This window comes from Mucilaginibacter gotjawali, assembly GCF_002355435.1.
GTDB classification, from domain to species: domain Bacteria; phylum Bacteroidota; class Bacteroidia; order Sphingobacteriales; family Sphingobacteriaceae; genus Mucilaginibacter; species Mucilaginibacter gotjawali.
The window spans coordinates 3,684,938-3,742,608 of record NZ_AP017313.1; the positions used below are offsets into that span (position 1 = coordinate 3,684,938).

At 43.4% G+C, this 57,671-nt stretch carries 45 protein-coding genes (2 of these 45 running past the window's edge); 22 read left to right on the top strand and 23 right to left on the bottom strand.

Going from position 1 to position 57,671, the window contains the following annotated elements; all coding sequences use genetic code 11:
- From MgSA37_RS16265 to MgSA37_RS16275, 3 genes are all read left to right on the top strand, one after another.
- Window positions 1-540 carry the end of a glycosyltransferase family 39 protein gene (locus MgSA37_RS16265; protein WP_096353378.1) on the top strand. Its footprint begins 1,020 nt before the window's first position, so 540 of the gene's 1,560 nt are visible here — the last part of the coding sequence; its start codon lies beyond the left edge, outside the window; it ends in the stop codon at window positions 538-540.
- Between the two features lie 124 nt (window positions 541-664).
- On the top strand, window positions 665-901 hold the full coding sequence (locus MgSA37_RS16270; RefSeq protein ID WP_096353379.1) for a hypothetical protein: 237 nt from the start codon (window positions 665-667) through the stop codon (window positions 899-901).
- Window positions 902-904: 3 nt separating this feature from the next.
- The gene (locus MgSA37_RS16275; RefSeq protein ID WP_096353381.1) at window positions 905-1,270 is read left to right on the top strand and encodes a type II toxin-antitoxin system VapC family toxin; all 366 of its coding nucleotides are present in this window, start codon (window positions 905-907) and stop codon (window positions 1,268-1,270) included.
- 142 nt (window positions 1,271-1,412) lie between these two features.
- Here MgSA37_RS16275 and MgSA37_RS16280 read toward each other — a convergent pair whose 3' ends face one another.
- The 7 genes from MgSA37_RS16280 to tig form a co-directional block, all read right to left on the bottom strand.
- A complete protein-coding gene (locus tag MgSA37_RS16280) occupies window positions 1,413-2,771 on the bottom strand; it encodes a cystathionine beta-synthase (RefSeq protein ID WP_096353383.1) in 1,359 nt (452 codons plus the stop codon).
- A gap of 223 nt (window positions 2,772-2,994) precedes the next feature.
- Window positions 2,995-3,147: a hypothetical protein gene (locus MgSA37_RS28590; RefSeq protein WP_172885332.1), complete on the bottom strand. Its 153-nt coding sequence runs from the start codon at window positions 3,145-3,147 to the stop codon at window positions 2,995-2,997.
- Window positions 3,144-3,605 carry a DUF6934 family protein gene (locus MgSA37_RS16285; RefSeq protein WP_096353384.1) on the bottom strand — a complete coding sequence of 154 codons (462 nt, stop codon included), beginning with the start codon at window positions 3,603-3,605 and terminating at the stop codon, window positions 3,144-3,146. The genes MgSA37_RS28590 and MgSA37_RS16285 overlap by 4 nt, the downstream gene beginning before the upstream one ends.
- Before the next feature lie 47 nt (window positions 3,606-3,652).
- Window positions 3,653-4,507, bottom strand: coding sequence for an AMP nucleosidase (locus tag MgSA37_RS16290; RefSeq protein WP_096353386.1), 855 nt, complete (start codon window positions 4,505-4,507; stop codon window positions 3,653-3,655).
- Between the two features lie 277 nt (window positions 4,508-4,784).
- Window positions 4,785-6,023, bottom strand: a complete 1,239-nt coding sequence (clpX, locus tag MgSA37_RS16295) for an ATP-dependent Clp protease ATP-binding subunit ClpX (protein ID WP_096353388.1) — start codon at window positions 6,021-6,023, stop codon at window positions 4,785-4,787.
- Window positions 6,024-6,232: 209 nt separating this feature from the next.
- Window positions 6,233-6,937, bottom strand: coding sequence for an ATP-dependent Clp endopeptidase proteolytic subunit ClpP (gene clpP, locus MgSA37_RS16300; RefSeq protein WP_096353389.1), 705 nt, complete (start codon window positions 6,935-6,937; stop codon window positions 6,233-6,235).
- Between the two features lie 398 nt (window positions 6,938-7,335).
- Window positions 7,336-8,679: a trigger factor gene (tig, locus tag MgSA37_RS16310; protein ID WP_096353393.1), complete on the bottom strand. Its 1,344-nt coding sequence runs from the start codon at window positions 8,677-8,679 to the stop codon at window positions 7,336-7,338.
- Window positions 8,680-8,914: 235 nt separating this feature from the next.
- Between tig and MgSA37_RS16315 the strand changes: the two genes are divergently transcribed.
- A complete protein-coding gene (locus MgSA37_RS16315; protein ID WP_096353394.1) occupies window positions 8,915-9,355 on the top strand; it encodes a DUF1801 domain-containing protein in 441 nt (146 codons plus the stop codon).
- A gap of 885 nt (window positions 9,356-10,240) precedes the next feature.
- On the opposite strand, the gene MgSA37_RS16320 is transcribed toward MgSA37_RS16315, so the two are convergent.
- The 10 genes from MgSA37_RS16320 to MgSA37_RS16360 form a co-directional block, all read right to left on the bottom strand.
- Window positions 10,241-11,233 (bottom strand): c-type cytochrome, encoded by a 993-nt coding sequence (locus MgSA37_RS16320; protein ID WP_096353396.1) that lies wholly within the window; start codon window positions 11,231-11,233, stop codon window positions 10,241-10,243.
- A 171-nt stretch (window positions 11,234-11,404) separates the two neighbouring features.
- Window positions 11,405-12,124, bottom strand: a complete 720-nt coding sequence (locus tag MgSA37_RS16330) for a head GIN domain-containing protein (protein ID WP_096353399.1) — start codon at window positions 12,122-12,124, stop codon at window positions 11,405-11,407.
- Window positions 12,125-12,354: 230 nt separating this feature from the next.
- Entirely contained in the window at window positions 12,355-12,864 is a 510-nt protein-coding gene (locus MgSA37_RS16335) for a GIN domain-containing protein (RefSeq protein WP_157750600.1), read from the bottom strand.
- Window positions 12,865-12,866: 2 nt separating this feature from the next.
- Window positions 12,867-13,043, bottom strand: coding sequence for a hypothetical protein (locus MgSA37_RS28280; RefSeq protein ID WP_157750602.1), 177 nt, complete (start codon window positions 13,041-13,043; stop codon window positions 12,867-12,869).
- Window positions 13,044-13,850: 807 nt separating this feature from the next.
- Window positions 13,851-14,348, bottom strand: coding sequence for a hypothetical protein (locus tag MgSA37_RS16340; protein ID WP_096353402.1), 498 nt, complete (start codon window positions 14,346-14,348; stop codon window positions 13,851-13,853).
- A 579-nt stretch (window positions 14,349-14,927) separates the two neighbouring features.
- Window positions 14,928-15,662, bottom strand: coding sequence for an AAA family ATPase (locus MgSA37_RS16345; protein WP_096353403.1), 735 nt, complete (start codon window positions 15,660-15,662; stop codon window positions 14,928-14,930).
- 178 nt (window positions 15,663-15,840) lie between these two features.
- Window positions 15,841-18,513 (bottom strand): alpha-L-rhamnosidase-related protein, encoded by a 2,673-nt coding sequence (locus tag MgSA37_RS16350; protein ID WP_096357541.1) that lies wholly within the window; start codon window positions 18,511-18,513, stop codon window positions 15,841-15,843.
- 236 nt (window positions 18,514-18,749) lie between these two features.
- Window positions 18,750-19,349, bottom strand: coding sequence for a GIN domain-containing protein (locus MgSA37_RS16355; protein WP_096353405.1), 600 nt, complete (start codon window positions 19,347-19,349; stop codon window positions 18,750-18,752).
- A gap of 424 nt (window positions 19,350-19,773) precedes the next feature.
- Window positions 19,774-20,094 (bottom strand): RecQ family zinc-binding domain-containing protein, encoded by a 321-nt coding sequence (locus tag MgSA37_RS29560; protein ID WP_317046587.1) that lies wholly within the window; start codon window positions 20,092-20,094, stop codon window positions 19,774-19,776.
- A gap of 29 nt (window positions 20,095-20,123) precedes the next feature.
- Entirely contained in the window at window positions 20,124-21,671 is a 1,548-nt protein-coding gene (locus MgSA37_RS16360; protein WP_317046588.1) for a RecQ family ATP-dependent DNA helicase, read from the bottom strand.
- A gap of 149 nt (window positions 21,672-21,820) precedes the next feature.
- Between MgSA37_RS16360 and MgSA37_RS16365 the strand changes: the two genes are divergently transcribed.
- The 5 genes from MgSA37_RS16365 to MgSA37_RS16390 all read left to right on the top strand — a co-directional run bounded on the left by MgSA37_RS16365 (window position 21,821) and on the right by MgSA37_RS16390 (window position 30,153).
- Window positions 21,821-22,066 (top strand): hypothetical protein, encoded by a 246-nt coding sequence (locus MgSA37_RS16365; RefSeq protein ID WP_096353406.1) that lies wholly within the window; start codon window positions 21,821-21,823, stop codon window positions 22,064-22,066.
- 106 nt (window positions 22,067-22,172) lie between these two features.
- Entirely contained in the window at window positions 22,173-22,343 is a 171-nt protein-coding gene (locus tag MgSA37_RS29765) for a hypothetical protein (protein ID WP_375782350.1), read from the top strand.
- An 80-nt stretch (window positions 22,344-22,423) separates the two neighbouring features.
- On the top strand, window positions 22,424-25,657 hold the full coding sequence (locus MgSA37_RS16375) for an amidohydrolase family protein (protein WP_096353408.1): 3,234 nt from the start codon (window positions 22,424-22,426) through the stop codon (window positions 25,655-25,657).
- Between the two features lie 469 nt (window positions 25,658-26,126).
- Window positions 26,127-28,382 carry a hypothetical protein gene (locus MgSA37_RS16385; RefSeq protein WP_096353411.1) on the top strand — a complete coding sequence of 752 codons (2,256 nt, stop codon included), beginning with the start codon at window positions 26,127-26,129 and terminating at the stop codon, window positions 28,380-28,382.
- A gap of 436 nt (window positions 28,383-28,818) precedes the next feature.
- Complete coding sequence (locus MgSA37_RS16390) at window positions 28,819-30,153, top strand: IS5 family transposase (RefSeq protein ID WP_096349565.1); 1,335 nt, start codon at window positions 28,819-28,821, stop codon at window positions 30,151-30,153.
- 175 nt (window positions 30,154-30,328) lie between these two features.
- On the opposite strand, the gene MgSA37_RS29415 is transcribed toward MgSA37_RS16390, so the two are convergent.
- Complete coding sequence (locus MgSA37_RS29415; RefSeq protein ID WP_260146917.1) at window positions 30,329-30,454, bottom strand: hypothetical protein; 126 nt, start codon at window positions 30,452-30,454, stop codon at window positions 30,329-30,331.
- A gap of 222 nt (window positions 30,455-30,676) precedes the next feature.
- Here MgSA37_RS29415 and MgSA37_RS16395 point away from each other — a divergent pair, with 222 nt between their 5' ends.
- From MgSA37_RS16395 to MgSA37_RS16425, 7 genes are all read left to right on the top strand, one after another.
- Window positions 30,677-32,269 carry a cysteine peptidase family C39 domain-containing protein gene (locus MgSA37_RS16395; protein WP_096353412.1) on the top strand — a complete coding sequence of 531 codons (1,593 nt, stop codon included), beginning with the start codon at window positions 30,677-30,679 and terminating at the stop codon, window positions 32,267-32,269.
- Window positions 32,270-32,368: 99 nt separating this feature from the next.
- Window positions 32,369-32,569 (top strand): bacteriocin-like protein, encoded by a 201-nt coding sequence (locus tag MgSA37_RS29835; protein WP_446425738.1) that lies wholly within the window; start codon window positions 32,369-32,371, stop codon window positions 32,567-32,569.
- A 154-nt stretch (window positions 32,570-32,723) separates the two neighbouring features.
- The gene (locus tag MgSA37_RS16400) at window positions 32,724-35,129 is read left to right on the top strand and encodes a carboxypeptidase-like regulatory domain-containing protein (RefSeq protein ID WP_096353414.1); all 2,406 of its coding nucleotides are present in this window, start codon (window positions 32,724-32,726) and stop codon (window positions 35,127-35,129) included.
- Between the two features lie 30 nt (window positions 35,130-35,159).
- Window positions 35,160-35,591, top strand: coding sequence for a hypothetical protein (locus MgSA37_RS16405; RefSeq protein ID WP_096353415.1), 432 nt, complete (start codon window positions 35,160-35,162; stop codon window positions 35,589-35,591).
- A gap of 53 nt (window positions 35,592-35,644) precedes the next feature.
- The gene (locus MgSA37_RS16415) at window positions 35,645-37,621 is read left to right on the top strand and encodes a carboxypeptidase-like regulatory domain-containing protein (RefSeq protein WP_157750603.1); all 1,977 of its coding nucleotides are present in this window, start codon (window positions 35,645-35,647) and stop codon (window positions 37,619-37,621) included.
- Window positions 37,622-37,768: 147 nt separating this feature from the next.
- On the top strand, window positions 37,769-39,946 hold the full coding sequence (locus tag MgSA37_RS16420) for a peptidase domain-containing ABC transporter (protein WP_096353420.1): 2,178 nt from the start codon (window positions 37,769-37,771) through the stop codon (window positions 39,944-39,946).
- Window positions 39,947-40,011: 65 nt separating this feature from the next.
- Window positions 40,012-41,313 carry an HlyD family secretion protein gene (locus MgSA37_RS16425; RefSeq protein ID WP_096353421.1) on the top strand — a complete coding sequence of 434 codons (1,302 nt, stop codon included), beginning with the start codon at window positions 40,012-40,014 and terminating at the stop codon, window positions 41,311-41,313.
- A 26-nt stretch (window positions 41,314-41,339) separates the two neighbouring features.
- Here the strand turns inward: MgSA37_RS16425 and MgSA37_RS16430 are convergent, their stop codons facing one another.
- Window positions 41,340-42,404, bottom strand: coding sequence for an alpha/beta hydrolase-fold protein (locus MgSA37_RS16430; RefSeq protein WP_232010661.1), 1,065 nt, complete (start codon window positions 42,402-42,404; stop codon window positions 41,340-41,342).
- A 453-nt stretch (window positions 42,405-42,857) separates the two neighbouring features.
- Here MgSA37_RS16430 and MgSA37_RS16435 point away from each other — a divergent pair, with 453 nt between their 5' ends.
- Genes MgSA37_RS16435 through MgSA37_RS16445 form a run of 3 tightly spaced genes read left to right on the top strand, consistent with a single transcriptional unit; the run spans window position 42,858 to window position 48,741 of the window.
- A complete protein-coding gene (locus MgSA37_RS16435; protein ID WP_096353424.1) occupies window positions 42,858-45,932 on the top strand; it encodes a SusC/RagA family TonB-linked outer membrane protein in 3,075 nt (1,024 codons plus the stop codon).
- A gap of 33 nt (window positions 45,933-45,965) precedes the next feature.
- On the top strand, window positions 45,966-47,588 hold the full coding sequence (locus MgSA37_RS16440; protein WP_096353426.1) for a RagB/SusD family nutrient uptake outer membrane protein: 1,623 nt from the start codon (window positions 45,966-45,968) through the stop codon (window positions 47,586-47,588).
- A gap of 55 nt (window positions 47,589-47,643) precedes the next feature.
- The gene (locus tag MgSA37_RS16445) at window positions 47,644-48,741 is read left to right on the top strand and encodes a SusE domain-containing protein (protein WP_096353427.1); all 1,098 of its coding nucleotides are present in this window, start codon (window positions 47,644-47,646) and stop codon (window positions 48,739-48,741) included.
- Between the two features lie 245 nt (window positions 48,742-48,986).
- Here the strand turns inward: MgSA37_RS16445 and MgSA37_RS16450 are convergent, their stop codons facing one another.
- Window positions 48,987-50,273 (bottom strand): citrate synthase, encoded by a 1,287-nt coding sequence (locus tag MgSA37_RS16450; protein ID WP_096353429.1) that lies wholly within the window; start codon window positions 50,271-50,273, stop codon window positions 48,987-48,989.
- 283 nt (window positions 50,274-50,556) lie between these two features.
- On the opposite strand from MgSA37_RS16450, the gene MgSA37_RS16455 reads away from it, so the two are divergent.
- Window positions 50,557-53,820 carry a PAS domain S-box protein gene (locus tag MgSA37_RS16455; RefSeq protein WP_096353431.1) on the top strand — a complete coding sequence of 1,088 codons (3,264 nt, stop codon included), beginning with the start codon at window positions 50,557-50,559 and terminating at the stop codon, window positions 53,818-53,820.
- Window positions 53,821-53,915: 95 nt separating this feature from the next.
- On the opposite strand, the gene MgSA37_RS16460 is transcribed toward MgSA37_RS16455, so the two are convergent.
- Window positions 53,916-55,166 carry an ABC transporter permease gene (locus MgSA37_RS16460; protein WP_096353432.1) on the bottom strand — a complete coding sequence of 417 codons (1,251 nt, stop codon included), beginning with the start codon at window positions 55,164-55,166 and terminating at the stop codon, window positions 53,916-53,918.
- A gap of 286 nt (window positions 55,167-55,452) precedes the next feature.
- Here MgSA37_RS16460 and queA point away from each other — a divergent pair, with 286 nt between their 5' ends.
- Complete coding sequence (queA, locus tag MgSA37_RS16465) at window positions 55,453-56,502, top strand: tRNA preQ1(34) S-adenosylmethionine ribosyltransferase-isomerase QueA (protein WP_096353434.1); 1,050 nt, start codon at window positions 55,453-55,455, stop codon at window positions 56,500-56,502.
- Between the two features lie 99 nt (window positions 56,503-56,601).
- The gene (locus tag MgSA37_RS16470) at window positions 56,602-57,309 is read left to right on the top strand and encodes a 2-C-methyl-D-erythritol 4-phosphate cytidylyltransferase (RefSeq protein WP_096353435.1); all 708 of its coding nucleotides are present in this window, start codon (window positions 56,602-56,604) and stop codon (window positions 57,307-57,309) included.
- A gap of 68 nt (window positions 57,310-57,377) precedes the next feature.
- On the opposite strand, the gene MgSA37_RS28285 is transcribed toward MgSA37_RS16470, so the two are convergent.
- Both MgSA37_RS28285 and MgSA37_RS16475 read right to left on the bottom strand, forming a co-directional pair.
- Window positions 57,378-57,527: a lmo0937 family membrane protein gene (locus tag MgSA37_RS28285; protein ID WP_157750604.1), complete on the bottom strand. Its 150-nt coding sequence runs from the start codon at window positions 57,525-57,527 to the stop codon at window positions 57,378-57,380.
- Window positions 57,528-57,637: 110 nt separating this feature from the next.
- On the bottom strand, window positions 57,638-57,671 hold the 3' portion of the coding sequence (locus MgSA37_RS16475; RefSeq protein ID WP_002996718.1) for a DUF2795 domain-containing protein. 188 nt of this gene lie beyond the right edge of the window; the window shows 34 of its 222 coding nt (coding positions 189-222); its start codon lies off the right edge, out of view; it ends in the stop codon at window positions 57,638-57,640.

Consider the following 57,671-nt stretch of genomic DNA (forward strand, 5'->3'; position numbering starts at 1 on the left):
CTGGTGCTACCGATTTTCTCCCTCAATCAAACATTGGCCATATTCAGGTATATGCATGATCATACCACTGCATTCAGGTTTGCCGTTACCTGGGAAGATCATAAAGAACATGCCACCACGCAGGATTATGCCGATATGCTGGGATGGGACGAAATGGCCGCCAAGGTAGATTCCGCCTGGAAAACCTTAACCCCCGAACAGCAAAAACATACCCAGATCTACGCCGACAACTACGGCGAAGCCGGCGCACTGCACCATTATGATAAACAATACAATTTACCGGAGGTGATCTCCCTCAATAGTAGTTTTACCCTTTGGGCGCCCGATAACCTGGATGGCGAATACATTATTTACGTTGACGACCAGGGTGGCGGCAATATCAATAGTTTCAAATCAGCGCTGGAGAGTTACCGGAAGATTGGCGAAGTAGAAAACCCGCTGGCCAGGGAAAAAGGTACCGCTGTTTTCATCCTGGTGCATCCCAAAAAGGGCCTTACGGACCGGTATAGTAAGGAATTGGCGAGGAAGCGATTGGAGTGATGGGTTAATTTGAAGATTTGGTGATTTGAAGATTTGAAAATGAATTAACACTAAAGAATCTAACCCATCAACTGTAAATCAGAAAAGTTTATATTTGTGTATAAAATTTTAAAGGATTGACTTTATGGAGCTTATTATAAAAACCAATAACGAGGGTAGCATTGCTAAGATCATCGCATTGGCAAAAAAGCTTAATGTTATTGTAGAGCAAAAAGAAGTACCTGATCAGGATAAAATCAATAAAGACGAATTAAAGAAAAGCATACTTAACTTCAAAGCCAGTGGTCCACCTTCTTTTGGCGATGCCGCAGAGTGGCAAAGAAAGATGAGAAAGGATCGTGACCTCCCTTTTTCGGAATAGCTTATGACCCTCGTAGACAGCAACATCATAATATATTCCTATTCAACTCAATATGAATATTTGCGAAGCCTTATATTAAACGATATGATTTTTATTTCAGAAATATCGGAAGTTGAGGTATTAGGCTATCACCAAATAACTTCAGATGAGGAAAGCTATTTCAGAAAGATTTTTGATTTGGTCACAATTATTATCCCTTCTCGTGAAGTGTTCGAAGCCGCTATCGAAATACGGAGAAAGCACAGACTAACGTTAGGCGATAGTATCATAGCGGCAACGGCGGTGATGCATGGTTTGTCACTTTACACACGTAACCTGAAGGATTTTGAAAAAATCGCTGATCTGAATTGTATAAATCCAATCAAATAAAATTAGCTATTTTTCAATCAGACTTCCAAAGCTTTGAAACGGCGAAGCCTTCAATGAGGCCTTTTGAAAACAAATAATTCCGAATTAAACTTCGGAAGTCTGGCACGATTCAACCTTTATCCTTTCGCCTTTCACCTCAATTCTAAGCTGAGATCGCGTTAATAATATCGTACTGCGTAATAATTTCTATCTGCCCGTTATCTTCCACCAATACAGCAATATTATCTTTATTGATCATAGCAGAAATTTTGTCAATCGATGTATTCAGATCAACAAACGGAAACGGCGCTGTGGCAATATTTTTTACCGGCTGCGATTTGATGGATGGATTTTCGATCAGTGAATTTAAGATGTCGCTTTCGGTGATCTTGCCGATCACCATGCCTTTTTGAGTAACCGGGATCTGCGAAATATTGAGCGATTTGATGGTGTTGATCGCCTCCAAAATAGTTTGCTCACAATCAATAGTGACGATCTGTTGGTTTTCTTTCCTGTGGACGATATCACGGGCGGTAAGTTTTTCGTCCTTTAAAAAACCATGGTCGCGCAGCCAGTCGTCATTATACATTTTACCCATATAGCGGGATCCATGATCCGGGAAGATGATGACCACAACATCGCTTGCTTTAAACCTATCTTTCATCTGTAAAAGCCCAGCAACTGCGGAGCCGGTTGAATTACCTGCAAAGATGCCTTCTTTGCGGGCAATTTCACGGGTCATTAAAGCGGCGTCCTTGTCGGTTACTTTTTCAAAATGATCAATCAGGTTAAAATCAACGTTTTGCGGCAAAAAGTCTTCGCCAATGCCTTCGGTAATGTATGGGTAGATCTCATTTTTATCCAAAATCCCGGTTTCCTTGTATTTTTTAAATACCGAACCATAGGTGTCAATACCCAGGATCTGGATAGCGGGATTTTTCTCTTTTAAATATCTTGCGATGCCTGATATCGTTCCGCCTGTACCTACCCCGGCGATGAGGTGGGTAATTTTCCCTTCGGTTTGTTCCCAAATTTCCGGCCCGGTTTGCTCATAGTGCGCCTGCGAATTTGATAAATTATCATACTGGTTCGGCTTCCATGAGTTAGGCACTTCGCGCTCCAGGCGAGATGAAACGGAATAGTAAGAGCGCGGGTCTTCCGGATCAACGTTGGTAGGGCAAACAATCACCTCGGCGCCAAAGGCACGCAGGGCGTCAAACTTTTCTTTGGATTGTTTATCGGTACTGGTAAAAATACATTTGTAGCCTTTGATCACTGCGGCAATGGCCAGGCCCATACCTGTGTTGCCAGAAGTACCTTCAATGATGGTTCCGCCGGGCTTAAGCTTACCGCTCTTTTCGGCATCCTCAATCATTTTTATGGCCATCCGGTCCTTTATAGAGTTGCCGGGGTTAGTGGTCTCTATCTTTGCCAAAACAGTTGCCGGGATGTCTTTTGCAACCCTGTTTAACCTAACCAATGGCGTATTGCCAATGGTTTCCAATATATTATTGTACCACATAATTTGATTCCTGCTAACCCGGTATATATAAAACCGAATCCTTTTCAAAAATAGCTTTCTGTATCGACATCCTGAACGTAATAGGTAATATTTTATATTAGGATACGAAAAGGTTCATTTATCTACGGGGGCTACTTGTAGAGAAAGCTACGCAACAAAAAATAACGATGAGGATTAAGAAATTTATCAGGTTGAACATACTATGCATTACGCATATTATGCATTAAGATTTGATTTTGGGGAGCCCTGTTTTAGCCAATATTTCGTTGGCCTTTTTTAGCTTATCCGGAAATAAAACTTTCCCTCTAAACTGTTCCAACTTTTTGTCTAAAACTATGATAGGAACTTTCGATTTATTTAATTGTTCTATTTTCATATCGCAAATTTATTATCTTTTTTTGTCAATAAAAAAGCCTCATAATCCTCACCTGTAACGAATGGCACCCAATTACCTTCCCTATTATAGCCAAAAACCAAAAAGTCTTCCGAAATTTCAGCCAGGTTATTTGTAATTCCCATCCTGTACAGACGTGTTCTAACAGCTGTACTGCCCGTCGCAAAAATCCAGGCCTCAGGGTATTTTTCCGTAAATGCGTAAACTGTGGAGGCTACTGTTGCCAATACTTTCAGACTGTCGCCGTTATTCGTTATTGAGAGGTCATTAACACCTTTCGTTAGTTCATCATAGTCGCCAAATCCAAGATTATAAACGTTTTCAGTACTAGTTTCAGTGTATTCAATAATTTTTTTTATCAGCCCTTTCGGTCCCTCACTGATAAATTCATAGTAATGAAACAAATCCTCCGATCGATACTGATATTTCGCCTGCTTCATTCGTTCTTTTCATCAAAGTTAAACAATTATAAATCGTTTTATTAACGTCAAAAAATCAAATGCTTCACCGTTAACCCGTTATTGATCAATTGCTTTAACGATTCAATACCTATCCGCAAATGGGTTTCCACAAACTGGTCGGTAACGGCGGAATCGCTTTCGGCAGTTTTAACACCTTCGGGAATCATCGGCTGGTCAGACACCAGCAGCAGGGCGCCGGTCGGGATCTTGTTGGCAAAACCGGTAGTGAAAATGGTCGCGGTTTCCATGTCAACAGCCATGGCCCTTAATTTTTTAAGGTAGCGTTTAAACTCTTTATCGTGTTCCCAAACGCGGCGGTTAGTGGTATAACAGGTTCCGGTCCAGTAATCGCGGCCAAAGTCGCGTATGGTGGTTGAGATAGCTTTTTGCAGCGCGAAGGCTGGTAATGCCGGCACTTCAGGAGGCAGGTAATCGTTAGAGGTACCTTCGCCCCTGATGGCCGCGATCGGCAGGATCAGGTCGCCTACCTTATTTTTCTTTTTAAGGCCGCCGCATTTCCCTAAAAAAACAACCGCTTTGGGGTGTATAGCGGTAAGCAGGTCCATAATGGTTGCGGCAACAGAACTCCCCATACCAAAATTGATGATGGTAATACCATTAGCGGTAACACTCTGCATCGGTTTATCAAGGCCCATAATGGGTGCATTATCGTTCCACTGCGAAAACAAAGTGATGTATTTCGAAAAATTGGTAAGGATAATATACCCGCCAAATTCGGCCAATGTGCGGCCGGTATAGCGCGGCAGCCAGTTGGTAACGATGGATTCTTTTGTTTTTAACCCGGGAGTAACTGGCGAAGATACTTCCCTGGCTTTTTTGACAGGTTGCCCGTCTTTTTTTATATCTAATTGTTCATTCATCTCTTTAGTCCTCTCGCCCTTTAGTACATAGCTGTCGATTTAGGATTTTAATATCGAACACCGAATAACGAACCGGCCTACCAGCAGGCTGGTGTAGAATATTGAAGTGAAAACTTCGGTATGCGGTATTCGGTATTCAAAATTCATTATTCGATATTCAATTCTTGCTTACCTGACTAATATCCCCCTTCAGGGACCCGGGGCTTATACAACAAACCCCGGCATTCACCAGGGTTTATCATTATTTCAAATCTAAAAACTTAATATGTCTTCCTTATTAAGCCACCTTTAATTTTTTAAGGTCCGATTTTTCGAATTTCTCGTGTGCGTAATCCAAAGTCACCACCAGGCGTTTCACATCTTTTTTTGACGGAAACTCGAACATGGCATCGATCATTATGGCTTCACATATCGAGCGTAAGCCACGCGCACCCAATTTAAATTCAACCGCTTTGTCCACAATAAAGTCAAGCACTTCGTCTTCAAACTCCAGCTTTACGCCTTCATATTCAAACAGTTTTTTGTATTGTTTTAATAAAGAGTTTTTGGGTTCGGTTAAAATATTGTGTAGTGCTTCCCTGTCCAATGGGTTCAGGTAAGTTAATATCGGCAAACGGCCAATCAGCTCGGGGATTAACCCGAATGATTTTAAATCCTGCGGCGTAATGTATTTATACAGGTTTTTCAGATCAACTTCGCCATCATCGCGTTTCATCCTGTACCCTACAGTTTGTGTGCGCAAACGGTTGGCGATCTTCCTGTCGATACCATCAAACGCACCGCCGCATATAAACAGGATATTGTTGGTATTTACGGTGATCATTTTTTGATCCGGGTGCTTGCGGCCACCTTGCGGCGGAACATTCACTAAGGTCCCTTCCAGTATTTTTAATAGCGCCTGTTGTACCCCTTCGCCTGAAACATCGCGGGTGATAGAAGCATTGTCGCTTTTGCGGGCAATTTTATCCACCTCATCAATATAAACTATGCCGCGTTCGGCAGTAGCTACATCGTAATCGGCAGATTGCAGCAGGCGGGTTAATATACTTTCCACATCCTCGCCCACATACCCGGCTTCGGTTAATACCGTAGCATCGCAAATGCAAAAAGGTACATTTAATATTTTGGCCAGCGTTTTTGCCAGTAAAGTTTTACCCGTACCGGTTTCACCCACCATAATGATGTTTGACTTTTCAATCTCCACCTCATCCTTATCAATACGCTGGTTTAAACGTTTGTAATGATTGTAAACCGCAACTGATAATATCTTTTTTGCGTCATCCTGCCCGATAACATACTGGTCAAGGTGACCTTTTATCTCGGCTGGTTTAAGGATGGCTGGCACTGACGGCGAAGATTTTACCTTCCTTACCTTCAGCTCTTCGGCCAGGATCTCATTAGCCTGGTTAACGCACTTATCGCAGATATGCGCGTCAAGGCCGGCTATCAGCATAAGAGAATCCTGCTTACCGGCCCCGCAAAACGAACACCTGATTTCCTTGCTGTTTTTATTCATTTAGTTTATTATTGAGGTACAAAATTAACAATTTTTATTTAAAGTCGGAATGCCCGATAAGGGTGGGACGCCGAAAGTTAAAAAAATGATTGCGTAATGTTAATACTACGTGCATAGCGCCGTATTTGTTTCATTGCCCTGTAAAATCAATCCTATCGGACCCTGCCTGCCGGCAGGTTTCGGTCCCGATAGCTATCGAAATTACCGAATTATTTACTTGTTTTGGTGCCGCGTAAAATCTCATCTACCATACCAAACTCTTTGGCTTCTTCGGCAATCATCCAGTGGTCACGGTCAGAAGCATCCCAAACCTTTTCAAACGGCGCACCGCTATGGTCAGCAATGATCTGGTATAATTCTTTTTTCAGTTTTGTTATTTCGTGATAGGTGATTTCAATATCAGATTGCTGACCTTGTGCACCGCCTGACGGCTGGTGGATCATTACCCTGGCATGCGGTAAAGCCGCCCTTTTACCATTGGTACCTGCGCACAATAACACGGCCGCCATTGAAGCTGCCATACCTGTACAAATAGTAGCCACATCGTTTGATATAAACTGCATGGTATCATAAATGCCTAAGCCGGCATAAACAGAACCGCCCGGTGAGTTGATATATATCTGGATATCACGTTTGTTATCAGCTGATTGCAGGAAAAGCAACTGCGCCTGGATAATGTTTGCAATATTTTCATAAATCGCATCGCCAAGGAAAATAATACGGTCCATCATTAAACGCGAGAACACGTCCATCTGGGCAACATTTAACTGGCGCTCCTCGATGATGTACGGGGTCATGCCGGTTGGCAGGGTGCTTCTTTCAACGCCGGCAATAAATTTATCTACATAGATACTGTTAATACGGTGATGTTTAACAGCGTATTTTCTGAATTCGTTTTTATCAATATTACTCATGATTCTTTTGTTAAGATGCGGGTTTTAATCGCGATAAATATAGTTGTTATTTTTAAAGTCCGAAAGTCGGTAAAGACCGGACCCTGCCTGCCGACAGGCAGGGTCCGAAAGAAAAAATTTGATGAGGATAGCGCACTAAATGCAAAAAGCGGCGAAAAGCTATTTTTTATGAATAAAACTTGCGGCGGCTTTGCCGTTCCCTGACATATGCACTCCATGCAATGAAACGGCAATTGATAGAGGTATTTGTCAAGGGGCAGAAAATGTTACCACCCAATGACAAATACCTAATGTTTTTGGTCCGGCCCCCTCTAAATCTCCCCCGGTAGGGGAGACTTAAAAAAACGTCATGTTCTATCTTTCGGACTTTGCTGACTTTCCGGACTTTCGGACTTCTCTTACAGCTTCTGGAAATCGGTATAAAGAATTTCCTTCGGTTCTAAAGTAACAACGCTTTTGATATAGGCGAATATTTTCAAAGCTTTCACTTCTTCAAATATCTTGTTGGCATTTTCCTTATTCTGCAGGTATTGCACGGTGTACTGGCCTAATTGCTCGTCACTTAAGGCTTGCGGGCTGTACATCCTGAACTGCTGATCCAAACGGAATTTTGCGGTTTGAAAAACATCTTCATAATCGATCTTGATGTCCTGCTCCCTGATGATCTTATTGCCGATCAGCGTCCATTTAAGGTTTTGTGCAAAATCGTTATAGCCGCCTTCCAAATCCTCTGTGGTCATTTTTTCGTCGCTTGCTTTTAACCAGCGTTTCAAAAACTCATCAGGCAGTGTAAACTGGAATTTATTAATGGTATAATTATAAATTTCTTCCTGCAATTTGCGTTCAGCATCCTGCGCCATCATGCCTTCAATCTCTTCAGTAATTTTCGCCCTGAATTCTTCTTCATTGCTTACTGTTCCTTCACCAAATAATTTATCAAAGAACTCCTGGTTCAGATCGCTTTCTTCCAAACGGTTAACGTTTTTAACGGTTAACTGAAAGTTTGATTTCAGATCTGCCGCTGTTTCTTCATCAATTTTTAATAAACCAGCAATTTTAGCTGCATCGTTATCATATGCTTTCTGAAGATCAAGCGTAACCACGTCTCCTTTTTTCAGGCCGGTCAACGATGCTTTTATTGCTTCATCCTTTACCTGGTCAAGTCTTACCGACGCGGTTATGGCTATTCCATCCTCAAAAACAGAACCATCCGGTGAAAGCTGCGCCAAATCGGAATAAAGCACATCATCGTCTGCCGATACGTCAGGATTTGTCATTTTGCCATAGCTTCTGCGGATATTTTTGATCCGCGCAGCCAGGGTTTCTTCGTCAACCTTAATTACATATTGGGCTATTTTATCGGCGGCTGAAAAATCAACCTTAAAGTCGGGCGCTAAACCCAGCTCGTAGTTAAACTCAAAATTATCGGTAAAATCCCAGTTATAATGTTTGTCTTCGTCGATTTTTGGAAGAGGCTGGCCCAAAACCTCCAGTTTTTCCTCGTCGATATATTTGTTCAGGGTATCTGAAAGCAGGTTGTTGATCTCGTCAACCAGGATGCTTTTGCCATACATTCTTTTGATATGCGATGGCGGTACCATACCGGGGCGGAAGCCGGGTATTTTGGCTTTTTTAGCCTGATCCTTAATGGCTTTATCAACGCGGGCCTGGTAATCTTCAGGATTGATATTAATTTTTACAACTGCATTCAGGTTATCGATCTTTTCCTGTGAAATATTCATCTTTTACGGGTATTTAAACTTAAATATTGCGCAGGTACTTAGCCTCCTGCTTTTGGAGGGGCAAAGGTAGGGAAAAAGTTGGAGAATTGAAAAAGCGGGAAAAAGTCCGGTAGCCTGGAAGACCGAAAAGTCCGAAAGTTAAAAAACTGGTAAACTCCCATGAAAAAATGAATTGTTGTATGAATAAAATTGCGAAATTGGACAAGATATACTAAACAAGCCATCATTCAACATTATGAACGTACAGGAACAAATCAACGGGTATATGACCAGCCAGCCTGAACCAAAACGTAACGACATGCAAGTGCTGCACCATCGCCTGCTTAAAGTTTTACCCGGTTGTAAACTTTGGTTTGACAATGGCAAGAACAGCGAAAATAAAACGGTTAGCAACCCTACCATCGGTTATGGATTGTATACCATCAAATATGCCGATGGAAAAACCAGGGATTTTTTTCAAATTGGTTTGAGCGCAAACAAAACCGGCATCTCCGTTTACATCCTCGGTATTAAGGATAAGACCTACCTGGCCCAAACTTTTGGGAAAGAACTGGGCAAGGCCAGCGTGACCGGCTATTGTATCAGGTTCAACAAATTAAAGGATATAAACATTGAGACCCTTGAAGCGGCCATAAGATATGGGGTTGAGGCGACGGGCGTGAATCAGGAAAGCTAATAAAGGCCAATGAAAAATTTGAAAAGCGGGAAGGTCCCCGGAAAAATTTCAAGCGGTAAAATACACCGGATGGTTGACATCATCAAATAAATCAGCAATCCTAAAACTCCCGGAAATATATCCCATCAGGGCAATGCTGTGAAGTTAAAGAATCATATTTTTTTGATCGCGCCGTCAGGTGCGAAATATTGGTAGAAAAAATGATAATAAAACGAAAAGCGTGCCGTAGATACGCAACAATTAAAGCGGCATTAACGCTAATGCACTGTGTGTAAATTCCGTACCTACGGCCAATGTCATTAAGTTAAGGAAAAAGAGAAGGAAATTAATATTGAATAATGAATTTTGAATGTCGAATTTCGAAGTTTCTTACTTCATTATTCAACACCAGCCTGCCGGCGGGCAGGTTCGGCATTGGGTGTTCGATATTAAAATCCCTTAACTTAATGACATTGACCTACGGCGCGGATAATCTGGCTGTTTTTTTTTCTACCAATATTAGCCCCCGATGGGGGCCGATCACCTTAACTCAATCGCATTGCCCGTTATGGATAACCCCATTTGTAGAAAAAACAATAAAGATTTAAGTGCCTCGCAGAGGCTACCCTTCGCCGCGTTTTAATTTCATGATAAAATACGGCGGCAAATGTGATGATAATATATTAACAGATTGGACGGTTTTGAATGCATTTTATATAGCGTATTAATTACATGCCAGGCAAATAAGGGTAGCCTCCACGAGGCAAAACAGGATTATGGTTATTGTTTCTACAAAGCGGTAGACCCTACGGGTCATAGAATTCAGTAGCCTATAAAAAATATTATGGAAGCCCATTCAATGCGAAGCTATACTACAAACGGGAAAGCCTCACCCGCGACTCCCAACTACTTTTCAAACGCCGCCGTTAATTTGGCCTGGAACTTTTCCACCTTATTTTTTACAGGCTTTACGGTTCTCAGGTAGGCGTAAATTGCTTTAAGGTCGCCGTCATTCATGCCGGCATAATCATACCAGGGCATCAGGGTTTGAAAATCTTCTTTTTCAACCCGGGCAGCTTTCGACCGGTCATTATAGGTTTTAAACCTCGCCAAAAATTGCGCCTCGGTCCAGGTGCCGATGCCGGTTGCTTTATCAGGCGTAATATTTGACGACCGTACAATATGACCGTTGACCTGGTATTCGTGCCCGCCCGCAAACTCCAGCCCGGCAATCAGTTTGCCCTTATCATCCTGCGAATGGCATTCTTTGCAGGCTGTGGCATTGGTAAGGTATTCGCCGTATTTAAGGGTATCTGTGGCAGGGGGAATTTCGGAAAGGGGCGCCTTTTGCGGCATCGTGTGCACCAGGATATTCAACGGAAAATTGAGCGTTGATTTCGGATAGTCGGCCACGATAGGTTTTAAAGTGCGCAGGTAGGCGATGATGGCATACACATCTTCCCTGCTTAATTTTGAATAATACGGCCAGGGCATCAGCGGAAAGATGGCCTCGCCGTTTTTGCGTACGCCGCTGGTGATGGCACGAAAGATCTCGCCATCGGTCCAGTCTTTTAACTTATAAGGTGTAATATTGGGCACATGAACCGAACCCGGGAAGCCAACCGATGCGTCAAAGGCTTCCCCGCCGCCGCCCAAGGTACCATCCACTATCGGCGCGGCTAATTTTGTCCAGTCGCGCTTTGAATGGCAGTCAACACATAAAGTAACATGATTGGCCAGGTATTGGCCGCGAGCTATCCGTTGCGGGGTTAAGGCCACGGTAATATTTTCAGGCTTACCCACATCGGGCAAGGCAAGTGTGACATAGGAAATAACAGAAACAATCACCAATACGATCAGGATCACCGCGTAAAGCAGTACTTTCTTAAATTTCTTCATGGTTTTCGGTTGAAAATATTGTCATAAAAATAAACTCATTTTTATAATTTCCAAAATATTCAACCCTGAAAATCAAAAAATTAAGAAAAGAAAAGGCGCAAAAAATAAATTCGCGCCTCCCCTGTTTATTCTTTTTTTCTTCTTCCGGACTTTCGGACTTCCGGACTACCCTCAATTCACCTGCTCTATGGATGAAGCGCCCGACTTATCATTGCTGATACTTGGGTGCCCTTTATATTTAACTTCCGATGCACCGCTTGAATGTACGTTCAGGTTGTTGAGCACATTTACTTCGCAATGGCTGGCGCCCGAGGATTCGATGCCACATGTGCCTACTACAAAATCAAGGGCGTAAACATGGCCCACGCCGCTGATGTTGATATTGTGCGAGGTTGCCTGTCCTTTTAAATTCAATTCGGTGGCGCCGCTGCCGGTAGTCGTCACGTTGGCGGCATTCAGGTCCAGATTAACCTTGGTAGCGCCCGAAAGGTTGATAGCCAGGTCCCTGGTCACCAATTTGCCATCGCCATCTACCTCTACCGCTCCCGAAGCTTTGATCTCTTCCAGGTTTTTAACGCCAATGGTAACCAAAATCAGCCCGTTACAGAAACTCTTTTTGCTATATATCCGGAGTTTATCTCCCTGCAGGTTTGTTTTAATATATTTCAAAAGGTTGTCATCTGCCGTTATTTTTATCGCAAATGTGCTGTCCTGCTTTAGGGTGACTTTATATCCGCCCGAAATACTGATCCTGCTGAACTGACCGACATTCCGGTCTTCGGATACCTGGTGGCCCGACCCGTGAATGCAATTGAGATTGCATGCCGATAAGCCGAACGCAGTAAAACCGGCAACCAGCGCCAGTATAGTTATTTGTATCTTTTTCATCATTTTTTGATTTAGTTATTTGACTACAGTTTATTGCTTAAAGTTACATTAAATTGGTTGATTGGGTTGGATTAGTTGATTGGGTTGATCGAGTTTAATAGTTGATTAAGTTGATTGGGTTGACTAAGATAAAAAGAACAAGATTGGGTTGATTAAATTCCGGGTGCCGAAGCTAACCACTCACCTAATCAACCCAATCAACTTAATCAACTAATTCTAACTTAATCAACCAATTACAAACCTGCAAATTCATCTTCAACGGGTTTGGCTGCTGCTACCCCTACGGTTTGGGTTTTTGAAACCTTACCGGCTTCAAGGTTGGTGCTGCTTACGTTTTCGGCGTGGTTGTATTTCAGGTCGAGTTCGTTTACGCGGCCACTGATGCTAGCTTTTGCCTGGTCGGCTACGGTTACTTTAGCGTTAAAAGCATCGAGGCTAAGTTTTGCGGTAGCATTGTTATGTAAGTCGACTGTAAATTCAATCCCTGAAAAATCACCGAATGATTTTACATCGGCATTATCATAAACTGATACTGAACGAAGATCGGCTGCGGTAACCCAAACTACCAATTTTTCGGCTTTGTAGGAAGCGATGCTCAACACGCCGTTGCGGCTTTTTATCAGGGCGCTTTCTGCATAATATTTATTGTAAACTTTAACCTGGTCGGCATTACCGTCGGAGATATATAATTGAACGTTTCCGCGCACTTCAATTTTGCTGATGTTGCTGATGTCGGTTAACACAGTTACATTTTCTTTTTGGTAGTATCTGCGTAAGTTGTTGCTGCTATTCCGGTACTTAAAACAAGTGCTGTGAATAATGTTATGATTTGAGTTTTCATGATGTTTGATTTGTTTTTTAATGGCCATGAAGCTATCTCAAGCGTTGTTTGTTTTTTTGTGGTTGCTTTCGATGGTTTCATGATATGTTGTATTTGATTGTCTTTTAATATTTCTGTTTCTAATTACACCAATAAGACGACTACAGCACAGATCCGTTACAGCAAAAAGGCCTCAAATAGGTACAGGAAGTGGTTTTATCGGTAAAGCTGGGGTTGGAGTCGGTGAAAAGGATTCAAGGAATTTGTAGAGACGCGATGCTTCGCGTCTTTGAACGAATGATAGGACCTTTGTTAAATTCAACAGGCACAGGGGTCAGAGACGCGAGGCATCGCGTCTCTACAGCGGATAAACAAAAATACCATACCGGGCGACGCACCCGGAAAGCCTGCCCCATACCTTCGATCAAATACCTCAAATACACCTCCGGATTATTCAGAAACGATTTCGTCACCGCAGGCTCGCTAACCGGACCCGGCAGTGGAGTATGCTTGTTGATTTGTACATATCCGGCTGGCATCCACACCCGCTAATATCATCATCCGCAGGTTCCTCTGCGAGAGAACCTGCGGGGACAAATTGCCGGCACTAAAAAGCTGTTTAAAAATGATTTTATAAGGAATCGTAGAGACGCGATGCATCGCGTCTTTGAACGGGTGACAGAATTTGTGATAAATTCAACAAACACCGGGTTTGGAGACGCGATGCATCGCGTCTCTACCGCGAATAACCAAAAATACTATACCATTTTAACCCTCAGGATACGCTTTTTCGTCTCGGCAGGGTCTCCAAGGGGACCCTGCGGTGGAGGCCGCCCGGTGATTTGTGCTTGATCATCCACAGGTTCCTCTGCGCGAGCACCCGCGGGCACAGCAAATTTAATTGGCAAATTACTTACTACCCCCCACCGGTAAAAATTGAAACCGGCCCCTGGTAAAATTGATTAAATTGTGGTGAATAAACCAGGTTCGGCCCAAATAATTTTCGGTGGCGCCAAAACCAAGCATTAAATGGTCGTTTTTCTTCAAAAATGCCAGCGGATTGCGGTAAACGGTTCTTTTGGCGCCATCGGCGAAGGTATATTCGGCAAATAAGGTATCCTTTGTAAAACGGCCTTTAATTTCGCCGTGATCAAATTCTTTTTCAAATGCCAATGGTTCAAGCTCGCCATATTTTATGGTTAAGCGCCCCAGTACCCGGCCGCCCGGCATCATTTTATATTTTAAAAAAGCGCTGTCCTTTTGATAAATGGCTAAGTAGCATTGCTCCGGGCTTTTGCTGAGTTTGTAATTTTCGGCATCTTGCTGCGCGGCGTTCTTTGCGTAGTGTCCGCATCCCGACAAGAAAACTGCGGCTAAAAAAATCAATCCGTAAAGTCCGTTTTTCATCTTTAAATATAGCTTATTTTATAACAAGGTCATCTGCAGGTTGCTCTTCGGGTTTAAGTTAACCTACAAAATTTGATCATGTGGAATAGCCTCCGATTTAACCAAACGTTCCTACGGAACGCCGTTATTGGTAATTATATTTTCTACCAACCAAACGTCCCTCCGGGACGAAAAAACAAAAAAAACGCTCCAAAGGAACGCCTGATCGGTAGAAATCGATCAAAAAACGCATTTTCGTCTCCGCAGGGTCTCCAACGGGACCCTGCGGTGGAGTATGTTTGTTGATTTGTACTAATCCCGGTCATCTCAATACCTGCAAACATCATCAGCCGCAGATTCCTCTGCGAGAAAACCTGCGCGGACAAATTTTTTTTTCGCCACACTATCCATAAAGCAGTAAACAGCTGACTAACAGCAACTTGAATGGAAATCTTCAAAAAGACCTATTTAATATTAGTTGATTATCAACAACTTAGCCAAAAACAGCAATTTGTTAAAACATGAAACATACTGATAATGAGTGTGTTTCACAGCGTTCCGGAATGTTCCGCAGAAAAATGGAACGCTCAGGCCGCTTGCTTACCCCTCCATCAAATGCCTCAAATACACAGCCGGATTATCCAGAAACGATTTGGTAAGCGAATAATGCTCGGTGTCTTCGTAGCTGGTTTCGCGCACGCCAGCCTCATCAAATTGGTAGATGGTGGCGCCCGGGTAACAGATGAGCATCGGCGAGTGGGTGGCGATGAGAAATTGCGCCCGGCCGCTTTTATCGAGCTGGTGGATCACCGACATAAAGGCCAGGATCCTGGCTGGCGACAGGGCCGCTTCGGGCTCATCGAGGATATAGATGCCTGCTTCAAACTGGTTATTAAACAGGCTGAGGAACGACTCGCCATGCGACTGCTCATGCAGCGACCGCCCGCCGTAAGCCTGCAGAATACGGCCGTCATCCACCGCCAGTTCGTCAATATAGGAAGCGAAATTGAAGAAGCTTTCGGCCCGCATAAAAAAGCCTTCGGTAATTCTTTTCGGCGTCCAACCCAACCCAACATGCCCCGCCAGTGCCGATTCATAGCCTTCAAAACGGTGGCCGGTATTTTTATTGTGGTTGCGGTTACCGCCCCGCAGGCTAAAACCGCATTGCTCCGCAATGCCCTCCAGCAGGGTGGATTTCCCCGAACCATTCTCGCCGACAAAAAAAGTAACGTTAGTTTTCAGTTCGAGCCGCAAACCATTACTGAGGCATGGGATCTGTTGCAGGTAACTGCCATCCCGCATGGGCGGGAGCGATATGCGGGATAAAAATGGCATGTGCTGTTGCTTTGTTGTTTTAAAACAAATTTAGGATTTTGATCTTGCTTTCGGAACCGCCTCCGCCTGTTTAAGTTCTTCACTTAAACAGGCGATTATAAAATCCTGCAATCCTTTAACGGCCAAGCCTTCTTGAACACCGTTAAAAACAAACAATAAGTGAAAAATCCTACGAATCTTAGTTCAGACGCACTACCCTCAAATAATCCACCATGGCCTGGTTAATATCGCCGTTCATGTTTTCATTTGCCGGTTTAAACTGCAGGCTCAGGATATGCTTCCCTTTAGTGAGTTTGAGTTGTACCGCGTTGCTGAAACCCCACTCCGACCATACCCCTTTCCCGCGTTGCGGGAAAACGATTGTTCCTGCAAAATGTCCATCTGCATCCAGGGTTCGGATGGCGCATTTGTTTTCGGTATTGATGGGACCGTTACCGTTGGCGTATTTAAAATCAATGGCGTAAACACCGGTTTGGGTAATATTGACAGGGATGTTGATGGTAGTGTTTTTAGTCTTGCTGATCTCCACAAAACCACTTCCCGAAAATCCCTCGTAAGGCAGGTCGGATTTATCAGCAACGGTTTCTGCTTCGGTAACAGACACCACACTGGCGGGGATCACCTGTACAGGCTCGCTGTTAAATGAGCTTACGCCTTTTGCATCCACGCTGGCCACCTGGTATTCCGCATACGCGTTGGTTGGCACTTTAGCGCTATGTGCGTTTGTTGTAAGTATGATTTTACCATTTTTCAGGACGTGATAGCTGATTGCTCCTGGTATTTTATCCCAATTTAAAGTTCCGTTTTGGTAACTGGCCATCGGCGTTTCGGGCGCGGTGTAGCCGGGCAGCAAGTTGCTTTTACCGGTTACAAGGTTATCCGCCAAAATAATTTTAACAATGTGCTTACCTGTTAAACTTGCAGGTATAATTGCCCCAGGCAAGGCTTTGCCGTCAAGACTGATACTTTTTACCACGTTGCCAAAACCACTCATGCTGATATTTAACACAGCGTTGCGGTATGTATAATTTTGAAGCGAACGCTCGCCGGCCAATGCTTTTGGCACAAAAGGTTGAAACTGCAGGCTGCTTTCGTTGTAATGGATGCCGAACAATACCTTATACACTAAAGAGATATTACCGGACAGGCTCCAGAGCATATTGCTGGAATTGATCTGCGTACCGGCATAATCACCATCTGTTGCCACCATATTTTCCTTGTTGGTTAAAAACATGGCTGCGGGCCGGTAAACCGCGCTGATGGCCCTCATCAAGGAGTTTTCATCACCCGCTTTGGCCGATGCCATGGCCCAATAACTTTCTACAAAGGGCCATATCGCGTTGTTGTGATAGGGCAAAATACCGGGGATCTGCGGATAGATACACGGGATGCCAAAATCGTTTACAGGTGTATGGCTGATCACGCTCTGCGCGTTCGGCCCGGCTGCATCGAATAACACTGCCAGCGCCTCGCCCAAGCCTTCAGATCTGGGCGATAGTGTTTTATAATTGCGCCCGTACAGGTATTGCCCGTAATAACCTTTTTCAGGGATCCATAAATGCTCACGGATACCTTTTTTGATGGTCTCGGCCCTTTCGCTGTATAAAGCAGCGGCGCCCGGGTCTTTTAGCAAAGCAGCCATTTGAGACAATACTTTATTTACCTGGTAATGCACCACATTGGTGCCCAAACATTCGGATTCATAAATATCAGCAGGTTGCATCCATTTGGGGTAAGTCTCTTCGCGCCAGTCTAAAAAGGATGATTCCCCCCTCACCAGGCCGGTTTGCTTGTCGTACACGTTTAATGCATCATCATCTGCTGAATTTTTCACAATGCGGTAAGCTTTCTGCAGCCAGTTTTTGTCGCCTGTTACTTTATAAACCTCATAGGCCGCCACTGCCCAGATCATCCTGTCTGACGAGCAGGGGTAAGCGCCGCCAGTGCCGGTATCCTGTATAATACGGTCGTTTTTAACCTTCCGCATCAGGCTGTAAACAGCTACTTTTGGTTGCAGCACCGCCATGGATAAAATAATGCTGTAGCTGATGTCCCTTGTCCAAACCCCGCCCCACTCCTTCCCCGTGCGGAACGTACTATCCGGCTCAACGGCCTTTTGCATTTCTTCCAAAGCCAGGTTGTACACCGCATCGCTTATCTTATACCCCGAATGGTATTGCGGAAAGGCACTTGCATCGCGTGTCATTGTCCACGATGAAGCAATCTTATTTTCGTCTTCCGGTTTATTTAAAATCAGGGTGGTTTCGTAGATGCCATCGCCATCCGGGTCTTTTAATTCCAGGTCGGGATGGTTAACCAGGTTATTGAAATCCCAGATCATCGGTGCGGTATTTCCCGCTACAAAAACACCTTTAAAATCATTTTTATAAATTTTATCACCATTAGCACAAGTATAAAAACCTCTTTCCTTAAATGCATTAAGCACCGGGTTCATATTCAACCGTATTTTTATTTGCGTTGATGGTTGTAGAAAAGTTATTGCGGCAGTTACTTTCTGCACCTTATCTGGCCCGCCAAATTCAATTACCGGTGTTTCATTGGACTGTGCCATACAGGTAAAGTGATGGTTAACGCCGGGCGTCATTTCATTATCCTTACCGTTGATGCTGAATTTAAATTCAATAACCGGGCTTTTAAACATATTTGCCGGGCTGCGGTAATCAGAAGTGAGCGAGGTTGATGATAAGGCCCTGGCTGTATATTTTCCCTGTGCCACACGATCTGGATATACAGTATAGGCTTTTGAAGTATAAATGGGTTTATTATCCTGGGCGATGGCGGATGTGCCTAACAGCAACAATCCCCCGAATATGCGGAGCGGCGTTTTCATGAAAATTAATTTGGCAATAAAATAAGGTATAAATAAGCTAAAACAAAAATCCATTACACCAGGTAATTTAATTCACAATCATTCTTAAGTCAGCATAACCTGTAACCCCGATACGTCCGCATTAAATCATGATTTATAAGGCGTTAGTTTCCTGCGCAAATTGCTCTATAAAAAAAGCCGCCTGTATGATCAGGCGGCTTTCCAGATTATATGTTGAACTTTTGCAAAAGTTGAACTTAGATACCTACCATATCCTCGTCTGCTGCGGTAGGGAAGTTAATTTTCTTTTCGTTAAAATGAGCTGCTTTAAAATTGCCATTATTTACTGTTGCCGCAAAATTATGGCTCAGGCTGAATTCGTTAGCCGATCCACTCAGGTCAGCTCTAGCGCGATCATAGACTGACACGCTTGCGCTGAATACGTCTAAATTTAATTTGGCGGTTGCATTGTCATGCAGCTCTACATTAAAGTCGATATTAGATAACTGACCGAAAGATTTTACGTCAGAATTGTCGTAAACCGAAACAGAGGTTAATTGATTTGCGCTAACCCAAACAACCAATTTCTCAGTGCTGTAAGATGCGATATTTAAAATACCGTTTTTTGTTTGAACCACGGCACTTTCAGAATAAAATTTGTTATACACTTTTACCTGGTCGGTTGTTGCGTTTGAAATATATAGCTCAACATTCCCGCGAACTTCAATTTTATTGATGGCGCTGATGTTAGATAAAGTAGTAACGTAATTGCTATTTAAAGGTGCTGCGTTAGTTAAATTTGTTATTCCAAATACTATTGTTAAAAGAGTAATGATGGATAAGATTGATTTTTTCATGATATTTATTATTTTGATTGTCAAATTGTTGTATACTTTATTAATTTTAAATACAACGATAAGACGCCACTATTTTTAAAACGTTACATTAAATTTGTGCTTAATAGATGAACGCCTTATTTTCGTCGGCAAAGGTGGGGTTTTTATCGGTGAAATTCTTCATAATAGTGTAATAATTACACTAAGCAACTATTTTTTCAAAAACAGAATATAATTCTGTTTAAGTACAAAAACACGCCAAATACAACCGTTGAAAAACAACAGACAAAATGTAAAGTGCAAATAGCGCAAAAGCGAGATATTATATTTTTCCACCTAAAAACAGGAAAAACGGCAATTGCCCAACCTCGCCGGAATTTGGGCGCGTAAAAAGCAAGGGGTTGTTTCGGAATTTTTTTTAAAATGACCTGTTTCGCGCTTCTTTTTAATCACTAATAATGATCTTTTCTCCGGCGAATTTTATCTTCCCGGCATCCAGCAGCAACCTGATGACTTCAATCTTTTCCTTTTCGGTGCCGATATTGGTGGAGGTTACCAGCGAAGCCAGGTCATGGGGGTTGGTACTTAAAACCTGAATTACTTCAGTGGTGATATCATCAAATATTTCTGAGGCGTGTTGCCTGCGTTTTTCATCCAGGCATACATCGCAGATCCCGCACTTATCAGCATGTTGTTCATCAAAATACGCCAGCAGCATTTGGCTGCGGCATTTTTTGTGCGTGGCATATGCAAATACAGCTTCCATTTTGTTGCGGTAGGTAGCTTTTCGGTCGTCTATTGCTTTTTGTTGATATAAAGTGCATTGGACTGCTGCCTGGGTTTTAGCCAGGTAACCTGGGGCATATCCGTTTGCGGGAAATAGTGTAAAATTTTAAACTCCTGCAATTGCTTTAACCCGCTGATCACCTGCTGTACATTCATATTGGCCCGCCTGGCGATATCAAATTCCCTCAGTCGGACATAATTTTCAAATGAACCGCCATACGACCGCAGCAACGTTTTGATAAAAGGATCCCACCCCGGGTTTTGGATCTGAAAATTATACAATTGCTCGTTCCCGACGTCAAACCTGAACCGGGAGGGTAAAAAAACGCTTTCATTAAAGGACAAATATTCGTCCATTTCCAAAAACTTAAGCGCCTTGATCGTTTTCACCGGCTCGAGTTTAAAGCGGCTGCAAAAGTCACCCAGGTCAAGGTCAAAGCTTATGCCCTCGCCTGCCTGGTAAGCCAGCTGGTAATAATTGGCCAGGTAATGATAGGTTTGTTTAATTTCGGCAACAGAAGGGAAATTCATTTCAAACATCCGTTCCTGTTTATACCGGTCTGCAGCATTACATAATAATACGGCATAAGCTTTGTGTTCATCACGCCCGGCACGGCCGGCCTCCTGGTAATAAGCTTCCAGGCTTTCGGGCGGGTCCTTATGGATCACAAAACGAACATCGGGCTTATCAATCCCCATCCCGAAGGCATTGGTAGCTACTATAATGCGGTTACGGTTGCTTTTCCAGTTCTCCTGTTTTTGCGAGCGCAGACTGGTTTCAAGCCCGGCGTGGTAAAAATCGGCCTTAAAGCCGTTATCATTATAATATTTGGCTATTTCAGCTGTCTCCTTGCGGCTGCGGACATAAACAATACCGCTGCCTTTTACACCACGGGCAATATCAAGCAATTTACGTAGCTTATTTTCATCATTTTGAACCACATAGCTGATGTTTTTGCGCTCAAAGCTTTTTTGAAACACAGCCTGGTTTTTAAATAACAGTTTTTCCTGTATGTCTTCCCTTACCTCGGATGTTGCTGTGGCTGTTAAGGCGATAACCGGCACATCAGGATGGAGTTCCCGCAGATCGGCAATGTGCAGATACGGCGGCCTGAAATCGTATCCCCATTGGGAGATGCAGTGCGCCTCATCAACGGCAATCAGGTTCACCTTCATATATTTGATCCGTTCACGCACCAGCTCAGAAAGCAACCGCTCGGGCGACAGGTACAAAAATTTCACCGGGTTATAAATGCAATTATCCAGCGCAATATCGATCTCCCGCTTGCTCATCCCCGAAACCACCGACACCGCTTCAATACCTTTGGCCTGCAGGTTTTCTACCTGGTCTTTCATCAGGGCAATCAATGGCGAAACAACAATGCAGATCCCCTCTTTTGCCAGCGCGGGCACCTGGAAACAAATAGATTTACCCCCTCCGGTCGGCAACAGCGCCAGCGTATCTTTCCCTGCTAACACGGCATGGATGATCTCCTCCTGCATCGGGCGGAAGTGATCGTGGTTCCAATAGTGTTTCAGGATCTGGTGGATGGTCATATTTTATTTCGGATTTCGTCCGCCAATGGGCGGATCGGATTTCGTTCATCATTAACTAAAATGTCGATTTGTAAAGATAAATTTGAAATCCGACTTTCGAAATTTATACAACATCAATAATTTATGGTTAAATTTGTTTAAAACGCAAGATGATGCAAACTACGCAAATCCGCCAAAAACTGCATGAATGTGTTGACAATAGTGAGGAGAAACTATTAAAACTTATGCTGGCATTGGCGAAGGAGTATAATGAGGACGAAGATCTTGAATTTGAGTTCACGGCAGAAGATATTAAGGTATTGGATGAACGAAGAGCAAAACGATTGAGCGGTGAAAGCAGTTTACACAGTTGGCAGGAAGCCAAAGATATCATCACCGGTAAGAAACCTATGTAATGGCCTATAGCCTGTTTATCCCAAAAGAAGCGATCATAGAAGTTCGCGAAGCATTTGAATGGTATGAGGGCAAAAGCAAGGTCTTGGCTATGAATTAATAAAAGAAATAGAAGCCTGTTATCAAATCATCGGTGATCACCCGGAGCGGTATTCTTATATTAATCGGCAATACAGGCGCATAAGAACCAGGCGTTTCCCCTATCTTGTGGTATTTGAAATTGAAGACAATAATATTATTGTTAATAGTGTACGCCATATTAAACGGAAACCCCGATAAGCGGAAGATAATTTCAGATTCCGACTTCCAAAGCCCCAAGTCCTATATTATTTTTAACTTCGCGGCGTTAACAACATCATATGAAATCTATCTGCGCTGTTCTTATATTTTTGTTTGTTTCCTTTTCTCTTCATGCCCAGAAATGGAACGTCGAAACCCCTCCCGGTACTCAAAAAAAAGTTCCCATAACCACAGATGAAGGCACATGGATGAACCTGGATGTAAGCCCCGATGGTAAAACTATCGCTTTTGATCTTTTGGGTGATATTTACTCCATGCCTATCACCGGTGGCAAAGCAACCTTGCTGGCGGGCGGCAAAGCGTGGGAGATTCAACCCCGTTTCAGCCCGGATGGTAAGCAGATATCCTATACCAGCGATAAAGACGGCGGCGATAACATTTGGATAATGAACAGCGATGGCAGCGATAAACATGCCGTTACCAAAGAGAGTTTCAGATTGCTCAACAATGCTTCATGGACGCCAGACGGACAGTTTTTTGTTGCCCGGAAACATTTTACTGGTACCCGCTCCCTGGGTGCAGGCGAAATGTGGCTATACCATAAAACCGGCGGCGAAGGCATACAATTAACCAAACGCAAAAACGACCAGGAGGATGCCGGCGAACCCATCGTTTCGCCGGATGGTAAATATATCTACTGGAGCGAGGACGTTACACCGGGCCCTGATTTTCAATATAATAAAGACCCTTACAAAGGCATTTATGCCATACAGCGCCTGAACCGCCAAACCGGCGCTATTGAGAATGTAACCGGCGGCCCGGGCGGCGCCTGCCGCCCCCAAATATCGTCCGACGGCAAATTGATGGCCTTTGTTAAACGGGTACGCTTAAAATCGGTATTGTACATTCATAATTTAAGTACCGGCGAGGAATGGCCCATATACGACGATCTATCACATGACCAGCAGGAAACCTGGGCCATTTTTGGCGTTTATCCAAATTTCGCCTGGTTGCCTAACAACAATAACATCATTATTTATGCAAAAGGTAAAATATGGAATATTGATGTTAATACGCTTAATGCGGCTCAAATACCTTTTGAGGTAACGTCGCAACAAACCATTACCGACGCCTTGCATTACCAGCAAAAGGTTTACCAGGAAACCTTCCCGGTTAAAATGATCCGGCAACTGACCACCTCGCCCGACGGGAAATATGTAGCCTTTAATGCGGCAGGTTATATCTACGTTAAAAGCTTGCCGGATGGCATCCCTTTCAGGGTTACTTACACCAATGATTTCGAATACGATCCCTCATTTAGTCCGGATGGTAAGTCATTGGTTTATATCGATTGGTCGGACGAGATGAAAGCATCTGTAAATAAAATTGAACTTCAAACCTGCCAGGTCACCAAACTGACGACCGAAAAAGGTTTTTATTATACGCCAAAATTCAACAATAAGGGCGATAAAGTAGTGTTCCGCAAAGGTGAAGGCAATGAAGTATCCGGCTATGCTTTTGGGAAAGACCCGGGCATTTACATCGTTTCTGCAAACGGCGGTAAACCGAAAATGATCATCAATAACGGTATCTATCCCCAGTTTTCAACCGATGATAGCAGGCTTTATTACCAAAGCTCCGAGGGTGATAAAAAAGCCTTCAAAATGATGGATACCACCGGCGCCAACCAGCAAACACTTTATACCTCGAAATATACTACCCAGTTTAACCCAAGCCCTGACGGCAAGTGGATGGCCTTTACCGAACTGTTCAACTGCTACATTACCCCGATGGTTTATACCGGCAGCCCGCAGGACCTATCGGCAACAAATAAAGCTATACCGTTAAGTAAGCTTACGCGCGACGCCGGAACTTACCTGCACTGGAGCAAAGACAGCCAAAAGCTGATGTGGACCCTCGGCCCAAAATATTTCACAAGGGATATCCGTAATGCCTTCCCGTTTGCTGAAGGCGGCACAGATAAGACCCCACCCATTGACACAGCCGGGATAGATATCGGCCTGAACATAAAAACTGACGTTCCTGATGGAAAGATCGCCCTTAAAAATGTGCGCATCATCACCATGCGGGGCGACGAGGTGATTGAAAACGGTACCATCCTGGTTAACGGGAATAAGATCACTACGATAGGCAAAGCAGCTGACGTTTTAATCCCGGATGACGCCAAGATCTACGACCTGTCCGGCAAAACTATTATGCCCGGCATCGTAGATGTACATGCGCATTTGCATGCCAGCCCTGACGGCATATCGCCTCAGCAGGATTGGAACTATTATGCTAACCTCGCCTACGGCGTTACTACAGCGCACGACCCCTCCAGCAATACGGAAATGGTGTTTAGCCAGGCGGAAATGCTGAAAGCCGGCAATATGGTGGGGCCGAGGGTTTATTCAACAGGCACCATCCTTTACGGCGCCGACGGCGACTTTAAGGCAGTGATCAACAGCATTGATGATGCCCGCTCCAACCTGCGCAGGCTAAAAGCGGTAGGTGCATTTTCAGTAAAAAGCTATAACCAGCCGCGCCGCGAGCAGCGCCAGCAGATCATTGAAGCGGCCCGCGAGTTACAGATGGAAGTTGTTCCGGAAGGCGGCTCCACCTTTTTTACCAACATGAATATGATCCTGGACGGGCATACCGGCATCGAACACAATATCCCTGTTTGGCCGGTTTATAAAGACGTTAAATCCCTTTGGAATGCCAGCAAAACAGGGTACACTCCTACCCTTATTGTATCTTATGGAACGCAGTTTGGCGAGAATTTCTGGTACGACCGCACCGAGGTTTGGAAAAACGAGCGCCTGCTTACCTATACCCCGCAATCCATTATCGATGCCCGCTCAAGGCGGAGGACGACCAGCGAATACGGCGATTACGGCCATATCGAAGTATCCAAATACGTAAAGCAGATAGCGGATGGCGGCACTAAGGTTAATTTAGGCTCGCACGGGCAGATCCAGGGCATTGGCGCCCATTGGGAACTGTGGATGCTGGTACAAGGCGGAATGTCACCTATGCAGGCCCTGCGCTGCGCCACCATGAATGGCGCTGCCTACCTCGGTATGGATAAGGAGATCGGCTCGTTGGAACTGGGCAAGTTGGCCGACCTGGTAGTTTTGGACGATAACCCGCTCGACAATATCCGCAACAGCGATAAAATTAAATACGTAATGGTGAACGGCAGGCTGTTTGATGCCAGCTCGATGAACGAGATTGGCAACCGCGAAAAAGTCAGGCAACCCTTCTGGTGGCAGCAAAACCGCGGCCAGATCAGCAGCCAGCCCCTCGGCAATACCGAAACCTATTTGTTTACAGCACAGGATGGTGACTGAGTTTTGATTTCGGATTTCGCCTGCCAGCCGCAGGATGGGATTTAAAATTTCAGCATTGCCAACATCCATAAATTTGCTTACTGGTGTTCCATGAAACGGTGGTACAGGTGGTACGGAGGAACAGCAGTGAAAAAAATCTGCATAAGCAGGGAAATTTAATAAAAACCGGCGAAGAACCGGCATGTCAGGCAAGCCATGGCCGATTCGATGGCCCTGTATATCAAATAATCCCTCCAAAACCCCCGTTCGTATCTGCAAAATCCTTTTTGGTGTAATAATTGATTTTATACGGAACCAATACGTTATTTTTAGAAAAGTTTAATAAACCAGGCCACTGTTAATTTGCTTTGTCTGATGCTTTGCATTATGATTAAGCTTCAATATACGACAGCACTTGTCAGTTTTTTTAACGTAACACATTATAAAATCTATATAAAACCTATACTTTATAAAATCTTTACTCCAACAGATGAAAAAATCATACACATACCTTATTTTACTGTGTATTTTATTTCATGCATCCTTTGCAAACGCACAACCTATTTCATTCCGGTTGGATTCAGTAAGGCAAAAATTAACAGCAGCAGTAGCAGATTATTACAAACGGTACCCGCAGGAGAAGATCTTTTTGCATACTGATCAAAACGTCTACGTCGGTGGACAAACCATTTGGTATAAAGCTTATGCACAGGCTTTTGGGAAACCCAGTATGCTTAGCGGGGTGGTTTACGTACGTTTATCGGATGCCCGAGGCCGGCTGATTAAACAGGATATGCTGCCGCTGAAAAATGGCACCGCCCATGGCAACATAGATTTGCCGGACACCCTGCCCACCAGCCGGTATCAAATGCGGGCTTTTACATCGTGGATGTTGAATTTTGATGATGATGGTATTTATCATCAGGACCTCTATATACAGAATACCCGTACACCCGTTAGCAAGATACCGGAAACAAACAATGTTAAGGCTTATCGGATTAATTTCTATCCCGAGGGCGGCGACCTCGTGGAAAGCAATCTGTCTGGTATTGCCTTTAAAGCGACGGATGAGCGTGGGTTACCTGTAAAAGTTTATGGCACCGTACTGAACGATAAAAAACAAATGGTCGCAAAATTGGCAACCGTGCACGATGGCTTGGGTAGTTTTGATCTGAAAACAGATGCCAACGAAACCTATACCGCAAAGGTTCATTTTCCGGATAGCAGCGTACAAACTATTGCTTTACCAAAAGTAAAAAAGACAGGTGCCGTCCTGCGCATTATCGCAAACACAACAACCGAATTGGAGGTGATGATCATTTACCAGGGCCAGCAAGGTAGCTATAAAGATATTATTGTAGCCGCTGTACAAAATAATGGTATATGCGGCACTTACCCTTTACAATTAAGTCGCGGTGCAAATGTGTTCAGTTTTAAAAAAAGCAGCTTTTCAACCGGGGTCCTCCGGTTAACCGTTTTTGACGAACGGGCATTACCGCTTGCCGAAAGACTGGTTTATATTAACAATAATGACCAGCTTAATCTTTCCGCACAAAAAGACACGGTAAGTTTTAACCCGAAAGGTAAAAATGTATTTACGCTGAATTTAAAGGGCGGCGATAATCAACCTGTAAAGGCAAACCTGTCTGTGGCTGTAACGGATGCCGGAATGGGGCCTGAGCCTGATAATAATATCTGCTCTTACTTCTTAATAAGTTCCGAGTTGCATGGCTACATTCATCAGCCGGCCTATTACTTCAGCAACAATAGCGATACGCTAAAACAGCAACTTGACCTGGTAATGTTAACCAGCGGCTGGCGGCATTTTAAATGGGATACGGTATTTAATGACAAACCCCGCCCATTAAAATATGCTTTTGAACACACGCCTGTGATAGCCGGCAAAATTAAAAATTATAACCAGAAGGACGACCTTCAGCTAAAAATGCTGATTACAAACAGCGATTCCAGTAAAAATTTAGTTATTGCAGAACCTGATAGTACAGGTGTTTTTATATTAAAAGACTACGACCGGGCAGGCACAGCAAACATCAGTTACGAAGTAGTAAATAAAAAAAATAAAAGACAGTCCGTAAAAGTGGCCTTTTTTAAGCGGGATGTAGACAGTGTGCAATTTATGGCCAGCCTCAGAGACACCACCATCATTCGGAAACCAGTAATTAGCCCTGCCTATATAGAAAATGCTAAAGCCGAACAACAAGCGCGTTTGAACAGCGGGGGGATTATTTTAAAAACCGTAAATATAAACGAACGGAAATTAAGCCCTACCGAAATACTGATTAAAAATCATGTACAGCATCTTGAAACTGACCATGCCTACACCCTTGACCTGGCAAATGCCCCCTCAATACCTCCGGGGAATATCATCACTTTTATTAACGGAAAGTTTCCGGGCTTAGTGATTACACCCTCTACAGATGGGCAGGGTGCAAGTAACTTCACCTATCATGGGCCAAGTAGCCTTATGTTGGGTAAGACGGGGCCGGACCAAGTACCTAACGAACCATATTTTTACATTGATGAGGCATCAGCGACAATTGGAGAAGTAATAAATATTCCTTTAGATGACGTAGCCCTGATACGTTTTGCGCCGCCACCTGTTTGGTTTGCACCGGGAAATGGCGGCCCTACAGGTGCTTTGTTAATTTACACTAAAAGGTTTGGCGATGAGAAAAAGAGGAACCACTCAACTTTTGATCAATATTCATCAATGGCTATAGTGTAACACGAGAGTTTCTATCAACTGATTACAGCTTTTCAACACAAAACAGGCACGCTGATTATCGTACTACTTTGTATTGGAACCATGATTTAACCACGGATGAGCATGGAAATATTAAAATACATTTCTACAACTCAGACAATGCAAAAAAGTACCGGGTTATTGTACAGGCAATGGCTGCGGATGGCAAAATAGGGTGTTTGAATGTGGTGTTTTAAGCAGCATTTAAAAAACACAGAAAAATATGCCCGCTGATTAATATTAAAACATGTACCATAAAGGTCGGGGATACCGGCAACGCTTAATCATGGTTTTGCAACATTAATTAGTCGTCCCTTAAAAATGATTTAATTTGTTGATAATCAACAAGATGTTAATAATATTTATTTCTATAATCTGCAAGTTTTTCAGAAATTAGTGTAAAAGCTTGCAGATATTTATGCTTAATAAACCAATAAATACAGGACAGCTGAGTTTTTTACAGCCAGGCTTAAAAGAGCAATTGTCCAATAAACACCCTTTATACTTATTAGCTGATCAGATTAATTGGTCTTTGTTCGAGGAGAGCTTCAGGAAACATTATAAGGAGGACTTTGGCAGGCCTGCCAAACCGATCCGGTTGATGGTAGCCCTGCTGATGCTGAAGCATATCCGAAACCTGAGTGATGAAAGCGTGGTGGAGCAATGGTCAGAAAATGCTTATTATCAATACTTTAGTGGAGGGCAAACCTTCACAGCAAAAGAACCTTGTGAGGCCAGCGAACTGGTACATTTCCGTAATCGCATTGGGGCAGCAGGTATAGAATTAATTCTGAAGGAAAGTATCCGCATAAACGGCAAGGATGGCAAAGAAGACAGAGCAAGCATTGACACCACCGTTCAGGAAAAGAATATCACTTACCCTACCGATAGTAAACTGCACCGGAAGATTATTAAAAAGTGCGTAAGCATTGCCCAAAAGGAAGGGATAGTGCTTCGTCAGAGCTACAGCCGCACTTTAAAGAAGCTGGGCATTGATCAGCGATTCAGAAACCACCCTAAAAATGGTGCAAAAGCGCGTAAAGCGGATAAAAAAGTAAAAACAATAGCTGGCAGACTGGTAAGGGAACTGCAAAGAAAACTACCTGCAGAAAGCTTTAGTGATGAGCTGGATTTATTTCAACGGGTACTCCGGCAAAAACGGCAGGACAGCAATAAAATCTATAGCCTTCATGAACCAGATGTAGTATGTATCAGCAAAGGCAAAGAACATAAGAAATATGAATTCGGCAGCAAAGTATCCATTACCGTTACCCAAAACAGTGGCGTGATCATCGGGGCGCTGAACATTCCCGGCAATGATTATGACGGCCATACGCTGGATGCTGCCCTGGAACAACAGCAAAGACTTACCGGACACACGCTCAAAGAAGCATTTGTGGACCGGGGGTACCGGGGAAGAAAAGAGGTGCACGGAACCCTTATTCATACCCCAAAAACATTTAGCAGTAAACTAACAAGTTATCGCAAGAACAAATTAAAAGAAGGCTTCTCAAACAGGGCGGGTATTGAACCTAAAATAGGCCATCTGAAAGCCGATCACCGTTTAAGTCGTAACTTTTACAAAGGAATTAAAGGCGATACGATCAATGTAATGCTCGCCGCAGCTGCCATGAACTTCAAAAGAATGATGAATATCTGGAAAGACAACCTTTTGGCACTTATTTTTCGCCTTATTCAGATTTTTACAGCATCTGCTACTCGCCCGAATTATTCATCCGTCATTGTTTATTGACTTTTTAAGGATCGACTAATTAATGAAAAAACGAATCCTAAAAACCCACATTTGTATCTACAAAACATTATTGGCGTAACAAATTGAGCCCCATAAACTGATATGATATTTTAGGAAAACCAAAAAACAGTAATCTATTTTTTAATTTTTCTGAAGCTATCAACGTGTTATTTTTTCAATCCGAAAGGCCCGTCCCAACCTGCAACATGGGCTGCTGCTGCATCTGCGTACCCGGCAGCGGCGATGCGCAATGCTCGTCAGCAGCCTGATAAATCTGCCAATATTTTACTTTTGCTATCAACGGGAGCCCTTTTATTTTTCAACCCCGGTTTGCGCTGTTTACCGGATGTTATCAGTGCCGCTTCTCAATAATATAGCGAATAACCGCGTTCGTATCTGCAATAAGCCCGTTGGTGTAATAAACCAACTGCTATTTACTTTTTTCGCTATTTTAGTTAACTGTTAATTAAAACACGAAAGATATTTCCCTAAACCCCTAACCTTATTACAAAAAACTATACCCATGATCTCCATCTTTAAAATTCAAAACGCGCAGGCGGTAGTCAACCGGCTGCTCAAAAGTTTATCAATTAACGTGGATAACAGTGAAATTGGCAATGAGCTGGAAAAGCATCCGGATTACCCCAGCCTGCTGGCCATTAGTGATGTGCTCACTAATTTCAACATCCGGAATTCAGCTTTCAGGATAGAAGCGGATAAACTGGATGAGGTTCCCTGCCCGTTTATAGCGCATACAAATTTTGAAGCGGGCACCTTTGTGGTGGTGGATAAAATGGACGGGCAAAATGTGATCGTTTCCAACGAGAAATGGAACAGGCATAAATTAAGCGCTGAGGAGTTTTCAAAAATGTTTGCGGGCGTGGTTTTAGTGGCCGAACGTGCGCCGGGTGCGGCGCCTGCCAAAACCTTTGCAAGCCTGATGGCCGGCATCAAAACGCCCGCAATTACCGTTGGTGTTGCATTGGTATTTTTAGCGGCGCTTATTTTTCATACCAATTATATAGCCACTGCCAGCTGGCAAAGCCTGGCGCTAACCGTTTTTAAAACCGCCGGGCTGGTTACTTCTGTGTTATTGCTCATCCAATCTATCGATAGCAATAACCCCCTTATACAGGTGCTTTGTAAAACGCAGGGCAAAACCAATTGCAATGCCATCCTTTCGTCAAAGGCGGCAAAGGTATTTGATGGGCTGAGCTGGAGCGAGGTAGGCTTTTTTTATTTCGCAGGCACATGGGCCCTGCTTTTGTTTGGCGGCGGTTCAGCCGCCATATGGCAGGTGCTGGCCCTGTTAAATTTTGTCAGCCTGCCCTATACGGTTTATTCCATTTATTACCAGGCGCGCGTAGCCAAACAATGGTGCACCTTATGCTGTATCGTACAAGCTTTGCTCTGGCTGGAGTTTATTGTTTTAATAACAACATTTTCAAAGCCCTCCCTGCCGGGGAGGGTTTGGGAGGGGCTTACCACCATGTTTATTTGCCTGGTATCCCCGGTCATTTTATGGCTGATCGTAAAACCGTTATTGTTAAAATTGCAGCAATTACAACCGCTTAAAGACCAGCTGCGCAGGTTTAAATATAATACCGAACTGTTTAATAAATTACTGGGCGAACAACCAAAATACGCCCAGCCCGATGAAGAATGGTGCATTGTTTTGGGCAATCCGCAGGCCGGCAACATCATTACCATGGTAAGCAACCCCTATTGCCCCCCATGCTCCCAAACGCATAAGTTGTTGGATGAATTGCTTGAACAGCGCAGCGACCTGCAGGCACGGATAGTTTTTACCGCCAACAATACAGAAAACGATATAAAAACCCCCATCAGCCGCCACCTGGTAGCCCTAAATGAATTTCCGGATAAAGAAATGGTAAAAAAAGCGCTTAACGACTGGTACGAACAAAAACAAAAAAATTACGAATCATGGGCCAAAGCCTACCCGGTAGCTTTAAACGGCGTTGAATACCACAAAATTGATAAACAGAATGCCTGGTGTAAATTAGCTGAAGTGGCCGCCACGCCTACCCTGTTGCTTAACGGGTATAAACTGCCGGACCTTTACCAATTACCCGACCTAAAATATATGCTTGAATAGAGCGCACAAAGATACTTTGGCCAAAAGTAAAGAAGCATGCACTTTACTAATACATGCCGCATGCCGGGCGTTTTCCGGTAGTACTTAAACTTTAAAAAAATGTTAAATTTAAACAAACTCAGCAGAGCTGAGATGAAACAAATTAAAGGTGGTTACAGACAAACATGTAGTCCGCCAACCCTTATAACGGTTTGTTGCATTACCCAAACATGGATCCAAGAAGGAAATACCGGGTATATTCTTTATGGGACATCTTGCCAATGTCAGACAACTGTTCCGGCCGGATGTTGGACGGTTTAGTCTAAAAAAAATCACCTGGCGAGTTTTTTGAAATTCTCGCCAGGATTTATAGAAAAAGAACCTTTAAATGGTTCCAGTATTGCAATTTAAATTTAGTTGCATCAGTTTTATGAATGACAAAAATTCTTGATTTCGCTATAATAAATCTGTCTAAATGAAAATAAATCCCTTGTTTTTGATTTTTTGGTTTACATCAGTTGGCATTTCTGCGTATGCCCAAACAGATACCGCATTTCTAACCCAAGCCCATACCCTGCTCGAAAAGCAGTCGGCTGCCTTCCCTGTAGAAAAAGTTTACCTGCAAACCGATAAAAGCAATTATGATGTATTCGATACTGTTTGGTACAAAGCCTACACGGTTATAGGCCGACAACACCAATTGTCGGCGTTTAGCGGGGTGCTATATACAGAACTGATCAATGTTAAAGATTCGGTGGTTTCCCGGCAGATCCTGCATTTAATATCCGGCGCGGCCTGGGGCGATGTAGTATTAACCGGGTCCATTAAACAGGGCGACTACCGGCTCCGCGCCTATACCAACTGGATGCGCAATGCAGGTCCTGACTATTTTTTTATAAAGAAGATCCATATCGGCGGCTATGATGCCCCGCCGGTTGTTAAACAAATCGTTCAGCCCGGTCCTGATGTTCAGTTCTTCCCCGAAGGCGGCGAACTGGTCAACGGCCTGCGCTGCAAGGTAGCGGTCAAATCCATTGCCACAAACGGCCTGGGGCGGGATATTAACGGAACGATTGTAGATAATGAAGGCAATGTGATCGTTGATTTCGGCACGCAGCACCTGGGTATGGGCGTTTTTGCCTTTACCCCGCAAAGCGGCAAAACCTATTTGGCAAGGATAAAAACAGGAATCGGCGAAACTGCTTTTGAGGTTGACCTCCCCAAAGCAAAGGCAGCAGGTTTTACCCTCGGTATCAATAACAGCCGGCCCGACAGTATTTTTTTAAAAGTAGCCGCCAACGAAGCTTTGTTTCAGCAAAAACAGCACAGTGTTTTTTATGTGATCGCCCAATCGGGTGGTAAGATCTACTATACCGCTCAAAGCACGCTGGAGGACCAGGTTTTTACCGCCGCTATTGATAAAAAACGTTTCCCGACAGGCATTGTGCAGTTTACCCTGTTTGCCGGCGATGGCGAGCCTTTAAACGAACGCTCCGCATTTATTGAAAATAACGATACCCTGCAGCTTAAACTCAATAACCCGTTTAAAACTTTTGCGCCCGGGCAAAAAGTGACGCTTAACCTGGATGTGAAAAACCCGGCCGGCCAGCCGGTAATGGGGGCCTTTTCGGCAGCGGTAACCAATGAAAGTATGTTGCTGGGCGATGAGGCATCAGATCTCGAGATCTTCAGCAGCCTGTTGCTCACTTCAGAGTTAAAAGGTTATGTAGAAAAGCCCGGCTATTATTTCACCAATACCAATGACCAAACCCGCGCCGACCTAGATGTATTGCTGCTAACCCAGGGTTACCAGCGTTTTGAATGGAAACAGATATGGAGCAATACCCCTGCGCAGATTGCTTATCAACCCGAAACGACGCTCGACCTTGCCGGCAGCATCAAAACCTATGCGGGCAAGCCCGTACCTTATGCCAAAATCTCACTCATCGCCGCAAAAGATAATTTTATAACGGATACCATTACCAATGCGGAGGGCAATTTCATTTTTAAAAACCCAGAATTGCCCGATTCAGCCAGAGTGCTGCTGAGCGCTAAAAAGACCACCAACAACAATAATGTAAACATCAGTATCAACAAGCCGGGGTACGCGCCGGTGATAAAGGAAAAGCAGGCCACCTACATTAATACAATAACTGTTGAACTTCCTGCGGCAATAAAGCCTGATAGTATTCAAAAACGTCAGCAGCAAATCGCTGATCTCCGCAGCAGGCGGATGCTGAAAGAAGTAACCATTAAAGGTCATAAAGTATTTAAACGTGAAAAGCCGGATATGAGCACCTCTGCTAATTTGAACGGGCCAGGCAATGCTGACAAGGTAATTATGGGGGACGACTTAATGGATTTCCCCTATCTTTCACAGAGCCTGGTTGGCCAATATAACGGTATAGGGGAAATGGCCTTAATCGTAGATGGAAATATTGTGCCGGCTATGAATATAGATGATTTGAATCCGAAAAATATTTACAGTATCGAAGTCCTGGCAAGTCGTCATTTGAAAGGAATTTATGGGGACGGCTATATTAATAAACATGGGGCTTTAGTGATCACCACCAGGAAAGGCGGTGATAAAAGTTATTTAAAAATGCCGCCGGCGCCTGGTACGTTAAGATATATTTATAACGGCTTTTACAAAGCGCACGAATTTTACTCCCCTAAATATGACAGCCCGCAAAGCAAGGCCCTGGCAACTGACTTGCGCGGCACCATTTTCTGGAGCCCCAATATCATTACCGGTAATGATGGTAAAACCACCCTAAATTATTATAACGGGGGCACTAAGGGCACTTACCGGGTGGTGATAGAAGGTATAAATGATGACGGCAATTTGGGGAGGCTGGTTTACCGGTATAAAGTGGAGTAGTGGGACATTATGAATAATTTTAAATAAAATATGCCTTATAAAACTTATATAATACTTGCTGTGATCATAAGGCTTTGCTTATTGAATTACCAAACCTATGCCCAAACCGATACCTCCTTTTTAACCCAAGCCCATACCCTGCTCGAAAAGCAGTCGGCTGCCTTCCCTGTAGAAAAAGTTTACCTGCAAACCGATAAAAGCAATTATGATCTATTTGATACTGTTTGGTACAAAGCCTACACGGTTATAGGGAAAAATCACCAGCTATCGGCTTTAAGTGGAGTATTGTATACCGAACTGATCAATGTCAAAGATTCGGTGGTTTCCCGGCAGATCCTGCACTTAATATCCGGCGCAGCCTGGGGCGATGTAGTTTTAACCGGGTCCATTAAACAGGGCGACTACCGCCTCCGCGCCTATACCAACTGGATGCGCAATGCAGGGCCCGAATATTTTTTTTAAAGAAAATCCATATCGGCGGTTATGATGCCCCGCCGGTTGTTAAACAAATCGCATTGGCCAACCCCGATGTGCAGTTCTTCCCCGAAGGCGGCGAACTGGTCAACGGCCTGCGCGGCAAGGTAGCGGTCAAATCCATCGCGCCAAACGGCATGGGGCGGGATATTAACGGAACGATTGTAGATAATGAAGGCAACGTCATTGTTGATTTTGCTACGCAGCACCTCGGTATGGGGGCATTCGCCTTTACCCCGCAAAGCGGCAAAACCTATTTGGCAAGGATAAAAACAGGCATCGGCGAAACTGCTTTTGAGGTTGACCTCCCCAAAGCAAAGGCAGCAGGTTTTACAATGGGCATCAATAACAGCCGGCCCGACAGCATTTTTTTGAAGGTAGCCGCCAACGAAGCTTTGTTTCAGCAAAAACAGCACAGCGCATTTTATGTGATCGCCCAATCGGGTGGTAATATCTACTATACCGCTCAAAGCACGCTGGAGGACCAGGTTTTTACCGCCGCAATTGATAAAAAACGTTTCCCGACAGGCATTGTGCAGTTTACCCTGTTTGCCGGCGATGGTGAGCCTTTAAACGAACGCTCGGCTTTTATTGAAAATAACGATACCCTGCAGCTTAAAATCGATAACCCGGTTAAAACTTTTGCGCCCGGGCAAAAAGTAACACTTAACCTGGATGTGAAAAACCCGGCCGGCCAGCCGGTAATGGGCGCCTTTTCGGCAGCGGTAACCAATGAAAGCATGTTGCTGGGCGATGAGGCATCAGATCTCGAGATCTTCAGCAGCCTGTTGCTCACTTCAGATTTAAAAGGTTATGTAGAAAAGCCCGGCTATTATTTCACCAATACCAATGACCAAACCCGCGCCGACCTGGATGTATTGCTGCTAACCCAGGGTTACCAGCGTTTTGAATGGAAACCGATATGGAGCAATACCCCTGCGCAGATTGCTTATCAACCCGAAACGACGCTTGACCTGGCCGGCAGCATCAAAACCTATGCGGGCAAGCCCGTACCTTATGCCAAAATCTCACTCATCGCCGCAAAAGATAATTATATAACGGACACCGTTACGAATGCGGAGGGCAATTTCATTTTTAAAAATCCAGAATTGCCCGATTCAGCCAGAGTGCTGCTGAGCGCTAAAAAGACCAACAACAACAATAATGTAAACATCAGTATCAACAAGCCGGGGTACGCGCCGGTGATAAAGGAAAAGCAGGCGATCTACATTAATACAATAACTGCTGAACTACCTGCAATGGTAAAGCCGGACAGTATTCAAAAACGCCGGCAGCAAATTGCTGATCTCCGCAGCCGGCGCATGCTGAAAGAGGTAACTGTTAAAGGTCATACGGTTTTTAAACGAGTTGAACCTGATCTTTCTAACTCAACCAACCTGAACGGCGCTGGACATGCCGACCAAATCATTATGTCGGAAGACTTGATTGGCTGTGTCAAACTATCTGACTGCCTGACATTCACACTGAGAGGGGGAATATCTATTAGAAACGGGAAAGCCATAAACCCTCACACTCATGGTATGCATCAAAGTCCTATTATGGCTGTGTCTATAGATGGCGCAATAAGTAACAATGTCAACCTGGATGATATCGATCCAAATATTGTACACAGTGTTGAAGTTTTATCAAGCGTTTCAACCTATTCTGTTTACGGTTATGATATTGGCGGCGGAGTTTTAGTGATCACTACCAAGCATGGTGGTAAAGATTACGCCACAACGGAGCCGGCGCCCGGCAACTTAACGTATATTTATAACGGCTTTTACAAAGCGCACGAATTTTACTCCCCCAAATATGACAGTCCGCAAAGCAAGTCCCTGGCAGCTGACTTGCGCGGTACTATTTTCTGGAGCCCTGATATCATTACCGGTAACGATGGTAAAACCACCCTAAATTATTATAACGGGGGCACCAAAGGCACCTACCGGGTGGTGATAGAAGGTATAAATGATGACGGCAATTTGGGGAGGCTGGTTTACCGGTATAAAGTGGAGTAAATAGAAATCCAAACCGGCCGGTATGAATTTTATATGGGCAATAACCTCACTGGTATATACAATAACCGCGTTGGTATAATAAATTTAGTTACAGGGTTTATACGGTTATATTAGGGAGATAAACGACTGTATATTAATCAAAACCTTATGGCTTTCCCTTTTTACAAACAATATGACGGAATGGACTGCGGGCCCACCTGCCTGCGGATGATAGCCAAGCATTACGGGCGCAACTATAAGCAGCAAACGCTTACCAAACTTTGTGAAATAAACCGTGAAGGCGTGTCCCTTTTAGGGATCAGCGATGCCGCCGAAAAAATCGGCTTCCGGTCGTTAGGCGTAAAGCTGAATGCCGAACAATTAAAAGAGGCTGAACTGCCCTGCATACTGCACTGGCGGCAGCACCATTTCGTAATCCTGTACAAAATAAAAAACCATAAATATTACCTGGCCGACCCTGCCGACGGTTTGGTAACCCTCAGCGAAAACGATTTTGCCCGAAGCTGGCTGGGCGATAAAGAAAAGCAGGAAGGGATAGCGCTGCTTTTATCGCCTACGCCCCAGTTTTACGAGCAGGAAGACGAAAAAGGCTCCGAAGTTCGGTGGTCGTTTTTATTCAGGTACCTGGTTACCTACCGTAAGCTGGTGGTGCAATTGCTGTTTGGCCTTGGTATCGGCAGTTTGCTGCAGCTCATCACCCCTTTTTTAACACAATCGGTGGTTGATATCGGCATCAATACCCGCAACCTTAATTTTGTTTACATAATCCTCATCGCACAGATCGCTCTGATCATCGGGCGGGTAAGTGTGGAGTTTATCCGGTCGTGGATCTTGCTGCATATAAGCACCCGGATCAATATATCTATCCTCACCGATTTTTTGATCAAGCTGATGAAACTGCCCATGAGCTTCTTCGACACCAAAATGACCGGCGATATTATGCAGCGCATGAACGACCAAAAAAACATTCAGAATTTTTTAACCGGCTCCACGCTAACTACTATATTTTCCATGTTCAACCTGGTTGTATTTTCGTTTGTGCTAGCCTATTATAATTTGGGGGTGTTTGTTGTATTTGCAGTAAGCAGCACATTGTATATTGCATGGATCATCCTTTTTTTAAACCGGCGCCGGGCGCTCAACTATAAAAGCTTTGAGGTTTCATCAAGAAACCAAAGCAGCATTATCCAACTCATAGGCGGGATGCAGGAAATAAAGCTCAACAATTGCGAGCAGCAAAAGCGCTGGGAATGGGAGCATATCCAGGCGCGTTTATTTAAATTCAACGTAAAAACCCTCGCACTTAGCCAATACCAGCAGGGCGGCGCCACATTTATCAATGAGGGAAAAAATATACTGATCACTTTTTTAAGCGCAGAAGCCGTTATTAGCGGCAACCTTACCCTTGGCGCTATGGTGGCGGTGCAATACATTGTAGGGCAGCTGAGCAGTCCCATTGAGCAGATGCTGGGCTTTATACAGGGTTTCCAGGATGCCAAGATCAGCCTTGAACGTTTAAACGAGATCCACCAGATGCAGGATGAAGAGCCGGTTGATAAAGAATGGAACCATGTAATACCTGAAAATAAAAGTCTGTCGCTTAATAATCTTACTTTCCAATATCCCGGCGCCGGTAACGAACCCGTTCTGGAAGGGATCAGCCTCGAGATCCCCCAGGGTAAAACAACTGCTATTGTTGGGATGAGCGGCAGCGGTAAAACCACCATCCTTAAGTTGCTGCTCCGGTTTTATGAACCGCAAAAGGGCGAAATTAAAGTGGGCGACCAGCAGATCAACCATATTGGTTTTAAAACCTGGAGAAGCCAGTGTGGTGTAGTGATGCAGGATGGTTTTATTTTTTCAGAAAGCATTGAACGCAATATTGCCGTTGGTGATGAATATCCCGACAGGGCAAAACTGAGGCATGCTATTAAAGTAGCCAACATACAGGATTTTATTGACGGGCTGCCGCTGGGCCTCAACACCAAAATAGGCGCCGAAGGTAATGGCATAAGCCAGGGCCAGCGCCAGCGCATGCTGATTGCACGCGCCGTTTATAAAAACCCGGAATACCTGTTTTTTGACGAAGCTACCAACGCCCTGGATGCCAATAATGAACGGGTGATTATGAATAACCTGCAGGAATTTTTTTATGGGCGAACGGTAGTAATTGTGGCACACCGGCTAAGCACCGTAAGCAATGCCGACAATATCATATTGCTGGATAAGGGCAGGATAATTGAGCAGGGCACCCACCACGAGTTAACTGCCCTGAAAGGCGATTATTACCAGCTGGTAAAAAATCAGCTGGAACTGGGGATGTGATTTGGTCATTAGTCATTAAGTTGACTTAAAACGCTTTGATTTACGTAATACAAACAATAAAAAATATGCCATCAATTTATACCGATCCGGATATCCGGGTAAGACATACGGATGATATGCAGGATATTATTACTGCGGTACCATCATGGCTGCTGCGTTGGGGTATCACTGTTTTTTTTGGGATCCTGGTTTTGATCATCGGCCTGGCCGCATTGGTTAAATATCCCGATATCGTAAATGCCACATTAAAAATCGATTCGCCTGATTCGCCCAAACCCATTGTATCAAAAATTTCGGGTAAACTGGTTAAATTGCTGGTAACAGAAAATCAAACTGTTACCGGAGGGCAATCGCTGGCTTACCTGGAAAGTACCGCCAATCATCAAAAGGTATTAACCCTGTTAACTAACTTAAAGGAACTGCAACAGCAAATGCTTGAAAATAGCGCTAAAAATAGCATCTATTTTAATGAAGCGGATAATACCCAATTTGGCGAATTGCAGTCGGCCTACCAGGTTTTTTACCAGGAGTATTTAGCGTACCGGTCATCCGTCAATAATGGTTTCCTGGTAAAAAAGAAAGTTTACCTGCAAAAAGACCTTGATTTCCTGAGTAAACAACAAAAACAGCTGAATGCCGAAAAAACCATCCAGCAAAAGGATTTTGAACTTGCGGCAGACGAATATCATATGCATAAAAAACTGGAAGAGGAAAGAGTGGAAACCCCGGCCGAGCTGCGGCAGGAAGAAAGCAAGTATCTGGCAAAAAAATCAGCCTTACTGCAAACCGAATCAGCCATAATAACCGGAGACAATAATTATGCAGCCAAACAAAGCGATGTAACTGAACTGGATAATCAAATGCAGGAGGAAAAAGCAAAGTTTTTACAGGCGCTGAATAGCCTGATCAGTACGGCGGAAGATTGGAAAAGCAAATATGTGCTGACTGCGGCGCAGCCGGGCAAACTGATCTTTGCCGGAATTATCCAGGTAAACCAGGTTTTAACGCCCGGCCAGGAAATTTTTTATTTAGACCCGGGCAATGAAGGTTATTTTGGCGAAATGGCTATCACCCAAAGCAATATGGGTAAAGTGAAAGAAGGGCAGCAGGTCCTGGTAAAACTAAGGAGTTACCCGTTTGAAGAATACGGCATGATAAAGGGCCGGATAAAATACATTTCGGAGGTACCTTACAAAGACAGCGTATTTATTTCAAAGGTCGATTTTAAGGCTGGCGGCGCCACAGATATGCACAGGCCCATCCATTTAAAACAAGGCATGATGGCCGATGCCGAAATAATAACACAGGATGCAACCATTATGCAGCGCATCACCCGTACCTTTTTTAAAATACTGGATAAAAAATGATTTGGACTTATTTTGGAAATCACTTTTTACTCTTCCGGACTTCCGGACTTCCGGGCTTTCGGACTTCCCATCAGCCAGCTATAAAATCCGGGGAAATCGCCGTTCCATTGTTTTTCGTTATGGCTGGCGCCTTTTATGATGATAACCGGCGCGCTGCCGCTGTTTTTAACTTTTAACCGGATGATGCCCGCCATTTTTTGCATATCAGTTACCATACTATCACTTTCGGCATCCCCGCAAACAAAATAAAACCGCGACGAAGCGGGCAATATTGTATTTTGGGCGTAAGTATAAATTTCAGGCGCAATCCAAAATGCAGGCGAAAAGATGCCTGCATTGCCAAATACATCCGGATATTTAAGGGCGGCAAACATCGATATTAAACCACCCATCGAACTGCCTGCGATGGTTGTGTACGCCGCGCCTTTTTTTACATGATAATGTTTATCGATATAGGGCTTAAGCGTTTGTACAATAAAACGGATATAATCGTCACCCCTGCCCTTGCCATATTTTGAATCATAGGGGTCATATTCAGTGATCCTGTAATCGCCGCCATGGTCAATACCCACTATAACAGATTGTTTTGCATCGGGGATTTTATCCAGTATTTCATCAACCCCCCATTCTCCGTAGCCCGATGTATATTCATCAAACAGGTTTTGCCCGTCGTGCATGTAAATTACGGGGTATTTCTTTTTTGAATATGAGTACCCCGCCGGAAGATAGATCCACACCCGGCGTTGACGCCCCAGCTGCGGCATATCAAATTTATCGCTGATGATGTGCACCTGCCGGCCTGCCGTATGTTTTTTTTCAGCCTTCGCAAAATCATCCTGCCAGCCGGCAATATCCAGGTTGATGGCAGTATCTCCGGCGAGGATGAGGCTGCGGTTTTCAACAGGCTTTCCTTCTGCAGTACACTCAACCGATTGCCAGGTTCCTTTGGTTACTTTAAACTGGTAAACCCCTTTCGGCAGTTCCCGTTTCAGCTCAAATAAGCCCTCTCCAACCGGGTGTAATTGCCAGGCAGAATCTGCCGGATTCCAGTTGTTAAAATTGCCCGCCAAAAATAAGTGTATGTTTAACACTAACCGGTTGGCTTTTATTACCGTTTTAAAGACTGCTTTTTGCTGTCCTTTTAACAAAAAAATTTGGCCGAAAAGCAAAAACGCGCAGAAAATAATTTTTTTCCTCATTATAAAATGTACAACTAACAGTTATTTTTCCGGGAACGTTCCCGGAAACAGGTTACCTACAAGTAAAATTAATAATTGTGTATTTTTTACACTAATATCAAAGCAAAACTTCATAATTTCTTAAATTAAAGGCTTTTCTAAGAAAATTTGTTAAATAATACAACTCATTTTTGTGTTTCCTTAAAGTTAAATTAGAGTGATTATTCACCCCCAAAATTATCTTTTATATAATATTTGCATTTATTAAACCTAAGTGTAAATTAGTCACATGCTGTTTCAGCAAAAATAACAAACCAATTGTATAAGGCTTAATAGGCCCCAATTAATTTACAAAACTAAAAGTATATGAGAAAAAATTACTTCAAAAAGTATGTACTTCTGTTTGTGCTTATCACAATGTCATTTATGGCATTTGCCCAAACCGGAGGAATTACAGGTAAGGTTGTTGATGAAAAAAATCAACCCCTTCCGGGATCATCCGTAACCATCGACGGTACAACCGTTGGTGCGAGTACCGATGTAAATGGTGGTTTCACTATCACCCATCTTAAAGCCGGTACTTATACCGTTACCGCAAAATTTTTAGGTTATATTGCTTCTAAAAAGACAGTAACTGTTGAGGGCTCAGTAGTTACCGTTAATTTTGCGTTACAGCCTGACAATACCAGCCTTAATGAGGTGGTGGTTATTGGTTATGGTACCGTAAAGAGCAAAGACATCACCGGATCTGTAGCTACTGTTACTGCTAAAGATTTTGACGGTGGCGCGATTACCACGCCTGAGCAACTGATCCAGGGAAAAGTTGCCGGTGTATCCATTACTTCAAATAGCGGTGCGCCCGGTGCCGGTAGCACCATTACCATCCGTGGCGGTGCGTCTATTAACGGTGGCAATGACCCGCTGATCGTTATCGACGGCGTTCCGCTGGCGCCCGATGGTATAGCCGGAGCTGCAAATCCGCTGGATATGATCAATCCCAATGACATTGAATCGTTTTCAATTTTAAAAGATGCTTCTGCTGCCGCAATTTATGGTAACAGGGCTTCAAACGGTGTTATTATCATTACCACCAAAAAAGGACAATCAGGCAAACCGGTAATTAATTTCAGCACCCAGGTGTCTGATGCTACTTTACCAAAAGAAGCACCGGTATTAACGGCTCAACAATTTCGTGACTATATCAATTCTCACGATACAACTACAGCCGGGATATACAGGAACCTGATGGGAACTGCAAGCACCGACTGGCAAAAACAGATTTATCAAAAATCAATCAGTACTGATGATAACTTAAGTATATCAGGTACAACCGGTAAATTACCTTATCGCGTGTCGGTTGGGTATACCGATAATCAGGGTATATTAAAAACAACGTCACTAAACAGGTATACTGCTTCAGTTAACTTAAGCCCAACTTTATTTACCGACCATTTAAAGGTTAATTTTAACTTTAAAGGCGCACAGGTAAAACAAAGATTTGCCAATGAAGGTGGTGTAATCAGTGATGCCGTTGATTTTAACCCTACTGTACCTGTATATGGTTCAGGGTCACAATACGCCCCTTATGGTGGCTACTGGCAATGGACCGATGCAAACAATACCCCTAGTGGCCTAAAATCACTTGCTCCGCTTAACCCGCTTGGTGTGCTGGAACAAAATGACAACGAAAGTACCGTGTACAGGGCTATCGCAAGTTTAGCTTTAGATTATAAATTGCACTTCTTCCCCGACCTGCACGCTAATGTAAACCTTTCTTATGATGGTTCAAGAGGTTCAGGTTTTGACAACATCCCGGCCAATGCTGCGACAAATATTGACAGTTATAAGGACGCAAGTGGTAACTATCACAGCGGAAGCGAAAGCAAATACAAATCGGTACTTGAAAACAAGCTTTTTGAAGGCTTTTTAAGCTACAACAAAAACGTAAAAAGCATTAAGAGTACCTTTAACCTGATTGCAGGCTACTCAATACAGGATTTCAAAAGCACCAGCTATTCTAATTTTTACGCCGGCAATACCAATACAAAATTCGCCGACGGAACAATTGATCCCCGTTCAGCAGCTACTTATCCATTTTACATCAATGAAAACATAATGACCTCTTTTTACGGCAGGTTAATATACAACTATGATGAAAAATATTATTTAACTGCATCTGTTCGTGATGATAACTCAACCAAATTTGCCCCAAGTTCGCGTACAGGTATATTCCCTTCTGTGGCTTTGGCATGGAGGATCAGCAACGAAGACTTTCTTAAAGGCAGCAACGTACTTTCAAACCTTAAATTAAGATTAGAGTATGGTATAACAGGAAACCAGGAAGGTGTTGGCGATTATGATTATTTAGCACAATATAGCTTAAGTAACAGCACTGCCCAATATCCGTTCGGCGGCACCTACTATCAAATGTATCGCCCGGGCGCATATTTTCCCGGCAGAACCTGGGAAACAACAGCCTCAACCAACATTGGTTTAGACTATGGTTTCCTGCGTGACCGCATTACCGGTACTATTGATTATTATTATAACAAAACCAAAAACCTGCTCGAAGTTATAAGCCAGTCAGCTGGTACTAACTTTAGCAACGTTATAACCGGTAACGTAGGTAATATGGAGAATGACGGTTTAGAACTGGGGATCACCGGTAAAATTATCGCTCAAAAAGATATCAGCTGGTCTGCCAATTTCAACGTGAGCTTTAACCACAATAAGATCACTAATTTAACAGCTATCCCTAACCCTAACTATCCGGGCCAGGCAGTGGGCGGTGTATCTGGTGGTACAGGTAATAACGTGGAAATTGACCAGCCAGGATATGCACGCAACACCTTCTTTGTTTACCAGCAGGTATATGGTTCCAACGGCAAACCACTTGACGGTGTTTTTGTTGACAGGAACCATGACGGCGTTATCAACAACCAGGATCTTTATCATGACCACAGCCCTGATCCAAAACAAATTTATGGTTTAAGCTCTGATTTCAACTACCGCAAATGGAACCTTGGTTTTGTTGCACGTGCCAATGTGGGTAACTATATTTACAATAACGTAGCATCAGCTACAGGTATCCAGCGCAACATTATGAACCCGCTTGGTATCCTGAATAACGGCTCAAATGACGTTTTAAACAGCGGTTTAACCGGCAACGGCAGCAATGACCTGTTGTCTGATTATTACATCCAGAATGCATCATTCCTGAGAATGGATAATATGCATTTAGGATATAACTTTGGAAGTTTTGCCAGCTGGGTAAGCGCATTTAAGGTTAGTTTCAATGTGCAGAACGTGTTTATTATAACCGATTATAAAGGAGTTGATCCGGAGCTGGGCTATGTAGGCGCAGGCGGCGGTGGTATTGATAATAATTTTTATCCACGCCCACGGACTTATTCAATTGGTTTAAATCTAAGTGTAAGATAATTTAGAAACTGATCATTATTTAAAGAAATATATATGAAAAGGAATTCATTCAAAATCTTATTAGTCCTCGCCATTTTAACGGGCGGACTGATTTCGTGTGATAAGAATAAGATTCTTACACCAAACTACCAGGTATCCTCGCAGCAGGTTTACAGCGATCCAAAAAGTATCGTTGAAGCTGCAGCAAAAGTTTATGGTGCATTCGCACTAACCGGCAATTCAGGCCCTGCAGGCGCAGGAGACATTGCAGGGATCGACGAAGGTACTTCTGATTTTTTCCGCCTGCTTTGGTACGCACAGGAGTTACCTACTGACGAAGCGGTTATAGCATGGGGTGACCCCGGTGTACCAGACTTTCACCAGATGAGCTGGTCTTCATCCAACCTTATCATTACCGGTTTGTACTATCGCAGTATGTACCAGATCACCCTGGCTAACGATTTTATCCGTCAAACCAGTGACGCAAACTTAGCAAGCCACGGAATTACCGGCTCTGACGCTACCAACATCCGTTATTTACGTGCTGAAGCGCGTTTTTTAAGAGCTTACCAATACTCAGTATTGATGGACCTTTTTGCCCAGCCGCCATTTGTAACAGATGCTAACGCTGTAGGATCGATCGTTCCGCCACAAACAACCCGGACTGCACTGTTTGCCTATGTTGAAGGTGAACTGAAAGCTATCGATCCTTTGATGGTGGCCCCGATGAAAAATCAGTATGGCCGTGCCGACCAGGGCGCTGTTTGGGCTTTATTATCCCGTATCTATTTAAATGCACAGGTTTATACCGGTACTGCAAGATACAACGATGCTATCACATATGCCAGCAAAGCTATCGGCGCTGGTTATGCACTGATCCCTAAATATGACAACTTGTTCCTGGCTGACAATAACCTGAATACCAGTGAAAATATATTCACTATTGAGTATGATGGCGCCAATACGCAAGGTTACGGTGGTACAACTTTTATGACCCACGCACCGGTAGGCGGCTCAATGCCATCAGTTGATTTCGGTATCGGCGGCGGTTGGGGCGGTGTACGTACTACCAGCAGCCTGGTAAACCTTTTCCCAGCTAATACCAGTACTGCTTTCCCAAATAACGGCAACCCCGACACACGTGCCGAATTCTGGACCGACGGCCAAAATCTTGCTATCAATGACGTAACTAACTTTAAAGATGGTTATGGCATAACTAAGTGGAGAAACGTTACCAGTACCGGCGCACAAGGTTCAAGCTCAAATTTTTCAGATGTTGACGAGCCTATCATCCGCTTATCTGAAGTTTATCTGAATTATGCCGAAGCAGTTTTACGCGGCGGCACTACCGGAACTTCAGATTTAGCACTGTCCTATGTTAACAAGATCCGCGAAAGGGCATACGGAGGCCCAAGTGGCGATATCACGTCGGGCCAGTTAACCCTTAGCTTTATCCTGGATGAAAGAGGCCGCGAATTATACTGGGAAGGCTTCCGCCGCACAGATTTGATCCGTTATGGTATCTTCACTGCGGTAACTTCAGATTCACGTTCAGTATGGCCGTTTAAAGGCGGTGTAAAAACCGGCGCAGGTGTTGCCGATTATCGCAACCTGTACCCTATTCCTGATCAGGACAGAGCAGCAAATCCAAACTTAAAACAAAACCCGGGCTATTAATTGCCGGGACCTAATAGATCGTATATACGTTTTAATTAAAGTAAAAAACATTAACATGAAAAAAGTTCTAAGCAAATTCATCGCATTAAGCAGCATAGGACTGCTAATGCTATCAGCCTGTAAAAAGGACGGAACGCTGGTAACTTCAAACGGAGGAAAAGCAGGAACCCTGACGGCATCTGCAACAACTTTAATGTTGGACAAAACCAAGTTAACCGACACTTCGAAGGTAATCAAATTCAACTTTACAGCCGCTGATTATGGCTTCAGTGCCGCTGTAACCAACACATTGCAGATTGATGCGGCAGGTGATAATTGGGCAAAACCAACATCAGTAACTTTAGGCAATAAGGTTTCTTCACAAGGCTATTCAACAGCAGACTTTAACAACCTTGTATTAAAGCTTAATTTACCTGCTGGTGTAGCTTCAACAGTTAACGTGCGTATCATGCATTCAATTTCATCAGGCGTTGCACCTGTATACTCAAATGTGCTTGCACTTAGTGTTACGCCATTTAATTTAACATCATGGCTGTATATAACAGGAGCTTCCTTTGGATGGCAAAACCCAGGCCCGCAAGAGGATAGCCTGATATCTGTTACAGGTAATGGTGTTTATACGGGCATCGTTAATTTCACTGACGGCAATAACCAATTTTTGGTATTGCCCGCTAAAAACTGGAATAATAAATATGCAACTACCGGCACCTCAACGCCAAGCACGACGATTACTTATAACGCCTCAAATAACCTTAATGCGCCAACTGCAGCCGGCTGGTACATTGTAACGGTGGATTTAAACGCCAATACAGTTTCATTTGCTCTCGCAGATTATTATACCATCACCGGCAGTGCAGTACAAGGATGGGGTGTAGACACGCCAATGAAGTACGTAAACGATGGCAATGGTAACTGGGTGGCTTACAATGTTCCGATGTCAGTTAATGAATATAAATTCAGGCAGGATGGCCAGTGGACAAATAGCTGGGGACCAGGTGCTACTGCCGGTACAGCAGTATCTTCCGGTGCTACGGGAGACGGCAACTTTGCAATAACTACAGCAGGCAATTACAACTTAACCTTTAATGCACCTGCAACTCCTTTAGGTAGCCCGATTTTGAAAACTACTACTTATACTATTGCTAAGCAATAAGATTTTACAGTTGATTGATTTGAAAGCCCGCCTGGTGAAAACCAGCGGGCTTTTTTTTTCGTCGGAACCATTGATTAAACTGATTGATGGATTACATTGAACAAAGGCTGAACTGGCCAATAGCAATATATTAAACAAAAAATCCGGAGCTTGAATAACTCCGGATTTTTTCATTTCATTTATACATCATTAATGGATCTCCAATCTTCTCCTGCCCTTACCCTTCCACGAAGAAAGCCCAAAACCTATCGGCTTGCAATGTCCACATAATCCCTGGTGGTAGCGCCGGTATAAATCTGGCGCGGGCGGCCGATCGGTTCCTTGTTGTCTTTCATTTCTTTCCATTGTGCTATCCAGCCGGGTAAACGGCCAAGGGCAAACAAAACGGTAAACATATCGGTAGGGAAACCCAGGGCCCTGTATATAATGCCTGAGTAGAAATCGACGTTAGGGTATAGTTTCCGTTCAACAAAATAAGGGTCCTTTAAAGCTACCTCTTCCAGTTTTTTGGCTATATCCAATACTTCATCGTCAATGCCCAATTTTTCAAGGATATCGTCGCAGGCTTTTTTAATGATCTTCGCACGCGGGTCGAAATTTTTATAAACGCGGTGCCCAAAACCCATCAGGCGGAACGGATCGTTTTTATCTTTTGCTTTGGCTATCCATTTATCGGTATCTCCCCCATCTTCCTTAATTTTTTCAAGCATTTCAATTACGGCCTGGTTGGCGCCGCCATGCAGCGGACCCCACAATGCCGAAATACCTGCCGATACGGATGCATAAATATTTGATTCGGATGAACCAACAATGCGCACGGTTGAAGTGGAGCAGTTTTGCTCATGGTCGGCATGCAAAATCAGCAATACATTCATGGCACTTACCACAACCGGGTCAATTTCAATTTCCTCGGTACGCTGCCCAAAGGTCATGTACAGGAAATTGGTTACATAGTCATATTTATTACGCGGGTAAATAACGGGGTGCCCTAATGATTTTTTGTAGATCCATGAAACCAGGGTGGCCATTTTTGCCAGCACTTTTATAATACTCAGGTGAACCTCTTCGTTGGTTTGAATAGGTTTTAATGACTCAGGATAAAACGCCGATAATGCACATACCAACGACGATAGCTGGCCCATAGGGTGAGATTTTGACGGGAAACCGTCAAAAAACTTCTTCATATCCTCGTGCACAAGGGTATACCGGCTTATTTCATACTGAAAATCTGTCAATTGCTGTTCGGTGGGCAGTGCGCCATAAATCAACAGGTAAGCCACTTCGATAAAGCTCGATTTCTCTGCAAGCTGTTCAATTGGGTACCCACGGTATTTAAGTATACCCAATTCACCGTCTAAAAAAGTAATTGCACTTTTTGTGGCCCCTGTGTTTTTATAGCCAATATCCAGGGTAACATACCCCGACTGATCTCTTAATTTTGAAATATCAATCGCTTTTTCACCTTCAGTACCCTCAATAATGGGCAGGTCATACGTTTTATCGCCAATTTTTAATTGTGCATTCTCCGACATAGGAATATAATTAATCTGCAACAAATGTAAATAAATCTGCGTATTAATGCCCGGTTATAAAAGCTACAATTTGTAAAATTTTAGTTGAGATATTATTCATAAGCAACAATATCAAAAACTAACCAGTATTTGCAGCCGATATAAAGGCGGGAAACCGCTTGTGAATGATTGATATATTATTGTTTTCGCTATTTTTTGCCGCAAGTTTCCATTTTTTCGAAGCCGGCATAATTCAAACAATTTTGGTTTAACAAATTAATAATTTTTTAAGAACTGAATAAGTATGTCGTTTAAAATCAAGTTGTTATTTATATTACAAAACGATAATACCATTTACCGGCTATTGCTGGCCGGATTGCTTATTGCAAATCCTGCGCTTCATTATTTATGTCTTTACAACTCTTATGACCCTATTTGGCTGCGGGCAATAAACACCGGGTTATGCTTCGTTGCCCTGGGGCTTTCATTTTACCCGGGCAAATATTTCGCAATATTTAGCCAATATGCAGCCATACTATCATTTCTGGTAATAAACAACTGTATTTTATTAAGCAGAAACGGCTTTAGCCACATTTACCTTTTTAGTGCTATCACCATATTTATAGCGCTCACCTTGTTTTGTAAAAAAAGGTGGGAGTTTGTTACTATTTGCCTCCTCAACCTGTTAGCCACCCTGGTTGCATACTTTACAGCGGCGCAATTAAATATCTCGGTAATAGTATTGGTTGTGCTGTTGCTCACCTTTACTTTAATAGCATATGTTTCGTTTTTAGTAAAAATGGCTTACAAACTTAAATTCAACAAGGCTGTAAACCATGTGGTTGAGTTGAATAAATCACTAATGGTGAATGATGAAATGCTGAGGGGAAAGCGCAACAACCTGAATTCGCTCATTAACTCGCTAAACGAAATTATTTTTGAATTTGATGAAAACAAGATTTGTTTGAATACCTGGTTTCGTAAAACTGATGACCGGATCATTGATCCGGCAATATTTACCGGAAAGAAGCTTTCGGATGTTTTCGGGTACGACAAAGCAAAAAAATATGATGACGCCTTAGACGAGGTAATTAAAACAAGGCGGCAGATAACCATCGAATTTAATTCTGATTTTGGCTCCGGCCGCTGGTTTGTAGCCCGTCTCGCTCCTGTTTTTGACCCCGCCGGCAATTACACATTCAGGATCTCCGCATCGGTAACAGACATTTCGGAACAAAAAAAGTACGCCGACGAGTTAAAAGAAAAAGAGGCATTGCTGCTTGAGGCACAAGCTATTGCAAAAACCGGAAACTGGTCGTACGATCACTCGACCAAAGAGACCTATTGGTCAAAAAGCTTATATAACATCCTCGAAATTGACAGCATCCCGGAAGATATAAGTAAATACGAATATTACATCAGCCTGATTCATCCTGATGACCGCGATAAGGCTTACCGGTATTTTTCGAACCTGAAAGAGACCTATGAAAGCCAGTTTGAATACCGCTTGATAACCCCGAACGGTAATTTAAAATATTTCAGGGCCCTTAAAGGCGAGCTAATTACCTATGAGAACGGAACGCCCAGGCGCAGTTTTGGCGTATTGCAGGATATTACAGAGACAAAACTATCAGAAAAGAAAATTAAAGTAAGCCAGGCTGAACTTGAGGAAGCGCAAACCATTGCAAAAATCGGTAACTGGAAATGGGATGTGACCATGAACAAACTCACCTGGTCTGATGAGATTAACAATATCTTTGAATTGGACCAGGCATCGATTGCCGAACAAAACTTCATTAAATTATTAACTAAGTATGCCCATCCTAATGACAGGCATATCCTGAAACAGCATTTAAAGGATCTTTCTAAAATAACGAATACCTCCTACGAATACAGGATAATTACGCCAAATGGCAATATAAAGTATTTGAGCATCATCGTGGGTAAATTAATTAAGCGCGAGGACGGGGCATTACGCAAAGTAATCGGTACGCTGCAGGACATTACTGACCGCAAATTGGCTGAACTTGAATCGCAGCGTACCGAAAACAAATACAAGCTGGTATTGGAAACTATTAAGTTACCCGCAGTGTCAATAGACAGCAATGGCGACGTGATCTTTTGTAATAAGCATGCCGCAGAAATGCTTGGCTTTGAGCAAACGGAAATATTGGGTTTAAACTGGATCAATAATTTTGTTCCGGAGAACTCAAGAAATAACACCTCGGAATTATTTGAAAGCGACTCATTTAAACCTCAGAATATCAATTCAGTAATTTGCCGTAATGGCGAACAACGCGTTATAAGCTGGCAAAACACAATAAGCTATGACGAGAACGGGCAGATAAAGGAAGTAACCGGCATTGGCGAAGATATAACCGAGCGGCAGAAAAAAACGCTGGAATTGATCACGGCGAAAGAACAGGCCGAAAAATCATCGCAGTTTAAGTCGGAGTTCCTTTCTATCATGAGTCACGAGATCAGGACCCCAATGAACGCGGTGATCGGCACAACCAACTTATTATTAGGTGAAGACCCAAAGCCTGATCAATTGGAATACCTGAACATTCTTAAATTTTCAGGGGAAAACCTGCTTGCTATTATCAATGATATTCTTGATTACAATAAAATTGAGGCCGGGAAACTGGAATTAAACAAAATTCCGTTCAGTATTCACCATCTTACGCAAAGAATAAAAAAATCATTTTATGCAAAGGCTACAGAAAAGGATCTGGATATAGAACTGGTTATCGACGATGATATCCCGGCCCTGCTAATGGGCGACCAGGTTAGGTTAGGACAGGTATTGAATAACCTGGTAAGCAACGCTATTAAATTTACGCACTACGGAAAAGTAATTATCAGGCTTGACCAGCAGTTGCTAACAGGAAGTTCTGTTAAAATTAATTTTACTATAACGGATACAGGTATTGGAATTGCCCCTGAAAACCTGCATATTATTTTTGACCCATTTGAGCAGGAAACCCAAAACTCGGATGCAAATTATGGGGGGACCGGCCTCGGGCTTGCCATTACAAAGCGCCTTATCGAGTTGCATAACAGTACTATTTCTGTTACAAGCAAACCGGGATATGGTACTGAATTTACCTTTTCGATCTTATTTGAAATTGCTCCGCCGGAAGAAAAGAAGGACGACACCGCGTTAATCATAGCGCCAAATTCTACACCGGATTTACTGGGAATGCGGGTTTTAATTGTTGACGATAATAAAATGAATATCATGATCGCCTCAAAATTCCTTAAAAAGTGGCAGGCAAATCCGGATGAGGCCATCAGCGGGCATGAAGCAATAGAACTAACGAAACAAAACAATTACGACCTGATCATTATGGACCTGCAGATGCCGGGGATGGACGGTTTTGAAGCAACCCGCATCATCAAACGATCAAACCCGCAGATACCCATTTTAGCGCTCACTGCTGATGCAATGCCCGAAACCCATAGCAAAGCCTTTGCTGCCGGCATGTGCGATTACCTGACGAAACCTTTCATTCCAAATATGCTGTTTGAAAAAGTGGCCCGCTATTATGTGGCGGTGGAGGGTTAAGTTTGTCAGCGGTGAGTGGTGAATTGAGAGTTGACAAAAAGAGCCAAAAGACTTACTGACTACTTATCCATTCACTACTCACTATTCACAACTCACTAATTAGACCTAATCGCTTCAACCGGATCTAACTTAGCCGCAAACCATGCGGGGATAATACCTGAAATTACCCCAATAATAAACGAAGTACCGATGCCGATGATAATATTTTTTATATCAAGTACAATTTTCAGGTCGGCGGCGGCGCTAACAGCTAACGTGAGAAGATAAACCAGGGCCAGGCCCATTACCCCTCCCATCAAACATAAAAATATGGCTTCGATCAAAAATTGCAGTAGTATAAAATAACTTTTTGCACCAAGGGATTTTTGGATCCCGATAATATTGGTGCGTTCCTTAACGGAAACAAACATGATGTTGGCGATACCAAATCCACCTACAAGGATAGAGAATAAGCCTATAATTAAGCCCACTGTATGTAAAATACCAAATACTACATCAAGCTGGTTAGATATAATCGTCGTTTTATTTAAAGAAAAGTCGTCCTCAGCGCCCGGTTTTATCCGGTGGATGGAACGCATCAAACCCTTCAATTCGCTTTCAACTTCATCGACGCCAATACCCGGTTTACCACGCACTACTATTTGCGGGCCGTAATTGTCATTTTGAAAGTCGATGACATCCTTTGCAAAATTCAAAGGTAACAGGATCTCCTTATCTGTTGATATTCCTAAGATATCATTCCCCTCCTTCTTAAACACCCCCACCACTTTTACATACCGGCCCATTATTTTTAGCTGTTTGTCAATTGCGCCGCCGTCCGGAAAAAGGTCATGAGCAATATCGTATCCTATTATAGTTACCGGGCTGCCCGCCCTTGATTCCATATTTGTAAAATACCGGCCTTCTGAAAAATCAAAATTCCAGGTAATATCATGATCCTGGCTGGCGGCATCAATTTGCGCACCACTTACCGTATTGCTTTGGTATTTAACCGTGCGGTTATCAATACTCACTTCATATGAAATACCGAGCGCGGTAGTGCTTAAATGCTGCAATGCATCAAAATCCCGTAATTTAGGTACCGGGCGCTGCATGTATTTCCACCACGGAAAATCGTCTCCACCACCACCCCATGGCCATTTTTGAATATAAATACTATTGCTGCCTAATTTGTTTACGCTGTTTTGAAGGTTGTTTTTTAGTGTATCAACCGCCGAAAAAACGAAAATAATGGTAAAAATGCCAATGGTTACCCCCAACAGGGATAAAAATGTGCGCAGTTTATTCCCCCTCAACGAATCGTTGGCAAATAAAAAGCTTTCCCTCAAAAGTTTTAAAAACAGCATATTTATCTATTTTGTGATTACACCGATTATGGTCCGATTTTACCGATGCTCACTACTATTAGTTGCATTCCTACGGATGTTAGACCATACTGCCGCTGATAAGTTACACTATTTATTTTATTTAAAAACACAATCAACTATTCTTTGTATTGTTGTAATACAACGGCATAAACTTTGTAAAGCCGGCATAATTATGTAATATTATCGGTTAAATCATACAACAAAATCGGTGAAATCACAAATTTATTCCTTACATTTGCGCCCTTGAAAATTCATATCATTTAGCATGAAATTATCTCAATTTAAGTTCAACCTGCCTGATTCGTTAGTAGCCCACACCCCTGCCAATACCCGCGACGAAGCGCGATTAATGGTACTGCACCGCGAGACAGGCCAAATTGAGCATAAAATATTTAAAGACGTCCTTGACTATTTTGACGACAAGGATGTAATGATCCTCAATAACACGAAGGTATTTCCCGCCCGTATGTATGGCAACAAGGAAAAAACAGGTGCAACTATCGAGGTTTTTTTACTGCGCGAGTTAAATAAAGAATTGCGTTTATGGGATGTTTTGGTTGATCCGGCCCGTAAAATACGTGTTGGCAATAAATTATATTTTGGCGATGACGACCTGTTAATTGCTGAAGTTGTTGACAATACCACCTCCCGTGGCCGTACAATCCGTTTCTTATTTGATGGAACTGATGAAGAATTCCGTCGCAATGTGGAGATCCTGGGCGAAACACCGCTTCCAAAATATATCAAACGCAAAGCTACCGCCGAAGATAAGGAACGTTATCAAACTATTTTTGCAAAGCATGAAGGTGCAGTTGCTGCCCCTACTGCGGGCTTGCATTTTAGCCGCGAGCTGATGAAACGCCTTGAATTAAAAGGTGTTGAATTTGCCGAAGTTACACTGCATGTTGGCCTTGGCACCTTCCGCCCGGTTGAGGTTGAAGATTTAACCAAGCACAAAATGGACTCTGAACAGTTTATCATAGAAGAAAAACAAGCCAATATTGTAAACAGGGGTATCGAACTTAAGAAACGGATTTGCGCAGTGGGTACAACTTCTATGCGCGCCATCGAATCGGCAGTATCGGCAAATAAAACCTTAAAGCCTGCAAACGACTGGACCAGCAAGTTTATCTTCCCGCCGTATGACTTCAGCATTGCCAATTCAATGATTACCAATTTCCACACGCCCGAATCAACCTTATTGATGATGGTTTGTGCTTTTGGCGGTTATGAGCATGTAATGAATGCATACGAAGTGGCTGTGAAAGAAAAATATCGCTTTTACAGCTATGGCGATGCAATGCTGATCATATAGAGATTAGAGACCAGAGGATAGAGATTAGAAAAAACTTATAGGTTTTAGTCAGCAAGAGTTCAAATAGTATTAATCTGTCACTTGTTGTAATTCCGCTTTATGGCTTCTTCTAATCTCCAATCTCCAACCTCTAATCACTATGCTATCATTGTTGCCGGCGGCTCCGGAAGCCGGATGCAGTCTGCGGTTCCCAAACAATTTTTGACACTCAATGGAAAGCCGGTATTAATGCATACGGTTGAGGCTTTTTTTTATTCGGCATCAGCGCCCAAAATCATCCTTGTTTTACCGGCAGATTACCAGTTGTATTGGAAGGAACTTTGCGCCGAATATAATTTTACTATCGGCCACCAATTGATTACGGGCGGCGAAACCAGGTTTCATTCAGTTAAAAATGGGCTCAACGCCATAACGGAATACAACGATACATTGGTGGCTGTGCACGATGCCGTTAGACCCTGCCCCGGAGAGGCGGTAATTAACGAGTCTTATAAACAAGCATCTGCAACCGGCAATGCCATTACTGCCGTAAAAAGCCGCGACTCTGTGAGACAGTTAAAAAACGGCACATCGGTAAGTTTATTGAGGGATGAAATATACCTGGTACAAACCCCTCAAACTTTTCAAATAGCACAACTTAAAGCAGCATACAACCAGCCTTTCACCGAAGCATTTACTGATGATGCCAGTGTTGTGGAAGCAGCAGGCTTTTCTGTTTCAATAATTGAAGGCAGTTACAGAAATATAAAGATTACTTTCCCCGAAGATATAGCAATTGCAGAACGGTTACTAGTTGATGGTTCATAGTTCATAGCCCGGAAATTACTAACTTTTTTCCCCTCTTTGACACCATGAACCATGAACCACAAACCGGTCTATGCTCTTCGGATGATCCCTAACAGAATTGCAATTACAGCAATTACCAGCAGGATATGGATCAGTCCGCCGCCAACAGGATAAACAAAGGCCCCGAATATCCATCCGATTACAAGGATTACAGCGATTAAATAAAGAATGCTTCTCATTTTATAAAGTTTTAGTAGATAATATTTTATACTCAACTAAAACTATTCCAAAATGTTTTACAAAATAAAAAACCCTGCTGATGCAGGGTTTTTTATTTTAAAGGCGCCTTTTAGTATTCGTCCTCGTTAAAAAAGAAGTCATCT

Bases quoted from the DNA above. Each gene is read 5' to 3' on its own strand.
- MgSA37_RS16270 (WP_096353379.1), top strand. From the start codon at position 665: ATGGAGCTTATTATAAAAACCAATAACGAGGGTAGCATTGCTAAGATC.
- MgSA37_RS16275 (WP_096353381.1), top strand. From the start codon at position 905: ATGACCCTCGTAGACAGCAACATCATAATATATTCCTATTCAACTCAA.
- MgSA37_RS16280 (WP_096353383.1), bottom strand. From the start codon at position 2,771: ATGTGGTACAATAATATATTGGAAACCATTGGCAATACGCCATTGGTT.
- MgSA37_RS28590 (WP_172885332.1), bottom strand. From the start codon at position 3,147: ATGAAAATAGAACAATTAAATAAATCGAAAGTTCCTATCATAGTTTTA.
- MgSA37_RS16285 (WP_096353384.1), bottom strand. From the start codon at position 3,605: ATGAAGCAGGCGAAATATCAGTATCGATCGGAGGATTTGTTTCATTAC.
- MgSA37_RS16290 (WP_096353386.1), bottom strand. From the start codon at position 4,507: ATGAATGAACAATTAGATATAAAAAAAGACGGGCAACCTGTCAAAAAA.
- clpX (WP_096353388.1), bottom strand. From the start codon at position 6,023: ATGAATAAAAACAGCAAGGAAATCAGGTGTTCGTTTTGCGGGGCCGGT.
- clpP (WP_096353389.1), bottom strand. From the start codon at position 6,937: ATGAGTAATATTGATAAAAACGAATTCAGAAAATACGCTGTTAAACAT.
- tig (WP_096353393.1), bottom strand. From the start codon at position 8,679: ATGAATATTTCACAGGAAAAGATCGATAACCTGAATGCAGTTGTAAAA.
- MgSA37_RS16315 (WP_096353394.1), top strand. From the start codon at position 8,915: ATGAACGTACAGGAACAAATCAACGGGTATATGACCAGCCAGCCTGAA.
- MgSA37_RS16320 (WP_096353396.1), bottom strand. From the start codon at position 11,233: ATGAAGAAATTTAAGAAAGTACTGCTTTACGCGGTGATCCTGATCGTA.
- MgSA37_RS16330 (WP_096353399.1), bottom strand. From the start codon at position 12,124: ATGATGAAAAAGATACAAATAACTATACTGGCGCTGGTTGCCGGTTTT.
- MgSA37_RS28280 (WP_157750602.1), bottom strand. From the start codon at position 13,043: ATGAAACCATCGAAAGCAACCACAAAAAAACAAACAACGCTTGAGATA.
- MgSA37_RS16340 (WP_096353402.1), bottom strand. From the start codon at position 14,348: ATGAAAAACGGACTTTACGGATTGATTTTTTTAGCCGCAGTTTTCTTG.
- MgSA37_RS16345 (WP_096353403.1), bottom strand. From the start codon at position 15,662: ATGCCATTTTTATCCCGCATATCGCTCCCGCCCATGCGGGATGGCAGT.
- MgSA37_RS16350 (WP_096357541.1), bottom strand. From the start codon at position 18,513: ATGAAAACGCCGCTCCGCATATTCGGGGGATTGTTGCTGTTAGGCACA.
- MgSA37_RS16355 (WP_096353405.1), bottom strand. From the start codon at position 19,349: ATGAAAAAATCAATCTTATCCATCATTACTCTTTTAACAATAGTATTT.
- MgSA37_RS29560 (WP_317046587.1), bottom strand. From the start codon at position 20,094: ATGGAAGCTGTATTTGCATATGCCACGCACAAAAAATGCCGCAGCCAA.
- MgSA37_RS16360 (WP_317046588.1), bottom strand. From the start codon at position 21,671: ATGACCATCCACCAGATCCTGAAACACTATTGGAACCACGATCACTTC.
- MgSA37_RS16365 (WP_096353406.1), top strand. From the start codon at position 21,821: ATGATGCAAACTACGCAAATCCGCCAAAAACTGCATGAATGTGTTGAC.
- MgSA37_RS16375 (WP_096353408.1), top strand. From the start codon at position 22,424: ATGAAATCTATCTGCGCTGTTCTTATATTTTTGTTTGTTTCCTTTTCT.
- MgSA37_RS16385 (WP_096353411.1), top strand. From the start codon at position 26,127: ATGAAAAAATCATACACATACCTTATTTTACTGTGTATTTTATTTCAT.
- MgSA37_RS16390 (WP_096349565.1), top strand. From the start codon at position 28,819: ATGCTTAATAAACCAATAAATACAGGACAGCTGAGTTTTTTACAGCCA.
- MgSA37_RS16395 (WP_096353412.1), top strand. From the start codon at position 30,677: ATGATCTCCATCTTTAAAATTCAAAACGCGCAGGCGGTAGTCAACCGG.
- MgSA37_RS29835 (WP_446425738.1), top strand. From the start codon at position 32,369: ATGTTAAATTTAAACAAACTCAGCAGAGCTGAGATGAAACAAATTAAA.
- MgSA37_RS16400 (WP_096353414.1), top strand. From the start codon at position 32,724: ATGAAAATAAATCCCTTGTTTTTGATTTTTTGGTTTACATCAGTTGGC.
- MgSA37_RS16405 (WP_096353415.1), top strand. From the start codon at position 35,160: ATGCCTTATAAAACTTATATAATACTTGCTGTGATCATAAGGCTTTGC.
- MgSA37_RS16420 (WP_096353420.1), top strand. From the start codon at position 37,769: ATGGCTTTCCCTTTTTACAAACAATATGACGGAATGGACTGCGGGCCC.
- MgSA37_RS16425 (WP_096353421.1), top strand. From the start codon at position 40,012: ATGCCATCAATTTATACCGATCCGGATATCCGGGTAAGACATACGGAT.
- MgSA37_RS16435 (WP_096353424.1), top strand. From the start codon at position 42,858: ATGAGAAAAAATTACTTCAAAAAGTATGTACTTCTGTTTGTGCTTATC.
- MgSA37_RS16440 (WP_096353426.1), top strand. From the start codon at position 45,966: ATGAAAAGGAATTCATTCAAAATCTTATTAGTCCTCGCCATTTTAACG.
- MgSA37_RS16445 (WP_096353427.1), top strand. From the start codon at position 47,644: ATGAAAAAAGTTCTAAGCAAATTCATCGCATTAAGCAGCATAGGACTG.
- MgSA37_RS16450 (WP_096353429.1), bottom strand. From the start codon at position 50,273: ATGTCGGAGAATGCACAATTAAAAATTGGCGATAAAACGTATGACCTG.
- MgSA37_RS16455 (WP_096353431.1), top strand. From the start codon at position 50,557: ATGTCGTTTAAAATCAAGTTGTTATTTATATTACAAAACGATAATACC.
- MgSA37_RS16460 (WP_096353432.1), bottom strand. From the start codon at position 55,166: ATGCTGTTTTTAAAACTTTTGAGGGAAAGCTTTTTATTTGCCAACGAT.
- queA (WP_096353434.1), top strand. From the start codon at position 55,453: ATGAAATTATCTCAATTTAAGTTCAACCTGCCTGATTCGTTAGTAGCC.
- MgSA37_RS16470 (WP_096353435.1), top strand. From the start codon at position 56,602: ATGGCTTCTTCTAATCTCCAATCTCCAACCTCTAATCACTATGCTATC.
- MgSA37_RS28285 (WP_157750604.1), bottom strand. From the start codon at position 57,527: ATGAGAAGCATTCTTTATTTAATCGCTGTAATCCTTGTAATCGGATGG.